Source organism: Streptomyces sp. NPDC025793 (assembly GCF_055558375.1).
Map to the genome: position 1 here is coordinate 57,672 of NZ_JBVHMR010000020.1, position 56,973 is coordinate 114,644.

Genomic DNA, 56,973 nt, shown 5'->3' on the forward strand with positions numbered 1-56,973 from the left:
GCGCCGGGAACGGCGGGGAGGGCAGGGACGGCGGACAGCGAGCGGAGATCACGCATGCGCGCGCCTATCTGGTGCGGATCGCCGTGCGGCACGCGCTCGCGCGGCGGGCCCGGATCGCCCGGCGGCGCGAGACCTACGTCGGCCCGTGGCTGCCCGAACCCCTGCTCACGGACGGCCCCGGCACCCCGGCGGCCGGCGCGGACGCCGCCGAACAGGCCGTGCGCACCGAGTCGGTCTCGCTGGCGATGCTGGTCGTGCTGGAAACCCTGACCCCGCTGGAACGGGCCGTGTTCGTCCTGCACGAGGTGTTCGGCTACCCGCACCCCGAGATCGCGGACATCCTCGGCCGCAGCCCCGCGGCCGTACGGCAGCTCGCGCACCGCGCCCGTACCCGGGTGCGCGCCCGGCGCCCCCGGTACGAGGTCCGTCCCCGGGTCCGGCGGCAGGCGACGCAGCGGTTCGTCGCCGCGGCGCTCGGCGGTGATCTGGGAGCGCTGCTGGAGATCCTGGCGCCCGAGGCCACCCTGTGGACGGACGGCGGCGGCAAGGCGCAGGCCGCACCCCGCCCGATCCGCGGCCGGGACAAGGTGGCCCGCGCCCTGACCGGCTATGCCGCGCGCTCGGCGGCGGGACTGGAGTTCCGTCACAGGGACGTCAACGGCGACGCGGCCGTGGTGGTGTTCGAGGACGGCTCCCCGCACGCGGTCATGGTCATGGACCTCGACCCGGACGGCGAACGGGTCCGCGCGGTCTACCTCGTCACCAACCCGGACAAGCTGCCTGCCGTGCCGCCGGACGGGACACCTCTGCGGCCGTAGCGCCGTTACGGGGTCACGACCTTGCCGCCGAAGGTCACCACGAGGTGGCCGTCCGAGGCGAAGGACCAGCCGAGGGACCCGGAGTACGAGGAGCAGCGGGAGCCGTTCGTCCCGCTGCAGAACTGGTTGGAGTTGTCGGAGTCGCCGGAGATCTCGTCGTTCGAGCCGCTGACGGCGAAGCGGCACGGGGTGTTGCTCCGGAACACCGAAGTCCCCTTGTCGAAGGAGAAGTTGCGCTCGGTGTGGTCGATGCTCGCATCGCTGGAGATCGCCATCCTGCCCGGGTCGCTGTTGTGGGTGAACCCGTGGTGGCCGTTCCGGTAGGCGATGTCGTGCCGCACGACATGGTCGACCGCGATGTCGTCGCCGCCGAGCTTGTAGCCGTTGCGGTCGCCGTTGGGGTTCGTGGTGCCGTCGGTGAGCGTCCCGTTGCCGTACGACAGGGAGTACTCGATGGTCACCGGGCCGATGGCAGCGGTGTCGTTCTCGGTGTAGAGGTCCCAGCCGTCGTCGATGTCGTTGTGGGAGACGTCGTAGCGGAAGACGTTCCCGGTGCCGGTGGTCGGCTTGGAGGCGAAGCCGTCGGCGTTCTCGCCGGTGGAGTCCACGGTGTCGTGCGACTCCGAGCTGACGACCAGGTTGTTCGACGGCCACTGGCTGCTCGGTGTGCTGGAGCCGATCCGGCCGAGCTGAAGGCCCGTGTCCCGGTTGTAGGCGGTCACCACCCGCTCGATGACGTCGTTGCTGCCGCCGACGTGGATCCCGTTGTCCCCGGCGTGCTCGGCCGTGAGGCCGTACAGGTGCCAGTGGTTCGCGTTGAGTTGGATGCCGCGGTTCGACGAACTCGCGCTCTGGCCCGAGAAGTTGAGCACCGGGGTCTCCCCCGGGTGGGCGGACAGCGTGGTGCGGGCACCACAGGTGCCGTCGCTCCCGGCCGGGATCGTGACCGTTGAGGAGTAGCTGTACGTGCCCCCGCGCAGGTAGATCGTGCCGCCGGTGGCGATCCGGCCGATGGCCGAGGTGAGCGTGGTCGGAGCCGACCGGGTGCCGGCCGCGCTGTCGGTGCCGCTCGGCGACACGTACAGCACGGTGGCGGCCGCGGCGGCCCGCGTACCGGTGGTCGCCGCCTGTGCCGTGGTGCCGGAGAACGCGGCGAGCGTGCCGGCGAGCAGACCCGCGCACGCGACGGCCGGCCTGAGTGAAAGCAGGGGGAAAGCGCTTTCTCCGCCCCGCCTTCGCGACGTCAGAGAGCAGCCATGTACGCGTCAATAGCCAGCCATGTACATGATTTAAATTCACATGAGAGAACGACATGCCCGAGGAGCGGCGGCCGCCGCGGCTACTCGCCCGGGGCGAGCGCGCCGGCCAGGATGCGTGCCGCCTCGGCGACGAGCGCGTCGTCCGCCGGAGCGTCCTGAGCGCTCTTGGCCGACAGGACAGTCAGCAGCAGGGGGGTCCCGCGGGGCGTCCAGGCCACGCCGATGTCGTTGGCGGTGCCGTAGTCACCGGTGCCGGTCTTGTCCGCGAGGACCCAGTCGCGCGGGAGCCCCGCGCCGAACCGCGCGCCGCTGGTGGTGTTGCCCTTCAGCCAGCCGACGAGCCGCGCCCGGTCGGCCCGCGCGAGCGCGCGGCCGAGGGTCAGCCGTGCGAAGCCGGCGCCGAGCGCCTCGGCGGTCGTGGTGTCACGTGGGTCGCCGGGGACCGCGCCGTTCAGGTCCGTCTCCCACCGGTCGAGCCGGCTCACCTCGTCGCCGAGCGAGCGGAAGAAGCGGGTGAGCCCGGCCGGACCGCCGATCTCGCGCAGCAGCAGGTTGCCCGCCGCGTTGTCGCTGTACTGGATCGCCGCCGCGCACAGGTCCGCGACCGTCATGCCCGTGTCCACGTGCTCGGCGGTGCGCGGCGAGTTGGGCAGGATGTCGTGCGGGGGATAGTGGACCACCTTGTCCGGCGGGGCGCAGTCAGCGTGGTCGCGCAGGACGGCCGCGGCGGCGAACGCCTTGAACGTGGAACACATCGCGAACCGCTCCCCCGCCCGGTACGACACCGTCCGCCCGGTGCGCAGGTTGCGGGCGAACACCCCGAGCCGGGCACCGTGCCGTTGTTCCAGTTCGCTCAACTCGGCCTCCTGGTCGAGCCGTTGGGAACGGGGCGCCGCCGACGCGGCGGGGGCGGAGAGGGCGCCGGCTGTCACGGCGGCGGTGGTGACGGCGAGGCCCGCCCTGAACAGGCCGCGCCGGGCCAGGATGTGGGGGTGGTCGGGGCTGATCATGGGCACAGTCCTCCCGGTCGAGCCGTCGCCGGCTTCCTGGATCTTCGACGGGGACAGCGAAACAGCCGGACACCACTCATGTCCAAGAGGGAACTTTGAACACGTCATGCTTTATTGATATGAGTGCGGGATGGATCTCCTGGCGCACCTGGACGCGTACGTCGCGACGGCGGACGAGGCGAGCTTCTCCCGGGCGGCCGACCGGCTCGGCATCGCCCAGCCCCTGCTCAGCCGCCGTATCAAGACGCTGGAGGACCACTTCGGCGGCCTGCTGTTCGACCGCTCCCGGCGCCAGACCACCACCACCGCGCTGGGGGTGCTGCTGCTGCCGTACGCGCGTGACGTACTGGACCGGGCCCAGCGGCTGCGGCAGGTCGCCGAGACGGCCGGGCGGGGCCGGGTGCGCGCCGTCGGGGTGCCCGCGCACTGCGCCCCGGCGGCACTGGCCCGCGCCATCCGGGCCGGCGCCGAGCACGGAGTGACCCTCGGCGTACGTGAACTGCCGCCTCAGGAACGGCTGTCGGGACTGTCCGACGGCTCGCTCGCCTACGCGCTGGTGCGGGTGCCGCCGGAACAGGGTGCGCTGCGGGTGCCGCTGGGGGTGGCCGCGGCGCCGGACGCCGCGGATCTGCCCCTCGGGGGCTCCCGGCGCGTGCTCCATCTGGAGGAGCTGCGGCCGCGCCGTGCCCGCGGCGGCCGGCCTGTCGCCGCGTCGCCGGTGCTGACCCTGCCGGAGGACCACGTGCCGTACCACGAGGACCGGTTGGAGCGTGCCGTGGCCCGGGCGGGCCTGCCTCCGGGCCGGTTCCGGCCGGCCGGGTCCGCGGCCGCCGCGCTCGCCGAGACCCTGGCGGACCGGGCGCTGCTGCTGTGCGCCGAGCCGTTCGCGCGGCAGAACGGGGCCGACTGGAGGCCGCTGGCCGACCGGTCGCTGCACCGGGGCTACGAGATGGCCGCGGCCGCGGAGCGGGGCGGTTCGGCGGCGGTGCCGGGCTGGCTGGCGGGGCTGCTGCCAGCGGCCGTGGGGGCCACCGGTGACGGGGCGGGCGGGCCGCGGTCCGGGCCCACCGCGGCGGATGACCTCCCCGTGCGGCTGGCGGCACGCGGATGAGCGCGGCGGTGGTGCACGTGGGCGACAGCGGCGCACTGACGGACGTGGCCGAGGCCATCGCCGCGGACTGGGCCGCGCTCGGCGTACGGGGTTCGTTCCTCGCCCGCAATCTCGACACCGGCGAGCAACTCGGTTTCGATGTACAGGAGTTGACGCCGCTTGCGTCCGTGGTGAAGGTCCCGCTCGCGCTCGTCGTGCTGGACCGGATCGCGGCCGGGGACCTGGACCCCGGACACCCGGTGACACTCGACCCGGCCCGCACCAGCGTCGGCCCCACCGGGCTGGCGGCGTTCCGGTACCCGGCGACAGTGGCCGTCGGCGACCTGCTGCTGTCGATGCTGTCGGTGAGCGACAACGCCGCCGCGGACGCCCTGCTCGATCTGGTGCCGGTGGCGGCGGTGGACGCGCGGCTGCGCGCCTGGGGGTGCGGGGAGCTGCGGATGCGGCACCGGATGAACCACATGTACGAGTGCGCGGCGGGCGCCGCCGGCAACGACTTCTCCCTCGCGCTGGAGCTGGCGGTCCGGGACGACGGCACGGACCGGCAGACCATCGAGACCCTGGACCCCGCCCGTGCCAACGCCGGTTCCGCGGCGGCGCTCGTGGAGCTGCTGCGGCGCGTCTGGTGCGACGAGATCTCCGCTCCCGCGGCGACGGCGGAGTTGCGGCGGCTGATGGGGTTGCAGGTCTTCACCCAGCGGCTGGCGAGCGAGTTGCGGGCGGACACGTTGCGGTGGAGCGGAAAGACCGGGACGTTTCTCCATCTGCGGCACGAGATCGGGGTGGTGGAGGCGGCATCGGGGGACCGGGTGGCGATCGCGGCCCTCTCGCGCGCCGGGCGTCGGGCGGGTGTCGCCGCGGACGTCGACTGGGCGATCGGGGTCGCGGGGAGGTCGGCGTTCGAGGCCCTGCGGGGGTGAGGGGGCAAGGCGGGTGAGGGGTGCGCGGTCCGCGACAGCGCCGTCGGTGCGCCGGGGACCGTTCACGACAGCAGTCGTTGTTCCTTCGCCACGGCCACCGCCCCCGCCCTCGTGTCCACGCCCAGCTTGTCGTAGATGCGGCGCAGGTGGGTCTTGACCGTGGCCTCGCTGATGTAGAGGGCCTTGGCGATGGCGTGGTTGGGCAGGCCCTGGGAGAGGTGGGCGAGGATGTCGCGTTCGCGCGGGGTGAGCGCGGGGCGGGGGTTGCGCAGGCGGGACATGACGCGGTCGGCCACGGGCGGGGAGAGGGCCGGGCGGCCCTGGGCCGCCGCGTGGATCGCCGTGAAGAGGTCCTCGGCGCGTTCCGCCTTGAGGAGGTAGCCGGTGGCGCCCGCCTCGACGGCGCGGGTGACGTCGGCGTCGGTGTCGTAGGTGGTGAGGACCAGCACGTGCGGGGCGGGGGTGAGGGTGCGCAGGCGGCGGGTGGTCTCCACGCCGTCCATGCCCGCGCCGAGTTGCAGGTCCATCAGGACGACGTCGGGAGTGGTCCTGCGGGCCAGGGCGAGGGCTTCCTCGCCGCTGCCCGCCTCGCCCACGACCTCGATGCCGGGGGCGCTGTGCAGCAGGGCCAGCAGCCCGGCGCGTACGACGGCGTGGTCGTCGCAGACGAGGATGCGGACCGGCGCCGGGGCGGACCGCTGCGGGAGGGTGGTCATCGGGGCTCCAAAGGGATCGCCGCCGACAGGGCGGTGCCCTCGCCCGGTGCCGACTCGATGGTGAGGGTGCCGCCCAGCTGGCGCAGGCGGGCGCGGATGGCGGGCAGGCCGTGGCCGCGCTGTTCGTCCGTCGCGGCTTCGCGGATCGCCCGCCCGTGCGGGTCGAAGCCCTGGCCGTCGTCCGTGACGTCCAGGACGATCTCGTCGTCCAGGCAGGTCAGCGTGAGGGTGGCGGTCGTGGCGTGGGCGTGTTCGCGGACGTTGGCGAGGGCGCCCTGGGCGATGCGCAGCAGGGCCGACTCGACGGGGGCGGGGAGCGGGTCGGGCGGGGTGCCCTCGCTCTGGACACGGACGGTGAGCGCGGGGGTCCTCTCGCGCTCGGCGACGGCGCGCAGGGCCTGGAGCAGGCCGCCGCCCTCCGAGAGGTCGGCCGGAGTGAGGTCGTGGACGAAGCGGCGGGCCTCGGCGAGGCTGCGTTCGACGATCGCCGCCGCCGTACGGACGTGGTCCCGGGCGGTGCCGGGCGCGGTGTCCCACAGCCGGTCGGCGGCCTGGAGCAGCATCCGCTGGCTGGACAGGCCCTGGGCGAGGGTGTCGTGGATCTCGCGGGCGAGCCGCTCGCGTTCGGCGAGGGTGCCCTCGCGCCGCTCGGTGGCGGCGAGGTCGCGCCGGGTGCGGACCAGGTCGTCGATCAGGGCGTCCCGGCGGGCGGCCTGGCGCTGCATGACGACGAACACGGTCGCGGCGATGGCGGCCACGGCCGGCGGCGCGAGGAGCACGTTCGGGTCCGGCCAGCCGGCCAGGCTGAGCTGGGCGGCCACCGCGAGGGCCGTCAGGAGCGCCACCAGCGAGAGCGCGGCGCGCGGCGGGAGGGTGCGCAGGCCGGTGTAGAACAGCGGGACCGCGCACCAGGCGAAGCTCGGCGCCAGGACGACGAGGAGGGCCCACGTCGCGACGACGAGCGCGAGCCAGGTCAGCCGACGCGGGGTGGGGCGGGTGCCGAGGGCGGGGCCGAGGACGTAGAGCACCGCCAGCAGCGCGGACAGGGCGATGATCCAGGGAGTGTGGGGCCGTTCGGCGTGCCGGGCCAGGTACCGGGCGAGGGAGGCGGCCAGCAGCACGAAGAACGCCGTGTGCATGACGACGCTGAGGGCACGGGTGTCGTCCCGCTCGGGTACGGGGGCTGCCGATACCTCTCCGGTCACCTGCCGGCACCTCCCTGGACACCGCTCTGAACTGCGCAAACACCTTTCATTGTTCCCCGAGCCGGGGCATGCGGGGTCATCCGATCGGATGACCCCGGGGACGACCGGTCCGGCGACGGGGTGCGGGCGGAAACGGGCCGAGGATCGATGGCGGAAGCGGTTGCGGACCTGGTCCGGACCCGGTTCCCCCCGACTCACCCGCACAGGAAGGTTGCTCGTCATGTCCAGCCGCAGGAAGCCCGCCCGCCGTACCCGTGTCCTCGTCGGTGGTGCCGCTCTCGCCGTGATCGGCGCTGGTGTCGTCGGTACGGTCGCCGCCAACGCCGCCGACTCCACCGGCACCGCCTCCGCCGTCTCCGCCGCCGCTCCGGTGGCGGCACGCGGCGGGGACCTCACCCAGAGCACGCATCTGACGCTGGCCGCGGCCGTGAAGGCGGCGCGGGCCGCGCTGGACGCCGCAGCGAAGGAGGGCCGGCAGGTCTCCGTGGCCGTCGTCGACCGCAGCGGCAACGCCCTGGTCACCCTGCGCGGGGACGGGGCGGGCCCGCAGTCGTACGAGTCCGCCGAGCGCAAGGCGTACACCGCCGTGTCCTGGAACGCGCCCACCTCGGAGCTGGCCAGGCGGCTGGAGCAGGCGCCGACGCTGAAGGACATCCCGGGCACGCTGTTCCTCGCGGGCGGCGCCCCGGTGACCGCCCAGGGCGTCCCGGTCGCGGGCATCGGGGTCGCGGGGGCGCCGTCCGGTGATCTGGACGAGCGGTACGCGCAGGCGGGTGCGGCGGTCCTCGGCCACTGACGGACCGGGAAACGGACGGGACGTCCGGGTCCGCCCTGCTGGGCGGGCCCGGACGTCCCTTCGCGCTGTTCAGGCGAGCCGGATCGGCCTCAGACGAGGTCGTACCGGTCCGCGTTCATGACCTTGACCCACGCGGCGACGAAGTCCTTGACGAACTTCTCCTTCGCGTCGTCGCTGGCGTACACCTCGGCGACGGCCCGCAGCTCGGAGTTCGAGCCGAAGACCAGGTCGGCGCGGGTGCCGGTCCACTTGACGGCGCCGGAGGCGTCGCGGCCCTCGAACTCGTCCTGCGCGGAGGAGGTCGACTTCCACTCGGTGTCCAGGTCGAGCAGGTTGACGAAGAAGTCGTTCGTCAGCGTGCCCGGCCGGTCGGTGAAGACACCGTGCTTGGAGCCGTTGTGGTTGGCGCCGAGGACGCGCAGACCGCCGACGAGGACGGTCAGCTCGGGCGCGCTCAGCCGGAGCAGGTTCGCCTTGTCCACCAGCAGGAACTCGGCCGGCAGGCGGTTGCCCTTGCCGACGTAGTTGCGGAAGCCGTCGGCGGCCGGCTCCAGCGCGGCGAACGACTCGACGTCCGTCTGCTCCTGCGAGGCGTCGACACGGCCCGCCGTGAACGGCACCTCGATCTCGACACCGCCGTCCTTGGCCGCCTTCTCGACGGCCGCGGAGCCCGCGAGCACGACCAGGTCGGCCAGCGAGACCTGCTTGCCGCCCTTGGCGTTGAAGGACTCCTGGACGCCCTCCAGGACGCGCAGCACGTGGGCCAGCTCGTCCGGGTTGTTGACCTCCCAGTTCCGCTGCGGCTCCAGGCGGATGCGGCCGCCGTTGGCGCCGCCGCGCTTGTCGCTGCCGCGGAAGGAGGAGGCCGCGGCCCAGGCCGCGGAGACCAGCTGGGCGACCGTGAGGTCCGTGCCGAGGATCTGCTCCTTGAGGGAGGCGACGTCCGCGGCGTCGATCGGCTCACCGGTGCGCTGCGGCAGCGGGTCCTGCCACAGCAGTTCCTCGCTCGGGACCTCCGGGCCGAGGTAGCGGACGATCGGGCCCATGTCGCGGTGCGTCAGCTTGTACCAGGCGCGCGCGAACGCGTCCGCGAACTCCTCGGGGTTCTCGTAGAAGCGGCGCGAGATCGGCTCGTAGATCGGGTCGAAGCGCAGCGACAGGTCGGTGGTGAGCATCGTCGGAAGCTGCTTCTTCGACGAGTCGAACGCGTTCGGGACGATCGCCTCGGCGTCCTTGGCCACCCACTGGTTGGCGCCGGCCGGGCTCTGCGTCAGCTCGTACTCGTACTCGAAGAGGTTCTTGAAGAAGTTGTTGCTCCACTGGGTCGGCGTCTCGGTCCAGGTGACCTCCAGGCCACTGGTGATCGCGTCCTTGCCGACGCCCGTGCCGTAGCTGGACTTCCAGCCGAGGCCCATCTGCTCCAGCGGGGCGGCCTCGGGGTCGGCGCCGACGTTGTCCGCCGGGCCGGCTCCGTGGGTCTTGCCGAAGGTGTGGCCACCGGCGATGAGGGCGACGGTCTCCTCGTCGTTCATCGCCATCCGGCGGAAGGTCTCACGGATGTCGCGGGCCGCGGCGATCGGGTCCGGGTTGCCGTTCGGGCCCTCGGGGTTGACGTAGATCAGGCCCATCTGGACGGCGGCGAGCGGGTTCTCCAGCTCGCGGTCGCCGCTGTAGCGCTTGTCGTCCAGCCAGACGGTCTCGGGACCCCAGTAGACGTCCTCGTCGGGCTCCCACTCGTCGACGCGGCCGCCGGCGAAGCCGAAGGTCTTGAAGCCCATCGTCTCCAGCGCCACATTGCCCGTGAGGATCATCAGGTCGGCCCAGGAAATGGACTTGCCGTACTTCTTCTTGACCGGCCACAGCAGACGGCGGGCCTTGTCCAGGCTCGCGTTGTCCGGCCAGCTGTTGATCGGGGCGAAGCGCTGCTGGCCGCCGCCGGCACCGCCGCGGCCGTCGCTGATGCGGTACGTACCGGCGCTGTGCCAGGCCATACGGATCATGAGCGGGCCGTAGTTGCCGAAGTCGGCGGGCCACCAGTCCTGCGAGGTGGTGAGCACCTCCGCGATGTCACGCTTCACCGCGGCGAGGTCCAGGGAGTTGAAGGCCTCGCGGTAGTCGAAGTCCTCACCGAGCGGGTTGGCCACGGCCGGGTTCTTGGCAAGGATCTTCAGGTTGAGCCGCTCCGGCCACCACTGGCGGTTGCCACCGCCCTGGGTCGGGTGCGCGGCGCGGCCATGGGCGACCGGGCAGCCGCCCTCCGCCTTCGCGTCTGCGACGTTGGCGTCGATGTTCTCAGTCATGGCATTCCTTCCGAACTGTGCGGAACTCGGTGCTCAGGAACTGCGGCCGGTGGAACAGTCGGGGCAGGTGCCCCAGTAGACGACCTCGGCCTCCTCGATGGCGAAGCCGCTGTCGTCGGCGGCGGTCAGACAGGGCGCGTCGCCGACGGCGCAGTCGACGTCGACGACGGCACCGCACGACCGGCACACGATGTGATGGTGGTTGTCACCCACACGCCCCTCGAACCGGGCCGGGTGTCCGGCCGGCTCGATACGGCGGACCAGACCCGCCGCGGTCAGGGCGTGAAGAGCCTCGTAGACGGCTTGCAGGGAGATGTGGCCAACGCGGGCACGGACCCCGGAGGCGATCGCCTCGACGCCGAGGTGGTCGCCGTCCCGGACGGTCTCCAGCAGCGCGACGCGGGCTGCCGTCACGCGCAGGCCGGCACCGCGGAGCTCCTCGGCGGTGGTCGGGGTCGGGGAGGCGGTCATGAGGCCGAACCTACCCTCAAAAACACGAAGGGTTCAAGAAAACGAGCAGTGCAATTTTGGTTGCGCTCCGCAGGCCGCCGGTCACCTGGGCGTCAGCCGCCGTCACGTCTGCCTTCGCGGTTCCTCTCGCGTTTGCTTTCACGTCGCCCTTCGGGCCGGCGTGTGTACCGACACGGGCGCGAAGGGGGGTGGCGCGAACATGCACATGACGCCGCCCGGCGCGGCGGGCTGGGGCGGTCCGGGGACCGGTCGGGGGCATGCCCGCATCATCCGGCCCCGGATCACCCGGGGCCGGACGGCAAGCCGGGACATCGCCCGAACGGGTGAGCCGGGGCCGCGCGGGTCGACGCCCGGACGGGCCGGTACGTGGCCCGCCGCTGCCGGTACGAGGTCCACCGCCACCCGTACGGGTCAGGTGCCGCCGGTGTGCGGTCGGGCGCCGACGGTACGGCGGTGACCTGCCCCGGCGTACCCGTAGCGGCGGGCCAGGGCGTGGAAGGCCTCCTTCGGTTCCCAGTGCCAGCCGGAGGCGGGGTCGTCCGGGCGTTCCTCGACGGTCCTGGTGATCGCGTAACTCGCCAGGTCCAGGTCATGACGCGGATCGCCCGGACGGTGCGGCAGGTCGGGAGTCACGAACTCGAAGGCCATCGCCGCGTACAGGCGCAACGACTCGAAGACATCGATGAGTTGGGTGAGATAGGCGGCCTGGGTGCGCTCGCTGCGGACCAGGTCGCCCTTGATCTCCGGCGGGACCTTGGCGCGGTCCACGATGTCCCACCCCATGCCACCGGCCTTCGGCGCCCCGACGTACGCGCAGGTCCCGAACTCCGTGACGGCCACCGGCTTGCCCCACCGCGCATAGCGGCTCAACTCCCGCACGTAGTCGGCCCGGTGGGGGAAGTACGAGTAGTAGTCGATGCCCACGACGTCGAAGAGGCGCCAGTCGACCTGGTCGTCCTGTGCGGCGGCGTAGGCGAGCCGGCCGCGGAACACGGACCGGCCGACCCCGGCCGCCCGCGCCGTGAAGCGGTCCAGACGGCGCTGCATCGCGACAGGGTCCACCGTGCCGTCGAGCAGGTTCCGGATGCGTTCGTAGACGTCGGCGCCCGGGACGATGCCGGGCACGAACAACCAGAACTCGCAGCCCACACTGAGGTCGACGGCGGCGCCCTGCCGGCGCAGCCGCTCCGCGAACCGGCCGGTCTCGGCGAGGTGTTCCAGGATGTCCCGCTCGGGCACGTCACCGAGGGTCGGCTGGAGCCAGACCCGCAGACCGCGTTCCGCCGCCTCGGCGGCCGTGGCCGTCAGGCGCTCCACTCCGTCCCCGGCGACGTCCACGGTGTCGGCGTGCAGCTCGTCCCTGATCGCCCGGATGTCCTTGTGCATACGGGCCGTACTGAACGCCGTACCCGGTGTCCCGCCCTCCCCCACGGTGTACACGACGCCCCGGTGGCGCAGTCCGCCCCGCGCGTCGCGGGCCGGGCGGTCCTCGGCGGCCCGGGCCGGAGCCGACGGCAGCACGGCCGCGGCCAGCCCCGCGGACGCCATACCGGCCAGGAACTGTGCGCGCTTGATCCCCTTGGTCCTCTGCATACGGCCACCCTGCCGGGCAACACCCCGCCGGCACCGTCCGCCGACGGTCTACGGCACGGGGTCCAAGGATGGTGATCCGACACCGAAAGTCGCAGGCGGCAGCCTGCCTCACTCCGCACTGCGCATGATCCGCACCGGCGAGACGGCGACACAGAAGACGATCACGCGGATGGCGGCCCGCTGGTCCCCCGCACGACGAGCTTGGGATCCAACTCGGCCTTCCCGCCGGGCACTTCCGGCCTCTCCAGCCGCTCCACGGTGAACCGGACCGCGTGTTCGGCCATCAGGCCGGCGTCCTGTCGTACGGTCGTCAGGCCGATCGGCATCAGAGGGGAGAAGGTGGCTGCCGTCGTAGCCGACGACGGAGAGGTCCCGGGGCACCTCGACACCGGACCGCGCCAGAGCCTTCAACAACCCCATGGCACTACGGTCGTTGCCCGCGAGCACGGCCGTCGGCAGCGGCAGGCCCGCGTCCCGTTCCGCCAGCAGGAACCGGCCCGTCTCGATGCCGGACCGCTCGGTGTGGTCACCGGGGATCACCCGCTCCTCGGCCTGGAGGCCTGCCTCGCGCATCGCGGCCCGGTAGGCCCGGCGCCGCTCGGCCGAGCCGGGCCCGCGCCCGCCGTCGACGTGCACGATGCGGCGGTGCCCGAGCTCCAGCAGGTGCTCCCTGGCCTGCCGGACACCCTTGCCCTCGGCCGTGTGCACGGAGTCGATCCCCGGCCGGGGCACCCGGCGGCCCACGGAGACGACGGCGGCACGCCGGGCCGGCCCGTCCAGGTAGGCGGGCTCGGACCCCGGGACCCAGCAGGATCAGCGCCTCGCTGCGGTGGCTCAGCAGGGCCTCGATCGCCTTGGCCTCGCTGCGCCCCTGGGCGACGGCCGACACCAGCACGTCGTAGCCGAGGCGTTCGGCCTCCGGATGGATGCCCTCGATCAGGTCCGACTGGGAGATCTGGTGCGCGGTGAACAGCACGCCTATGGTCCGGCTGCGCCCCCGCGCGAGGAGCCGGGCGGCGCTGTCCCGCCGGTAGCCGATCTCGTCGGCCACCCGCAGCACCCGCTCACGGGTCTCGTCGCCGGCCCCGGGCTGGTTGCGGAACACGATCGACACCAGCGCCCAGGGGACCCCGCCTTGTGGAAGCGGATGATCGAGATCACCGCGGACCTCGGCTGCCCGCTGATGAACTCGGAGTTCAACGGCCGTCCCGAGCGGGCCGCGCAGAGCGGGGCGGCATTCTGGCGCTCGCTGGAGGAGCTGCTGCCGCTGTTGGAGGGCGTGAGGGGATCGCGCTGAACCCGGAGGCTCACCCGGACGACCTCTGCGAGGAGAACGCCCCGGCGGTCGACCTGGTCCGTGCGATCAACAAGCCGTGGGTGAACTAGCTGTACTGCGCCCTGCACTCCTTCCCTCTGTCGGGGGCGGACCCGACGGCGGACATCGCGGCGATGATGCGCCAGGCGGGCGACCGGCTGAAGCACGTGCACCTCGCGGACTCCTTCAACCACAAGGGCTCCAGCGGGCTTCGCTGCATCCTCAACCCGCCCGGCACCGCGGCCCGTATCCACCAGCACCTGGACATCGGGCGGGGTGAGGTGGACTGCGACGCGTTCTTCGGCACGCTGCGCGAGCTGAAGTTCGACGGTGCGGCCACGGCCTGCGTGTTCGCCTGGGAGGAGCGGGCCCGTGAGTCCTCGGCGTTCATTCTTGAGCGAATCAGGAAGGAACTGCGCGTGTAGTTTCTCCTGCGCAATTCCTTCCTAGAAATTACCTTCCTGTTAAGCGGCCCGTGGGACGACAGGGGCCGCTTTCCCGTTCCCGATCATTGCATTGATTATGCGGAGATTTCGGGCACCCGGCATCAACTCGTATATACCAATTGTGACGATCAATACAGTACGGCGTGTCGTCACCCGTAAGGATGCACGGGTCCGGCCGTCCGTGGCATACAGAGGGGTGCGTCGTTCGGCAATGGTGTGATGTTTGCCATGTGACGCACATGAACGGAGGTGAACGGGCAACGTTCCCCTTCATGCCCCACGCCAATCCTCTGCGGCAGGTGATTCGATGACCACGGCGACGACCCGGACGATCCGGACGACGCCGCACTCCCCTGACGGCGAGAGCGCCGCCAGGGACTCCCCTCGCGCCGCCAACACCTCACTGCCGTCCCTGACGGGACTGCGGTGGATGGCGGCGCTGCTCGTGTTCGGACTGCACGTGAACAACTTCGGCTACTTCGGTGGCACCGGCGGCAGCCTGGTGTACTGGGCTTTCAGCTCCGGTGCCACCGGAGTGTCGTTCTTCTTCGTGTTGTCCGGTTTCGTGCTGACGTGGTCGGCGAGACCGCACGACCGAGCGCTCGGCTTCTGGCGGCGGCGCGTCGCCAGGATCTATCCGGTCCACCTGGTCACCGTCGGCCTCGCGTTCCTGCTGGCGCTCACGCTGGAGGGCAACGCACAGCCGACGCCGAAACAGGCCGTGGCCAATGTCCTCCTGCTGCACTCCTGGTGGCGCCCCTGGTGGCAGACGCTCAACCCGGTCAGCTGGTCGCTGGCCTGCGAGGCCTTCTTCTACGCCTCCTTCCCGCTGCTGATCCTGCTGCTGCGCCGGCTCGGCGTGCGCGGCTCGGTCGCGCTGGGCGGGCTGTCGCTCGTGGCGATCGTGGTGATCTCCCGGGCGGACTCCCAGCACTGGTGGACCTACGCGCTGTACTCCTTCCCGGCCGCCCGGCTGCCCGAGTTCGTCCTCGGCGCGGTCACCGCGCGGCTGGTCCTGCTCGGCCGCTGGCGCGGACCCGGCCTGGAGGCCTCGCTCGCGCTGGCGGTCGTGGGCTACTTCATGGTCCCGCAGGCCCCGCTCGGCTACTCGGCGACCATGTGCACGATCATCGGCTTCACCCTGCTGATCCCGGCGGCGGCGAACGCGGACCTGAAGGGCCTGCCGTCGATGTGGCGCGGTCCGCGGATGGTGCGGCTCGGTGAGCTGTCCTTCGCCTTCTACATGGTTCATCTGCTGGTGCTGCGCGCCGGGACGCACCTGCTGGGCATCAAGCCGCACTTCGGTGCCCTGGCGGGGACGGCGGTCACCGCGATCGTGTTCGCCCTCTCGCTCGGCCTGTCCTGGCTTCTCTACGAGATGGTGGAGCTCCCGGCGAGACGTCTGCTGCTGCGCCGTCGCCACTCGGCCAAGGCACCGGCCCCCCGCGAGACGCAGCCGGCGTCGAGAGGCTGAGCCACCGCTGCGAGCCGTGCGGTCCCGGCCGGGGCGCGCCTCACCGAGCGGTTCTGAACAGCCGTGCGCCGGCTCCCGCAGGGCGGGAGCCGGCGCACGGGCGGCGTCACTTGATGGAGCAGGTGTTCCCGGAGGCCGGGTTCAGCAGGCCGATCAGGTCGATGCTGTCGCCGCAGACGTTGGCGTCGACGTCGACCGGCACCTGGATGACATTGCCCGAGACGACACCCGGGCTGTTGTTGGCGGCGCCGACCGGGCCCGGGTCGGCCGCGAAGGCCGTCGCCGAGCCTCCCACGGCAAGGAAGCCTGCGAGCACGGCCGTTGTCGCAAAACTGCGAAGACACATGATCTGCCTCACTGGTTGACGAAGGGGTGCTTCCATCACACCCGCACCCCGTCCCGTGCGCCTCTCCGGCTACGCCGTTCGGGGGGCTGCGCGATCATGGAGTGCGGGTCAGGGAAAGGACGTCACCTTCGACGGGACGGTGCCGGTCCCCGAGGTCGGTGCGCCGGTTCCGTTCACGACGTGGGCGTACTGGCCGTTGCCGCCCAGCGAGATGACCAGCAGGTCGTGCATCCTGATGCCGCCGGTCGCCGGGGCCTCGAAGCCGTCGGCCTGGACGATCGAGGGATCGGCCGTGTAGTTGCAGTAGCTGCCCAGGCCCCAGGCATCGTGACGGGTGACGGAGTCGGCGACCTTGTAGGCCGCGTAGCCGACGGTGCCGCCGTGGGTGACGGCGGCCGCGTTCGGGGCGTCGTACGCCTTCTCGTTCTGGAAGAAGATCGTCCGGCCGCGTTCCCCGCTCCAGTACACGTCGTACTTGTTGAAGTGCTCGACGAACAGGCCCGTGGCGAGTACGTCGTCACCGTTGACGGTGAGGCCGTAGTCGGCGCGGTTGGTGTCCCAGCCGACGCCGCTGCCGTGGTCGGCGCGCCAGAGCCAGGTGTGGTCGATGATCACGTCGTTGCTGTTCACCACGACGGAGTTGGTGGCGAGGCCGGGGCCCGCGCCGCCGATGCGGACGAAGACGTCCTGCATGGTGGTCGGGTCGGCGGAGTGGTCGGCGGTGGAGCCGGGGGTACCGATCCGCAGCAGGGTGCCGGAGTTGACGGGGCCCGCGTCGATGAGGAAGCCCGCGAGCCGTACGCCGTCGACGTCGGCCACATGCATCGCGTCGATGCCGTTGTCGGGGACCAGCGTGGCGAGACCGAGTCCGAGGACGACGGTGTCGGGGCGGGTGACGTCGATCGTCTGGTCGAGGTGGTAAATGCCGGGCGTGAACAGGAGGTTGAGGCCCTGGGCCAGGGCGGCGTTGATCGTGGCCGCCGTGGCGCCCGGCTTCACGACGTAGAACCGGTCGAGCGGGAGGGACCTGCCGGGGGTGTTCGGCCAGGAGACGCCCCGGGCGCCGGTGCGCTCGCTCGGGACGAACACCTTGTAGTCGTTGCCGTCGAGGTAGAGGTACGGCTTCTCGCGCGAGACGGGGGTGGTGTCCAGCGTGGTGTAGGGGCCGTTGTCGAAGTTGGTCGCGGGTGCGCCCTGGACTCCGGAGAAGGTCATGTTCCAGACACCGTTGGTCCAGCCGCCGACCGAGCTGTCCCGGGTGTACCACTGCTGCTGGGAGTACGGGCCCACCGTGCCGTCGATCTTGGAGTCGGCGATGTAGCCGCCGGAGGCCCAGCCGTAGCCGGTCGGTGCCAGGTTCATGCCGCCCTTGACGTGGATGCGACGGAAGGGTGAGGCCTGGGCGACGGCCCAGCGGTCGGTGCCGTTGGAGGGGGTGATGGCGAGGTTCTCCGCCGAACGCCAGAAGTTCTGGGTGGCGTTGCCGCCCGACCAGCCGGCGTCGACCGTCACGTCACCGTTGATCCGGGTGTCGTCGGGGTTCAGGCCCAGTCCGGAGACCGAGGTGTAGAAGCCGAGTTGGGCGTTGAGACCGTTGTAGGTGCCCGGCTTGAGCAGGAACTGGTAGCGGCCGGTGCCGAACTGGGCCGACTCCTGCTGCTTGAAGACGTCGTCGAACTTCTGCTGGAGGTTCGGGGTGGTGGGGTCGGCCACGATGACGTTCGGGCCGAGGTCGCCGCCGCCCTGGACCGGGCCCGTCGTGCCGGTCGCCGTGGTGTGCACGGACATCTCCCACAGCGAGTAGCCGTAGCCGGTGCCGCGTGCGGTGCCGTAGACGCGGACGTACCGGCCGGAGCCGCTGACGTCGTACGACGTCGTGCCGCCGCTCGCGCCGGTGACGGTCCTGAGGGTGGTCCAGTTCTGCCCGTCGGTGGAGGCCTGGAGCTGGAAGTCCTTGCCGTAGGCGGCCTCCCAGTTCAGGTCGATCGCGCACAGGTCCCGGGCGGTGCCGAGGTCGACCTGGAGCCACTGCGGGTCGGAGAACCGGCTGGACCAGCGGGTCGAGGGGTCGCCGTCGAAGGCGGCGGAGGCGGGGGTGCCGGCGTTCTCGGTGGAGGAGGCCGTGGCCGGTCTGCCGCGGGCGGCGTCGGCCGGATCGCAGGTGGCCGCCCGGGGTGTGGCGGCGGCCGGGGTGTGGGCGAGGGGAAGGGTGAGCAGCGCGGCCAGGGCGGCGAGCGCGACTGCCGGGCGTGTCGGTCCTGTGCGGCTTCTCATCTGGCGGCTCCGAAGGGTGAGGGACGTCGATCGACCGGTCCCACTGCTTAGTTCATGTTTTGATTTAAGTGGTGAGGCAAGCGGACGACAAGCCTTCGGGAGCCAAAACCTTCGGGCGGCGAACTCTCGGAGCCGCAGGAGCTCTCAGAACCGCAGACCGTGTCCCCGGGCCAGGACGTGATGCGGGTCGTGGCGCTTCTTGGCCTCGGCGAGGGTCTGCCAGTCGCTCCCGTAGTGCTCGCGCCAGTCGGCGGCGGTCATCGCCAGGGCGTTGACGGGATAGGCGACGCCGCCCTCGGAGCGGGCGAGGTCGTAGGCCCTGCGGTTGGCGGCCACCATCGCCTCGGCCGTCCCGGGACGGCCGGGTGGGGCCGTGCGCAACAGGGCGAACAGGTACAGGACCGCACCGGACGGGCGGCGGAAGAGCGGCGCGCGCAGCGGGCCGGACAGCAGCGGGTAGAGCAGGACGAGGCCGGTGTCGCGCAGGTCGTGGAAGCCCGGGTCGGCGAGTACGGCACGCACGACGGATGCGGCGCGGTCGTGCGGGAGCAGCAGGTTGAGCCAGGGGTGCGGGTGCAGCCACTCCCCCGTCTCGGTCAGGACCGCCTCGTCCGTGTCCACCCTGTGAACGAACTCGGCGTAGTCGAGGTCGGTCGTCTCCACGGTGGCGGGGTCGTGGCCCAGGCCGTCGAGGAGCGCCCCGTCGTCGGGCGCGAGCCCGTCCGCGTGCGGGGCCACCGCCTCGATCATGTACTGCCAGCCGCCCTGCTCGGCCGGGCGGGCCTGGCCCTCCAGGTAGGCGAAGCGTGGCTCCTCGGCGAGCATCCGCTGGTCGGCGAGGTAGCGGGCGAGATCGGTGTGGAAGAGGCAGTAGCGGCGGACCCGGGCGGGCGCGGGGACGAGACGCAGAGTGGCGGTGACGATGACGGCGCACTGGCCGAGGCCCGCGAGCACGGCGTGGAAGAGCGCCGGGTCCCGGTCGGGCGAGCAGACGTGGTGCTCCCCGGTGCCGGTCACCACCTCCAGTTCCAGGACCTGGTCCGCGACCAGCCCGTGCCGATGGGTGGCGCCGCCGAGCCCGCCCGCCGACAGGACCCCGCCGACACTCGCGCCGAGGTAGTCCGTGAGGACCGGGGGCGTGAGCCCGTGCGGCAGGGTGGCGGCCAGTACCTCCCGCCACAACACCCCGGCGCCTACGGTGATCCGGCCGTCGGCGACGACTGCGGTCCGGCTCATCGGGCGCAGGTCCAGTACGACCCCGCCGCCCGCCTGCCCCTGGCCGTACATCGAGTGGCCGCCGCCGTACACGCTCACCGGGATGCCGCGGGGGCCGGTGAACCGCAGCAGGTCCGTGATCCCGGCGACGGACTCCGGGCGGAGCACACCGAGCGGTGTCTCCCGCACGAGGCGGCCGAAGTCCCGCGCGGACGCGCCGAGCGCCTCGGGGCGGGTGTCCAGCGCGCGGCCGAAGCGGGCGGCGAGGTCATGGGCCTGCGTCATGCCGGAATCACATCAGACGGAGGCGGCGGGCGTCGAGATCGCCGTCAACGTCCGCCCGTCGTCTGGTTCTTGACGAGTTCCAGCAGGGCGGCGTGGGTCTGCGCGTCGGCCGCCGCGACGAGTCCGTCGGCGCCGGTGAGCACGGGCTCGCCGCGCAGGCCGGTCACCGTGCAGCCCGCCGCGCGGCACAGCGCGATGCCGGCCGCGAAGTGCACGCTGTCGCGCAGGTCGCCGTCGGTGACATAGGCGGCGCGGCGCCCGGCGGCGACCCAGGCCACGGCGAGGGTACTGGAGATCACCCTGGGCCGGAACCGCTCGGCGAACCCGGGGTCGGCCAGGAGGCGCACCGCCCGGAAGCCGGGGGCGCCCGGGAACGGCGGGTCGAGGTTGACGTCCACGAGCGCGGAACCGGCCGTCGGCGTCAGCGGCTCGTCGGTGCCGTCGGCGGCGCGCACCCGGGCCGCGGTGCCGTCGGTCCAGAACACCTCGGCGCCGAACGGGTCGGCGGTCGCGGCGGCCGTGACCCGGTCGCCGTCGCGCAGGGCGACGTTCACGCCGACGAGCATGCTGCGCACGGCGTAGTTGAGGGTGCCGCACAGGGGGTCGACGAGCCAGCGGCGGCGGGCGTCGGCGGCGCCGCGGCGCCCGCTCTCCTCGCCGGTCACGGCGTCGTCGGGGCGGGCGGCGCGCAGCACGTCCAGGATGGCCCGCTCGGCGGCCACGTCGGCCTCGGTGGCGAAGTCGCCGGCGGACTTGTCGTAGCGTGCGAGCCGGCTGCCGTAGAGGTCGCGGACCACGGCGGCGCCCGCCTGGGCCGCTCGCACGGCCAGGTGGGCGTCGGTCTCGTTGGTGATCATGGGCGCAGGATAGCCAGAAGTCCCGTGGTGGCTGGAGGGGTTGGGTCTTCGGGCGCTCAGCTCGCGGTGAGGGACAGGGTCTGCTCGGCTGCGGTGCGGCTCCCGCCGACGGCTCTGTGGGTGCGGTCCGTCCAGGTGCGCACCGGCGTGGTCTCGGCGAGCCGCCCGGACGTGCCGGACAGACCGAGCACGAGGCCGCTGTAGCGGTTGACCAGCCGGTAGGTGCGGCCGCTCGCGTCCGGGATCACGAACCACTGCTGTCCGACGGCCGGACCGCCGGCCGGGGCCCGGGTGACGGTGGGCCGGGCGCCCCAGGCGCGGCCCGCGGTGGCGGCGGAGTCGACGCCGAGCAGCCGGCCGCTCGCGGCGTTGGTGAGGGTGAAGGCGCCGTCGCCGGTCGGGGTGAAGACCCAGGTGTCCCGGCCGGTTCCGGTGGGCCGGGCCAGCGAGGTGGTGCCGGAGCCGCCGGCCGCCTGGGCGAGGAACCGGCCCGTGCCGCCGCGGATGCGGTAGCGGCGGCTGGTGTCCACGGGCGCGGCGGCGGGCTTCGCGGAGTCGACGGTGAGGTCGACGTACTCGCCGGAGGCGTCGTGCGAGCAGCCGAAGGCGCAGTAGGAGCGGAAGGACCTGCCGACGATCATGGAGCTGGTGCGGTTGGCGCTGTCGAGGAACCAGCGGTACCAGGAGGCGTTCGTGTAGCTCCCGGTGTCCCCGATGAGGTGCCACTTCTGGGTCGTCAAGTCGTCGGTGGCGTACAGGTACTGGGGCGCGTTGCCGCTCTGGTCGACGGCCTGGGGTTCGCCGATGTAGAGGCCGAGGTAGGCGTCGTAGGCGATGTTCATGACGAACAGCGGCGAGGTCGAAGGCATCTTCCCGGCCGCGATCTGCTGGGCCGCCGTGCCGGTGTTGGCCGGGTCGTACTCGGCGGCTGCCGGGGTGTAGCCGGTGGGGTGGTCGGCGTCGACGGGGACGATGTCGCTCTCCTTGCCGCCGGTGCCGGGCTGGGACCAGGCGCCGTCGTACCACTTGCGCCACGAGCCGGGGGCCATCTTGGCCGAGATCGGGGCGCGGGCGACGTGTTCGTAGAACGCCTTCCAGCCACCGCTCTTGTCGATGATCCGGGAGCCGTAATAGACGTAGAAGTAGCCGGAGGCGGGGTCGACGAAGAGACGCTGGTCGCCGTCGCCGTAGGAGTACGTCTGGTTCGGGAAGGCCGTGGTGTCGCCGCGCTCGGTGCTGTACGGCGAGGTGATGACGTGGTCCTTGACGGTCCAGGTGCGGCCGTGGTCGGTGGAGACGGCGTAGTCGACGGCGTCGTAGTGCAGTCCGTCGCCGAAGGGCTGCGGGGTGAACTCGTTGTGCACCAGGCCGTACCAGTCGCCGGTGTCGGGGTCGACCCACATCCCGGACAGGTCGCAGTAGTTCTTCTGGGCGTAGCCGGAGCCGCTGGGTGCGTAGGTGGCCTGGCGGCCGGTGGGGCTGTTGTTGCAGCGCCAGGTGGTGTCGTCGTTGCGGTCGGCCGGGTTGGCCGGGTTCACCGCCTTGCTGAGCTTGTTGTCGAAACCGGCGGTGTCGAAGTCCTTGCCGGTGTAGAAGTCCCAGGTGCGCGGGTCCTTGGCGCCGTACAGGGCGGCGGACTGCTGGTAGTGGAAGGTGCCGTCCCGGTCCAGGTACGGGGTGGCGGGGGTGTCCGTGGGGTGGGTGAACGGCACCGGGCTGCCCACGGTCACGCGGTAGGCGGCGTCGGCGGGTGCCGCGGTGGCCGCCGGGGACGTGAGGGCGCCGCCGAGGACCAGGGCGACGGCCGCCGAGGTCACTGCCAGGGTGCCGCCCGCTCTGTTCAAGAGTCGCACCTGTGCTCCTTGTTGCCGAAGGGCCGGTTGCACGGAACGATCCGGCCCCGCCGCTCTGTCCGGCAATGGACTCCGGTGCTGCGCCTCTTGCACTTTCGCGCGCGCGGCCGCGCGGTGGTGCCGCTCAGGACTCCTCGGGCGGGGTCGCGGACAGCGGTGTGTCCCAGGCCAGTTGGCGGATGAGCGCCGCGTCCGGATCGGCGGGCCGGGCCACGACCGCGCCCGGGCGGGCCGACCGGTGCCCGGCGCGGGAGATGCCGCCGCTGACGGCGACGTTGCGCTCCGCGCGCGGGCGGCGGTGCGCCTCGTAGGCGGCGAGCGCGGCGGGCACGCCGGGCCGGTCGCGCAGCGCCTTGGCGAGGACGACGGCGTCCTCCAGGGCCATCGAGGCGCCCTGGCCGGTGGCCGGGGAGGCGGCGTGGGCCGCGTCACCGACGAGCAGCACGCGTCCGGTGTGCCACACGGAGCCGAGCGGCAGGTCGGTGGCGTTGGTGGCGAGGACCGGGCCGACGGAGGCGGCGACGATGTCCGCGGCCGGTGTGGCGTCCTCCGCCAGCAGCGGCAGCAGCTCCGCGCGCGGGTCGACCTCGTGGGCGGAGCCGTCGGCGGGCAGGGACTCGGTGTCGACGCGGGCGAACCAGTACGTCTGTCCCGCCGGTGACACCGCGTACCCGAAGGTGGTCTCGGCGCCGCGGACGAAGGTGATGAGGCCGGTCGGATCGGCGCTGGGGGCGGTTTCGGTGTAGCCGTAGTAGATCCGCTGGCCCGCGTAACCGGGCTGCGCCTCGGGGGCGATGAGCGCGCGCACGGTGGAGCCCAGTCCGTCGGCGCCGACGAGGAGGTCCGCGTCGGCGCTGGTGCCGTCGGCGAAGTACGCGGTGACGCCGCCCGGCCCTTCGCTCACGCCGGTCAGGCGGGCGCCGTGGCGCACCGGGACGCCGCGCCGGGCCGCCTCGCGCTGGAGGGCGGCGTTCAGCTCGCCGCGGCGCAGGCACCGGTAGTGCAGGTCGGGGTCGGTCACCTCGCCGAGCGGCGCGTGTGCCTGCTCGGTGCCGCGGCTGTCGAGCAGCCGGAGCGACGTCAGCGGGAACCCGATGGCCGTGACCGCGTCCGTGGCGTCGAGCTCGGCCAGGGCGCGCATGCCGTTGCTGCCCAGGGTCAGGAAGGCGCCGATGTCCTGCGCCGTGTCGGGGTGGGCCTCGTGCACGGTGACGTCGTACCCGGCCTTGTGCAGCCCGAGCGCGGCGGCGGTCCCCGCGATGCCGCCGCCGATCACCGCTGTTGTCGTCGTGTGCGTCCCGCTCACGCGCCGCTCCCCGTCTCGACCGTGCCCCGTCCGATGACGGTCACCCTACAAGGGCAGTGCCGGGGGCCGCGGGGCCGAAACGGTCGAGATCCGGACAGCGCGCGACCGGCGGCGCCGACGGCCCGCCGCCCCTCCGCGCACGCGTCGCGCCTCCGTCCCGCGCGCCGCACCCGGGGAGCACGCTGCGGGGAGCTGTGCACAGGCGTCACCCGGTGCGCCCGTGCCGTGACGGGTTTTTGACGGGGAAGTGGGTACCTCCCGGCCATGCGGTTGAGCGTGGTGGATGCGGGGTCGAACACCGTCCGGTTGGTGATCGCGGATGTGGAGGGAGGTGTTCCGCTGCCGGTGCACACGGTCAAGTGGAAGCTGCGCCTGTCCGAACACGTCGGTCCGGACGGCGCCATCGCCGACGAGGCGGTGGAGAGTCTGGTGCAGGCGGTGGCCGCGGCGGGGGCCACGGCCCGGCGCTGGCATGCGAGGGGGCCGCTGGCCTTCGCGACGGCGGTGGTCCGCGGTGCCCCGAACCGGCTGGAGGTGCTGCGGCGGGTGGCCGCCGGAACCGGAATCCGGATGTGCACCCTGCCGGGCGAGACCGAGGCCGAGCTGACCTTCCTCGCGGCGCGGCGCTGGCTCGGCCTGCGCGCGGGCCCCCTGGCGCTGCTCGACATCGGCGGCGGGTCGCTGGAGGTGGCCTTCGGCCGGGGCCGGCTGCCCGACTTCGCCGCCTCGCTCCCGCTCGGTGCCGGACGGCTCACCCGGGAGCACCTCGGTCTCCAGGATCCGCCGGGCCCGGCCGAGTTGAAGGAGCTGCGCCGCCGGATCCGGCACGATCTGCGGGACGTCGCCACGCGGATCCGCTGGGAGGCGCCGCGCACGGCGGCCGTCGGTTCCCGTACGTTCCAGCAGCTGGCCCGGCTGTGCGGGGCGGCACCCGGGCGCCACGGGCCGTTCGCGCGGCGGGAGATGCGCCGCCGGGACCTGAGCGAGGCGGTGCGGACGCTCGCCGCGCTGCCCGCCGCCGAGCGGGCCCAGTTGCCCGGCATCTCCGCGCCGCGGGCCGAGCAGAGCCTGGCCGGGGCGGTCGTGGGCCACACCGCGCTGAAGCTCATGGGGCTGCGCCGGGTCGTCGTGCTGCCGTGGGCGATCCGCGAGGGTGTGCTGCTGCGCTACGTCGAGGACGGCGCCGACTGGTGGACGGAGGTCACCGGCGCCGCCGACGCCGCCCTCCTGCCCCCGGCGGCGACCCTGCGCATCGCGGGCCCGTCGGCGTAGCCGGGGCCCGCCGCCCACGTCACCCGACGGCAACGAATCACACCATCCTGTAGCGATCATGACAAATGAGGGGTAGGCATGCCCGTATGGCATTACGTCGATCACGATCGGGAACGAAACGCCTCGCCGCCCTCGTCGCCGCGGCGGCACTGGTCCTGGTGGGCTGCGACAGCGGCGGCACGTCGTCCGCCGGGGACGGGCGCGAGCAGCTGACCGTGGCGGCGCTGCCGCTCACCGACTCGGCCGCGCTCTATCTCGCCCGGGACCGGGGGCTGTTCGCCAAGGAGGGCCTGGACGTGCGGGTCCAGCCCGTGCAGCAGAGCATCCAGGCGCTGCCCGCGCTGCTCAAGGGCCAGGTCGACGCGATCGCGAGCGCGAACTACGTCACCTACTTCCAGGCGTACGAGAAGGGCACCCTGGACCTGCGCATCCTCGCCGAGGGCGTGCGGATCGCCCCGCACATGATGGACGTCCTCGTGCCCAGGGACTCGCACCTGACGTCGCCAGGGGACCTGGCCGGCAAGAAGGTCGCCGTCGCCGTCCTCAACAACATCCAGTCCCTCACCCTGAACGCGATCCTCGCCGCCCGGGGCGCGGGGCGGCCCGTCTACCGGCAGATCCTGTTCCCGCAGATGGGCCCCGCGCTGGAGCGCAACCAGGTGGCCGCCGTCCACGCGGTCGAGCCCTTCGACACCGCGATCCAGGACCAGGTGGGCGCCCGGGTGCTGCTGGACGGCGGCTCGGGGCCGGCGGCGGGCCTGCCCGCCAGTGGGTACGTCACCACACGTGCCTTCGTCCGCGAGCACCCGAAGGCCGCCGCGGGCTTCCGGCGGGCGATCGAGGCGGCCTCGAAGCTCGCCGCCGCCGACCCGGACGCGGTGCGCGCGGAACTGCCGAAGTACGCCAAGGTGACGGCGGACGAGGCCAAGTCCCTCCATCTGCCCGCCTATCCGGCGACCGCCGACGCGGCCCAGCTGCGCCGGCTGATCCACCTCATGCGACAACAGGGGATGCTGACGAAGGACATCGATCCGGCGCCGCTGCTGGTGACATGACCCGGCGTCAGGACCTGGCGCTCGGCCTGCTCGGCGCGGCGCTCGCCTTCGGGGTGTGCGAGGCGGTCTCGCGGGCCGGGATCGTCCGGCGCGACTATCTGCCGCCCGCCTCCGAAGTCCTCGCCCGCGCCGCGCGGTTGGCGGGCGACGGAACGTTCCTCGACGGGGTCGGGGCGACCCTGCGGGCCTGGGCGCTGGGCCTGGCCCTCGCCTGCGCGATCGCCGTACCGCTCGGGCTGCTGCTGGGCGCGGTGCCGGGGGTGGAGGCGGCCGTGCGCGCGGTCGTCGAGTTCCTGCGGCCGCTGCCCTCGGTCGCGCTGATCCCGCTGGTGTCGCTGCTGCTCGGGTCGGGCACGCGGACCGAGGTGACGCTGATCGCGTACGCCTCGCTCTGGCCGGTGCTGTTCAACACCCTCTACGGCCTCGGCGAGACCGACCCGTTGGCCAGGGACACGCTGCGCGCCTTCGGCTTCGGGCGGCTCGCGGTGCTGTGGCGGGTGGAGCTGCCGAGCACCGCCCCGTTCATCGCCGCGGGGCTGCGGATCTCCGCCGCCGTCGCCCTGATCCTGGCCGTGGCCACCGAGATCCTCTCCGGCTTCGGGCAGGGCCTCGGCATCTTCATCGCCCAGGCCCAGACCGCGACGGACGGCACCCTGGACGTCCTGGCCGCGGTGGTGTGGGCGGGCGCACTCGGCCTGGTCGTCAACGGCGTACTGGTCGCCGCGGAACGGCGGTTGTTCGCCTGGGCACGTGAACGCCGGGGCGCGGAGGGACAGTTCGCCAAGGAGGGAGCCCGGCACGCCGCCGTCCCCCTGCTGTTGCGCTGGTCGGTGCTCCTCGGCGCCGTCGGCTGCTGGGAGCCGGCCGCACGCGCGCGCGGCAGCGTCTACTTCCCGCCGCCGCTGCGCATCGTCCGGCACGCCCGCGACCTGTGGTTCTCGGGACCGGCCCGGCATCTCTTCCTCACCCCGGCCGCCGAGGACACGATCCTGCCGAGCCTTTCCCGGATGGCGGCCGGGTTCACGCTCGCGGCGGTCGCCGGAATCGCCCTCGGGCTCGCGGTGGGCCGCTCGCGGCGGGCGTACGCGCTGTGCGATCCGGTGCTCCAGTTCGCGCGGGCCGTGCCGCCGCCCGCGCTGGTACCGGTGTTCGTCGTGGTCTTCGCCCTCGGCACGCCCATGCAGGTGGCGTCGATCGCGTTCAGTGCCGTCTGGCCGGTGCTGGTCAACTCGGCCGAGGGCGCCCGCGCGACCGACCCGCTGCGGCTCCAGGCGGCGGCCGTGCTGCGGCTGACGGCGCCCGAGCGGCTCTGGTTCCTGATCCTGCCCTCGGCGCTGCCCCGGATCTTCGCGGGGCTGCGGCTCAGCCTGTCGCTGTCCCTGATCCTCATGGTGTTCTCGGAGCTGCTGCCGGGCAGCGACAACGGCATCGGCTTCACCCTCACCGACGCGCAGACCCGCTCCGACCTGCTCACCGTGTGGGCGGCGCTGGTCCTGCTGGGCGCGCTCGGCTTTCTCCTCAACTCCGGTCTGCTGGCGGTCGAGAAGCGGCTCGTCGGCCCAGGGAGGACGGCATGACGACGACCACGGTCCGCGAGGCGGTCGTACGGTTTCTGCGCGACACCGGTATGACCACGGTCTTCGGCAATCCGGGCTCCACGGAACTGCGGATGTTCCGCGACTGGCCGGACGACTTCACGTATGTGCTCGGCCTCCAGGAATCCGTCGCCGTCGGTATGGCGGCCGGACATGCGCTGGGCACCCGGCGGGCCGCGTTCGTCAGTCTGCACTCGGCCGGCGGGATGGGCCACGCCCTCGGCGCGGTGTTCAACGCCTACCGGGACCGGGTACCCCTGGTGATCGTGGCGGGCCAGCAGGCGCGCTCGCTGCTCCAGCTGCGGCCGTTCCTCGGCGCCGACGAACCGGCCCTGTTCCCGCGCCCGTACGTGAAGTCCGCCCGCCAGCCGGAGCGGGCCGAGGACGTGCCCGCCGTGCTGGCCGAGGCGTACCGGACCGCGATGACCCACCCGCGCGGGCCGGTGTTCGTCTCCGTGCCCGAGGACGACTGGGACCACCGCGCCGAGCCCGTCCCGCCCCGCACGCTGCACACGGCGTTCACGGCCGCCCCGGACGCCCTCGCCGCGCTCGCCGGCCGGCTGGACTCCTGCGCCCGCCCGGCGCTCGTGGTCGGCCCGGGGGTGGACGACGAGGACGCCCTGGACGAGGTGCGGGTGCTGGCCGAGCGGCTCCGGGCCGGGGTGTGGATCAGCCCGCTCTCCGGCCGCTCCGGGTTCCCCGAGTCGCATCCGCTGTTCCAGGGCTTCCTGCCGCCGGTGGCCCGCCACTTGGCCGCCCGCCTCGCGCCGTACGACGTCGTCGTGGCCCTCGGCGCGCCGGTGTTCACCTACCACGTGGCCGACGACGGTCCGCCGCTCGCGACCGGCACCGAGCTGTTCCACCTGGACTGCGACGCCGGCCAGGCCGCGTGGCTGCCCGTCGGCACGAGCGTCGTCACCACCCTGCGGCCCGCGCTGGCCCGGCTCGCGGAGCTGCTGAAGGAGTCGGACCGGGAACCCCCGCCGCCCCGGCCGGCCCCCGCCCCGGCAGCGGCGGACGGGCACATCACCCCGGAGTTCCTGTTCGACCTCCTGCGGGACCGGCTGCCGCGCGACCGGGTGCTCGTCGAGGAGGCGCCGAGCCACCGGGACGCGCTGCACGCGCGCGTACCCGTCGATGCGAGCGGCGGCTTTCTCACCACGGGCAGCGGGGCGCTCGGCTGGGGACTGCCGCTCGCGGTCGGCCGGGCCCTCGCCGACCGGCGCCGGGTGGTGTGCGTGGTCGGCGACGGCTCGGCGCTGTACTCCGTGCAGGCGCTGTGGAGCGCGGCCCGGCACGCGGCCCCGGTCACCTATGTGCTGCTGGACAACGGCGGTTACGCGGCCGTCCGCGCGCTGGGCCGCCGGATCGGCATCGCGGGTGCCCCCGGCACGGACATCACCGGCATCGACTTCGCGGCCCTCGCCCAGTCCTTCGGCTGTCCGGCGGCCCGCGCCGAGGACCCCGGCGAGCTGCCTGCCGCCCTGGACCGCGCGCTGGGCCGGGGCGACGACGCGGGCCCCTTCCTGCTGCACCTGCGGGTCACCGGCAGCGCGGGCACCCTGTACGAGCCGTGGGCCGGGTGAGGGGATGCTGCGCCTCGACGCGGTCAGCCGGCACTTCGGCGACCAGCGTGTCCTCGACGGCATCACCCTCACCGTGCCGGACGGACAACTCCTGTGCGTCGTCGGTCCGTCCGGCTGCGGCAAGTCCACGCTGCTGCGCACCATCGCCGGACTGCTGCCCGTGCAGGACGGCACGGTCACGGTGGACGGCACACCCGTGGCAGGGGTGCCGGACCGGCTCGCGGTCGTCTTCCAGGAGTACGGCCGCTCGCTGCTGCCGTGGCTCACCGTGCGCGACAACGTGGCGCTGCCGCTGCGCCGGCTCGGCCTTCACCGGGCCGCGCGCCGCGCCGCGGCCGAGGCGATCCTCGACCGCGTCGGTCTGGCCGGGGCCGGGCGGCGCCGTCCGCCCGAGCTGTCGGGCGGGATGCAGCAGCGCGTCGCCATCGCCCGGGCCCTGGTCTGCCGCCCCTCGCTGCTGCTCATGGACGAGCCGTTCGGCTCGCTCGACGCCCGCACCCGGGAGGATCTGGAAGACCTGCTGCTGGAGGTGCACCGGGCCGACGGCACGACGATCGTGTTCGTCACCCACGACATCGACGAGAGCGTGTACCTCGGCGACCGCGTCGTCGTCCTCTCCCCCGGCCCCGGCTCCCGTGTCGTCCTCGACCTGCCCGTCGGCCTGCCCGCCGACCGCGATCAGATCGGGACGCGCGGCCTGCCTGCTTTCGTCGCACTGCGCACGGAGGTGGGCCGGGCGGTGCGCGGCCACGGCCAGGACGGCCGAAAGGGGTGACCCCGGGCCCGCCGGGATCACCCCTTTCTCCTTCACCCGCTGCTCAGCGCAGGTCGCGCAGCTGCACGGTGTAGATCCCGCGGCCGTGCGTCGCGGCGTACAGCGTGCCGCCGTCCGGGCTCCCCTTGAGCTGGAGGACGGCGACGGCCGGCAGGCTGCCGACGCGCTGCCAGGTGGCGCGTCCCGGTGCGCGGTAGACGACGCCCAGGTCGGTGGCGACGGCGAGGCCGCCGTCGGCCGTCAGCAGCGCGCAGTCGCTGGGCACGTCGGGCAGGTTCGCCGAGACGTCCTTCCAGGTGGTGCCGCCGTCGGTGGACTCGAAGACATGGCCGACGCCCGCGCCGGGGCCCTCGGTCCAGGCCCGGGAGAAGCCGCTGACCGTGAGGAAGACGTGGTCGGCGTTGTGCGGGTCGACGGCGAAGCCGCTGAGGTAGCGGTTCGGTACGGTCCCGTCGACGGGCAGGTCGATGTCGTGCCAGCCGGTGCCGTCCGCGTTGCCGACGGCGATGCCGCGGGCGAAGCCCTGGTTGTTGCAGGGGCCGCACCAGGCGGCGTAGATCTTCCCGCCGGAGGCGGCGACGGCGGTCGCGGTGCGGCCCTTGCCGAGGTCGTGGACGCTGGTCCACTCGGAGCCGCTGCGGATGGCGTAGCCGTGGGTCTGGACCCAGATGTGGCGGCCGCCCGCGACCCAGGTGCTGCCGTTCTTCAGGTCCGCGGTGAGCGGGGCGATGAAGCGGGCCTCGCTGGTGGCGTTGTCGGGCGGGGCGACGGAGTACGAGGTGGCCTTGGTCGGGTCGGTGGACCAACTGCCGTCGTTCACCGCGCAGTTCTGGGTCACCTGCACGGCGAGGTAGACGTACTCCTGGGCGATGTCGCACCCGTTGGCGGGATCGGTGAGCGTGTCACCGCCGTCGCCGCCGAAGTCGGAGCCCATGACCGTGTCGTTGCCACGGAGGATGGACTGGCCGTTGTCCTGGAGGCCGCCGGTGACGGTCACCCCGCCGTGGTCGAGGTCCTTGCCGATGCCGACCGAGTAGTACTGGAGGGTGTCGATGGTGCCGTCGTTGAGGGAGGTCCAGTCGGTGGCGTGGCCGGAGGCGTCCTGGGCGCCGTCGACCGGGCGTTGGTAGATGCCGCCGTCGTTGCCGACGTAGACGTAGGACTTTCCGTGGTAGCTGCCGATGGCGACGCCGTGCTGGTCGGAGTGGGTGGTCTGGCTGCAGGACCCGGTCTGCCGGGAGGGGTCGATGCTCCAGCAGGAGAACGGGAAGTTCCAGTACGGGCCGACGGTCGACCAGGTGGTGCCGCCGTTCTTGGTCTCGTAGACCTCCTCCAGGCCCGCGTACAGGTGCTGCGGGTCGACCGGGTCGACGGCGAGGAACTGGTTGTACCAGGCCTGTACACCGGGCATGTAACCGGCCGTCGTCAGCGCGGAGTTGTCGGCGGCGAGACCCTTGTAGTCGGCGATCTTCGTCCAGGGGCCGGTCGGGGAACCGGACGTGGCGACGTAGATGCCCTCCAGACCGCTGTCGGGGTTGGTGCTGAGCTGCTGCGGCGACTGGTCGATGGCGTAGTAGCGGGAGCCGTCGGCGGAGCGGGCGAAGGTGACGTTGCCGACGTTCGCGGCGTCGGCCGGGAGGTCACCGAGGCCGCTGGTGATGCGGGTCCAGGCGCCGTTCACCCTGGTGTAGAAGCCGTTGTAGTCGTCGCCGCTGCGCCAGCCGACGGCCAGGACCACCTTGGACGGGTCCTTGGGGTCGATGGCGATGTCGTTGGCGATGTTCTTGTACGGGGCGGCGGCGTCGTGGGCCTTGGACCCCTTCGGCAGGTAGTCCGGGTTGGGCGCGAACTCCAGCTTCCAGGGGCCGCGCAGGTCACCGGTGGAGTGGCTCCACACGCCCTCGCTGGTGGCCGCCCACACCCGGTCGCCGCCGAAGCGCAGCTCGTGGATGGTGGTGCTCTCCAGCTCGCTGCCGCCGACCCGGTTGCGGACGGAGAAGGCGCCGTGGTGGGGGTGGGTCAGGACGTAGACGCCGCTGCCGAGGTGGGCGTCGGAGTTGGTGGTGGCCTCGCCGGTGCCCAGCCACAGCCGGCCCGCGCCGTCGAGGGCCAGTGCGCCGGTGGACTGGGCGGGCAGTCGGTCGCTGATGGGCTGCCAGTGCCCGCCCGCGCTGCGCGAGCGCCACACGCCGCCGCCGGCGCTGCCCGCGTAGACGTAGCCGTCGTCGTCGGCGGCCACCGCGGCCATCCGGCCGGTCACGTTCCCGGATCCGCCGCTGGAGTTGGAGTCGACGTCGCGGTAGCGCGGGTCGTCGGAGTTGTAGGGCAGGTTCGTGATGTTGTGCCAACGGCCGCCCGCGCTGCGGAGGTTGGCGAGGCTGTTCCAGGCCGCGCCGTACGCGCCCGGGGCGACGACACCGGGCGAGGTGCGCGCCTCGGCGTACTGGTCCGCGCCCTCGGCTACCCCGTCCGCCTCGTTGCCGCCGTCCCCCGCCTCGTGCGGGGACATGGCGCCCACCGACTGCACGCGTTCCTTGGCCAGTTGGGCGAGGACGCGGGCGCCGAAGGGGCTCGGTGAGCGCCCGGACGCGGCGGACGGGGGGATGGCGACGAGCGCGGCGGACGCCGTGAGCGCGCAGACGGTGAACCACCGTCTTCTGCGGGTCGGCACGGACACCAGGGACCTCCAGGAGCGATCGACACTGACCGACGCTGGAGACCCGATCACGCGGACACGGAAACATCCGCCGCTTGGCAAAGTTTTGGCGAGAACCTGTCAGTAGCTGTCAGTGGCTGCCGTTCCGGCGGGCACGCAGCCTGCCGACCGTCTTGAGGAACTGGTCCGCCGGATCGCGCAGCCCGGGGTGGGCCAGCACCGTGTTGCGCAGGCCCCTGACCGGCCTGCGCCACAGCCGCTGGGCCATCGCCACCGGATGGGCACGGGCCGCGAAGCCCTCCCCGACGCGCAGGTCCCGGGTCTTGAGCCACTCCTTGTACTCCTTGTCGCCCCGGCCCAGGTCGACCAGGGTCACCCCCGCCCGCGCGGCCGCCTCCGCGGTGCGCAGGTGCATCATCAACCCCGGGGAGTAGTAGTGCAGTTCGGGGTCGTAGGCGGTGAACCAGGCGGCCAGTACGGTGCTCGACCGGGGTCCGAAGTGCGCGGCCACCGGGCGGTCGCCCGCGTACAGGACGGACAGCACCCCGGTGAAGTGCTCCTCGCGGACGCGGAAGAGATGGTCGACCAGGCCGACGATCCAGGGCCGCGAGAACCGGTCCATGCGGCCGGTCCTGCGGTACTGCGCGGACTTCCAGCGCATCAGGGTGCGCAGGATCTCGGGGTCGCGCTCGTCGAACTCGAACCGCACCTCGCCGATGTCGCGGCCGAGCCGCCGCTCCTTCTTCAGCGTCGTCTTGGCCAGCCCCGGATAGGTGGCCCGCAGCCACTCCGGATAGCCGCCGTCGCCGGGTTTCACGTCGATCACCGGCGAGGCGAAGCTGCCCGTGACGTGCGGCGCGAACGGCCGCTGTTCCTGCACGAGATGGTCGAACTCGAAGATGCTGAGCCCGCAGGCCCGCAGCAGCTCGTCCGTGTCCCAGGTGACCCCGGGCCGGTGCACGAGGGCCTGGCAGTCGGACAGGCCGAGCCCGATGGCACGGCCGGTGCCCAGCGGCCCGCGCTCGTAGGGGAGGAATCCGGCCGGCTCCCCGCCCTCGCGCAGCACCGCGATCCGCGCGCCGCCCCGGAAGAGGCCGACTCCGACCGCGAACTCCGGTGCCAGAAAGGGATTGGCGTACTCGGGCGACTCGTCCATCGCGCGGTGCCAGGCGGCCCGCAGCTCGGGCGTCAGCTCGCCGGGTCTGTGGTTGGTGATCTCCACGACGGATCGTGAAGCACGGCTGATGGATCGCATGCGCGACCGCTCCCCCCATGACGCGCCGGGCGCGTCCTGCCATTCGTACCGTTGTCTGCGTCCCCACCGCGTGCGACTGCCCAAACCGCGCGAAACAGTACGCACGCCCTCAAGGGTGCCCCAGGCGACGGACGGTCCGCCATGGGTCTGCGGACATCGGTCAGGACTCCACCCCGGAACTCAGGTCCTGCGTGCCGATCACCGAGAGCAGTTCCAGCTGGGCGTGTCCCTCGGTGCCGGGCGGAGCGCTGAACCACAGCAGCCGCTGCCGGCCGTCCTCGCTGAAGAGGTTGTGGCAGTCCAGCTCGATGACGCCGAGCGAGGGGTGGACGATGCGCTTGTGGTCGGTGCGGCGCAGGGCCACCTCCCGACGCTCCCACAGCTCGGCGAACTCCGCGCTGCGCCGGCGCAGCGCCGCCACCATCCGGGTCACGTCGGCGTCCTTCGCGCGCCGGGCGGCGACGGCCTGGAGGTCGGCGGTGAAGACGCGGGAGTGGTGCGGGTGGTCCTCGGCCGGATACAGGCCGCGGGCGGCGGGGTCGGTGAACCAGCGGTACACGAAACTCCGCTCGGGCCCGCGTCCGGCGGGCATCGCGCCGAGCAGCGCCACGGCGAGCGGGTTCTGCGCGAGGGGCTCGTGCAGATCGGTGATGACCTGGGCGGGGGTCGTGGTGAGCCGGTCCAGCAGGCCGAGCAGGGCGGGCTGGACGAGTGCGGTGGGGCCGCCGGCGGCGGGCGCCGGCGGGCGGTCGGCGAGATGGAACAGGTGGTCGCGTTCGTCGCCGCTGAGCCGCAGGGCGCGGGCGAGGGCGGCCAGGACCTGCGCGGAGGGCTGGGCGCCCCGGCCGCGCTCCAGCTCCGTGTAGTAGTCGGCGGACAGTCCGGCCAGCTGGGCGACCTCCTCGCGGCGCAGGCCCGGCACCCGGCGGCGGGGTCCCGCGGGCAGGCCGACATCGGCGGGGCGGACCCGGTCGCGCCGGGACTTGAGGAAGGCGGCCAGCTCTGCGTGGTTCACGCCCTCCATGGTCGCGCCCGCCGCCCCGCGTATCCAGGGGTTGCCGACCCCAGGGTGAGCGCAGCCGTGGCTGCCCCGGGCACGACGGCGCACGGTGGAGTCACCGAGCAGGTCACCGACCGGGGGCGACGCCCTCAGCGGCTGACGCCCTGAACGACTGGAGATCTCATGTCCACCGAAGCCGCCGCCCCCTCGACCGCCTCCGCCGCGACGCCCCGCGTCGCCGTCGTCACCGGAGGCTCACGCGGCATCGGCCGGGCGACCGCGCTCCGGCTCGCCGCCGACGGACACGCCGTGGTGGTCGGGTACGCCGGCGACCGCGAGTCGGCCGAGGCCGCTGTCGCGGAGATCACCGCGGCCGGCGGGCGCGCGATCGCCGTCCGCGCCGATGTCGCCGACGAGCGGCAGGTCGCCGCGGTGTTCGAGGCCGCCGCCGAGGAGTTCGGCGGGGTGGACGTCGTGGTCCACGCGGCGGGCCGGATGTATCTCGCGCCGATCGCCGAGCTGGACCTCGCGGAGCTGGACGCGCTGCACCGCACCAACGTGCGCGGCACGTTCGTGGTCGCCCGGGAGGCGGCCCGCACGCTGCGCCGGGGCGGCGCGTTCGTCGGCTTCTCCAGCTCCGTGGTGGGCCTGGCCTTCCCGTCCTACGGCGCCTACAGCGGGAGCAAGGGCGCGGTCGAGGCGCTGACCCTGGTGCTGGCGCGCGAGCTGCGCGGCCGGGACGTCACCGCCAACACCGTCGCGCCGGGCCCGACGGCCACCGATCTGTTCCTGGACGGCAAGGACGAGGCGACCGTCGCCGCACTGGCCGCCCAGTCCCCGCTGGAGCGCCTCGGCACGCCCGAGGACATCGCCGGGGTGGTGTCCTTCCTCGCCTCCCCGGCCGGCCACTGGGTCAACGGCCAGGTGGTCCGCGCCAACGGAGGCATCGTCTGATCCCCCCAACCCCCGGCTCACCCCTCTGTCTCCCCCACCCCCAGCGAGGAATCATGACGAGCGACACTCCCCGGACGATCCTGGTCACCGGCGCCTCCAGCGGCTTCGGCGCGCTCACCGTGCGCGCGCTCGCCGACGCCGGTCACACCGTCTACGCGGGCATGCGCCACACGGCCGGCCGCAACGCGCCCGCCGTGGCCGCCGTGGAGCGGTACGCGGCCGGACACGGCGTGTCCCTGCGCGCGGTCGACCTGGACGTCACCTCCCAGGACGGCGCCGACACGGCCGTGGCCCGGGTGCTGGCCGAACAGAGCCGCCTGGACGTGGTGGTGCACAACGCGGGCCACATGGTCACCGGGCCCGCCGAGGCCTTCACCCCCGAGCAGCTCGCGGACCTGTACGACGTCAACGTGCTGGGCACGCAGCGCGTGAACCGGGCCGCCCTGCCCGCGCTGCGGGAGCAGGGGGCGGGACTGCTGGTGTGGATCGGCAGTTCCAGCACGCGCGGCGGCTGCCCGCCGTTCCTGGGGCCGTACTTCGCGGCGAAGGCGGCGATGGACGCGCTGGCGGTCTCCTACGCCGGCGAGCTGGTCCGGTTCGGCATCGACACCGCGATCGTCGTACCGGGCGCCTTCACCTCCGGCACCAACCACTTCCTGCACGCCGGCACCCCCGCCGACACCGACCGCGCGAACGCCTACGACGAGCGCTACGGCGCCCTCCTGGCGGGGCTGGACGAGCGCCTCGCGGCGCTGGTGCCGCCGGACGCGGACGTGGCGGAGGTCGCCCGGTCCGTCGTACGGCTGGTGGCCCTGCCCGCCGGCCGGCGTCCGCTGCGTACGCATGTCGACCCAGCCCGGGACGGCAGCGAGGTCGTCTCCGCGGTCGCCGACCGCGGAGGCGCCGACTTCCTCCGCCGCGTGGGCCTCGACGACCTGCTCACCACCGGAAGTTCCCTCTGACACACCGTCATCGAAGGAGAAACACCATGCCGTTCGCGAATTTCAAGGTGCCCGCCGGAAGCCTGGACGAGCAGCAGAAGGAGCTGATCGTCACTCGCGCCACCGAGCTGTACGTCGAGATCTACGGAGAGCGGGCCCGCGCCGCCACGATGGTCCTGGTGGAGGAGGTCGCCGACGGCGGCTGGGGCATCGGGGGCGGCGTGCTGACCCTGGCCAAGCTCCAGGAGACGGCGCAGGATTGACGACCGGCCGATGTGATCCGTTGCGCGAAAGGCGGCATGCCATGTCACCCGTCCCCCAGCCCGCCGACCTGCTGGCCGCGATGCCCTTCGCGGCCGGCCTGGGCATCGAACTGCGCGAGGCCACGGCCGAGCGGGTCGTCGGCGCTCTGGCCTGGTCCCCGCACCTGTGCACGGCGGGTGGCGCGCTGCACGGCGGGGCGCTGATGGCGCTGGCCGACAGCGTCGGGGCGGTGTGCGCGTATCTGAATCTGCCCGAGGGCGCGTCCGGTACGTCGACGGTGGAGTCCAAGACCAACTTCCTGCGGGCGGTGGCCTCCGGGCACGTGCACGCCACGGCCCGGCCCCTGCACCTCGGCGGCACGCTGCTGGTGGTGCAGACCGATCTGCGCGACGACCGGGACCGGCTGGTCGGCCAGACGACGCAGACCCAGATCGTGCTCCGGAAGAACACCGCCTGAGGCGGCCCACGAACGACCCCGCCGCGAAGGCCGGCCCCCGCCCACGAGGGGGCCGGCCTTCGTCACGCCCGCCCCGCGTTCCGTACCTGCGCTCTTGACATGAACCTGTGCCACCCCTGAGGCTTCGTGCTTGAAGTTGCTCGATTGGAGCCTTTTTCAAGCGTTTCCAAGCATCAATCGGCGCATCATCCGCACGAACAGTCAGTCCGCAGTGCTGCGAGGGGAGCTGTTCCGCCGTGCACAGACCGCAAAGACCGCGAGGACTGGAAAGACCACGCCACCGTGTGCCCTGGCCGGCCTGGGTCCCGCTGGGGCTGGCGACCGCCCTGGCGGCGACCGTGCTCACCGGCCCGGCGCCCGCCCAGGCCGCCGCCACCGCCTCCGGCGCCGTGCTGGACACCGCCCACAGCAGCGTCAGCTGGCAGAGCCCGGTCTACGACAAGGGCACCGGCGGCGGCACCGAGAGCTGCCCGGCCGCGGGCAGTGACCCGGACGACAAGGTCTGCGACCGCTTCGACCTGACCGTCTCGGTGCCGGCCGGCTACTGGGACGACAACCCCGAGGGCGGCGTCCCGTTGTCGATCACGTGGGCCAAGCCCTCCGACGACTTCGACCTGTACGTCTACGACGACCAGGGCAAGCAGGTGGCGTCCAGCGCGGGCACCGCCGACCCGGAGGCCACGGTGATCCCGCGGGCGTCGGGGACGTACCACGTGCTGGTCGTGCCGTACGACGTGCACGACAACTCCTTCACGGGCACGGCCTATCTGCCCGCGACCACGGACGCCGGCGACCTGACCTCCTTCTCGGGCGGCGACGGCAGCTACTCGGTGCGGGCCGGGCGGCTGACGGCGCGGGCGGATTTCCTGATGGATGGTCAACTCCGGCTCCAGGCCGATCCGTCCGGTTCGCTGAGCGACCCGGCGGGCACCGCGATCGTGCGCAAGGAGCCCGCGCTCCAGCGGCACACCTCGTCCTTCGACGCGGGCGACTACTACGGCGTCCGCTCGCCGCAGGCCGTACTGCGCGTGTACAAGAAGCCGTTGCGGTTCGGTCTGTACAGGCCGAACAACCGCACCCGGATCTGGCAGGAGGACAAGCCGCTGCGCTGGTCCACCGGCGGGATGCGGCAGAGTCTCACGCGCGGGGCGGACGAACAGTTCTTCGGCGGCGGCGAGCAGAACGGCAGCTTCTCGCACCGGGGCCGGACGATGTACGTGGCCAACAGCTTCGACTGGGACGAGGGCGGCTACAACAACTCCCAGCCGTTCTACCTCTCCAGCGCGGGCTACGGCGTCTTCCGCAACACCTTCGCGCCCGGCGTGTACACCTTCGGCCAGCCAGTCACCGCCGGCCAGCAGGAACGGCGCCTGGACGCCTACTACTTCCTCGGTGACGCCAAGCAAGTGATCGGAAAGTACACGGCGCTGGTCGGCAGGCCGTTCATGCCGCCGGTGTACGGCCTCGAACCCGGCGACTCCGACTGCTACCTGCACAACGCCAACCGGGGCGAGCGGCACACCCTGGACGCGTTGAAGGTCGCCGACGGGTACACGCAGCACCGGATGCCGCTCGGCTGGATGCTGGTCAACGACGGCTACGGCTGCGGGTACGAGAACCTGGAGCAGACCGCGAAGGGCCTCCAGGACCACCACGCCCAGCTCGGCCTGTGGACCCAGGACGGCATCGACAAGCTCGCCGACCAGGTCAAGGCCGGTCAGCGGGTGGCCAAGCTGGACGTGGCCTGGGTCGGCAACGGCTACAAGTTCGCCCTCGACGCGTGCGACGCGGCGAAGAAGGGCATCGAGGACAACAGCGACGCGCGCGGATTCGTGTGGCTGCCGGTGTCCTGGGCGGGCGCGCAGCGCTGCGGGGTGCTGTGGAGCGGCGACCAGAAGCTGTCGTGGGACTACATCCGCTGGCAGATCCCGGCCTACGCCGGAGCGACGATGTCCGGCATCGCGTACGACACCGGTGACGTGGGCAGCATCTACCGCCACGACGCCACGATGTACGCCCGCGACCTGCAGTGGAAGGCGTTCCTGCCGGCCATCATGACCATGGACGGCTGGGCCACCGACCTCACCACCAAGAAGCCCGCCGACCAGCAGCCCTGGCTGGACGGGGAGCCGTACACCTCGATCAACCGGAAGTACCTCCAGCTCAAGGAGCGGCTGCTGCCGTACATGTACACCCTGTCCGCCGAGGCGGCGAAGACCGGAGTGGGGGCGATCCGCCCGCTGTGGCTGGAGTACCCGGACGACCCCAATACCCTTTCGGATCAGGCGAAGTACGAGTTCCTGTCCGGCCCCGACTTCCTCGTCGCGCCGGTCTACCAGGACTCCGACACCCGCGACGGCATCTATCTGCCGAAGGGCACCTGGACCGACTACTGGACGGGCCGCACCTACCAGGGTCCGACCACGGTCAACGGCTACCACGCCCCGCTCGACACCCTGCCGCTGTTCGTGCGCGAGGGCGCGGTCGTGCCCATGTGGCCGAAGGGGACCACGAGTTGGCAGACCCGGGACCGGCACGAACTGGACTGGGACCTGTACCCGGCGGCCCGCGGCACGAGCCACTACACGCTGTACGAGGACGACGGCGTGACCCGTGACTTCGCCAAGGGCGCCGCGGCCACCCAGCGGGTGTCCCTGCACGCCGACGGCAGGGGCACGACCGTCTCCGTGGGCGCGAGCAAGGGCGACTACGCGGGCAAGGCGGACGCCCGTGCGTACCGGTTCACCGTGCACGGCGCCGCGGCGCCCGCACGCGTCCTGCTCGACGGCCGCCAACTGCCCGCGTCCGCCTGGTCGTTCGACCCGGACACGCACGTCACGACGATCAGCACGGCGAGCCTGCCGCTCGACCGCGGGTTCACGGTGCGACTGGTCGACGACAGGTAAAGAAATCATATGGTCTAGTCCAAAGTGCGCGCTGGTCTAGTCCAACCTATTGACGTGGCCGCAACAGCTCCCGGAGGGTGGGGCTCCCCACATCGGGGACTCCCCACCCCCACCCTCTGGAGGCACGCAGTGAAACGGCTTCGCGCATGTCTGGGCGCGGCGGCGGCCGTCACCCTCGCCGCCGCCGGCACGACCGCACTCGTCGCGGGCAACGCCTCGGGCGCGACCACCGCGCTGAGCAACCGCTGGTACGCCGCGGCCCCGTATCTGATGCCGCTGGACAACGACCCGCCGGACCCGTCCGCCATCATGGACGCGACCGGCCTGAAGGCCTTTCAGCTGGCGTTCGTGCTCGCCCCCAACGGCGGCGGCTGCTCGCCGACATGGGGCGGCACCGCACCGGTCTCCTCGGACACGGCCGTACAGTCGGTGATCAACACCATCCGCGGCAAGGGCGGGGACGTGTCGGTCTCCATCGGCGGCTACGGCGGCACGAAGCTCGGCCAGACCTGCGCCGACCCCGCCGCCACGGCGGCCGCCTACCAGCAGGTCATCACCAAGTACGGCCTGCACGCCATCGACTTCGACCTGGAGGAGCCGGAGTACGAGAACACGACGGCGATCCACAACGAGATCGGCGCGGCCAAGATCCTCCAGCAGGACAACCCGGGACTGTACGTCTCCGTGACGACGGCCGGCACCGCGGACGGCACCGGCTGGTTCGGCAAGCAGATGCTGCTGGAGGCCAAGTCCCAGGGGTTCACGCCGAACAACTTCTCCATCATGCCGTTCGACGGCGGCTTCAACGGCGCGGCGAGCCAGACCAGCGCACTGACCAACTTCAACGCGATCCTCCAGTCGACCTTCGGCTGGGACCAGGCGACCGCGTACGCCCACGAGGGCTTCTCCGGCATGAACGGCCGCAGCGACACCGGCGAGACCTTCAGCCAGGCGGACTTCCAGACCGTGCTGGACTACGCCACGAGCCACAACATGGACCGCTTCACGTTCTGGTCCCTGAACCGCGACCGGCAGTGCAGCCCGCCGGACAACGGGGGCCGCACGTCCGGCACCTGCTCCAGCGTGGCGCAGGGCGACTGGGACTTCGCGAAGTACTCGGTGAAGTTCGCGGGCGTCACCCCGCCGACCACCACACCGACCCCCACGCCGACCCCGACACCCGGCTCCTGCAAGCCGGCGTGGAACGCGTCGACGGCGTACACGGGCGGGGACGAGGTGTCCTACGGCCAGCACGACTGGAAGGCCAAGTGGTGGACCCAGAACGAGGTGCCCGGCGCCTCGCAGTGGGGGCCGTGGCAGGACGAGGGCGCCTGCTGAACCTCTTGACGGGTCTGGTCCGGACCTCTAGCTTCTCGGGTCACCAGCGACCAAGTATGCGGCCACTGTTCATCTACATGAACAGTGGCCGCATTCCGGCCCGAAGGGACCCCCATGACCCGAGCACGACTCCTCGCGGTACCGGCCGCCGCGGGTCTCGCCCTCGCGCTCGCCCTCCTCGGCAGCCCCAGCGCGCTCGCCGCCGATCCGCGCGTCGCCCCCGGCGGCAACTTCGACCTGTCCGTGTGGCAGCTCCAAGAGCCCGTCGGCTCCCCGGGCAGCCCGACCACCATCCCCTCGTCCCGGCTCCAGGGCGCGAACGGCTACCAGGACGCGTACTTCTACACCGACACCCACGACGGCGCTATGACCTTCTGGGCGCCCGAGAAGGGCGTCACCACCCCCAACTCGAACTACGCCCGCTCCGAGTTGCGCGAGATGAACCGCGACGGCAGCGCCGCCGACTGGGCGTTGTCCGGCGCGCACAGGATGAGCGCGACGCTGCGCGTGGTGTCGGTGACGAAGAACGTGTGTGTGGGCCAGATCCACCTCGGCAGCGGCGGCTCGTCCACCAAGCCGCTGCTGGAGCTGTACTACCGCGCGAACGGCGACATCGTGCTCGGCACCGAGAACTCGCCCTCCGGCGGCCAGACCTCGCACGCCGTCGGACATGTTGCGATCGGGAAGACCTGGAGCTATACGATCGCGGTCTCCGGCGGGGACACGATCGACCTGACCGTCAACGGGACGACCACCCACTACCCCGTCGCATCGTCGTTCCAGCAGTACAAGCAGTACTTCAAGGCCGGTTCCTACAACCAGTCCTCCTCCGACAGCACCACCGACGGCGCCCGTGTGGCGTTCTACGCGCTGACCGTGAAGCACGGCTGAACACCGCCGCCACGCTGTCCGACCTGCGCGACTGGTGCAAATGGCCGTACGGTCGTAGCGTCGAGTGGACGCGGTCGGACACAGCACAACGGTGGGAGCGGCCATGCGCGGATCAGTGGTGGGAACGGCGGTGACCCTGGCGGCAGGGACCCTGCTGACAGCGGCGATGACGACGGCGTCGGCCAGCGTGCCGACCACGGCCACGACACCGGTCAGAGCGAGGCCCGGGCAGCCCGTACTCGTGGACTGCTTCTTCCACCGGAACGTCCGCCCGAACGACTTCATCCTGGCCTGCGGCGACGGCAACAGCCGGCTGACCGGACTCCACTGGACCCAGTGGAGTCCGGACGGGGCGAAGGCCGTCGGCGTCAACATGGTCAACGACTGCAAGCCGTACTGCGCGGCTGGCACCTTCCGCGCGTACCCGGTCGTCATCCGGCTCAGCGGCGAGCAGGCCTGGAAGAAGCACCCGCACTTCCTGCGCTTCGCGAACCTCAGCCTGACCTACCCCGGCGCCCGGCCGGACACGTTCAAGCCGGTGATGAACTACCCGCTCTGGGACTGACACTCCGGGACCGATGCCCGGGTGACGGCCGCACAGCCCGGCGACCGCAGCGGCCGTCACCCGGGCGCGCCGCTCGGCGCGGCGGGTGCTGAGCCGCGCGGGCGATCCCGCGGCCCGGCGCCCGCCCCCGGCGACCGGCGCAGCCGCATGGTGGTGTGACCCCGCACGCCGGCGCCCGCGCGCCGTCCCGAGAGAGGTCACATGCCCCGACTCCCCCGCCTGGCCGGTGCCGCCACGGCCGCGCTCGCGTCCGGCGTGATCGCGGCGGCGCCCGCGACCGGCACCGAGCCGGTCGTCACCGACGCCCGCATCACCGCCCACTTCGGCCTGGCCGCCGGACAGACGCCCGACAACATCGCGCTCGAACCCGACGGCTCCGCCGACCTGACCCTCGCCTACGCCCGGCAGATCGCCCATGTCACGCCCGAGGGCAAGACCCGGATCAGCGCGACCCTGCCGGCCGTCACCCACCCGAACACCCCGTTCGTGCACCAGGCCGTCGTGACCGGCATCGCCCGCGCCCACGACGGCACGCTGTACGTCAACTACGCGACCGGCACGAGCAGAACGGGCATCTGGCGTCTCGCCCCCGGCGAGGAACCCGAGCAGATCGCCCAGTTCCCGGCGAACGGCTATCCCAACGGCCTGGCCCTCGACGAACGCCAGGGCGTGCTGTACGCCGCCGACTCGGTGCTCGGCACCGTCTGGCGCGTCCCGCAGCAGGGCGGCGCGGCCACCGCGTGGGCCCGGGACACGGCGCTCAAGCCGCTGACCGGCCCCTCGGCGAGCGGCTGCGGCGCCAACGGCCTCAAGGTGCACCGCGGTGCCGTGTGGGTGTCGAACACCGACCGCGGCACGCTGCTGCGCATCCCCGTCGGCCAGGGCGGTTCCGCGGGCCGGGCCGAGACCCTGGCCCATGGGCTCGACGGCATCGACGACTTCGCCTTCACGGGCTCCGGACGCACGGTGGTGGCCGCGCTGAACAAGGCCAACCAGGTGGTCCTGGTGCGCCGCGACGGATCGCGCACGGACGCCCTCGGGCAGCGGGACGGGCTGTCCAACCCGACCTCGGTCGCCGTACTCGGCCGGATCGTCTACGTGCCGAACGCCGCGTACTTCACACGCAAGGACCCGAACCTGCTCCTCGCACGGCTCCGGGAGCGCGGCGACCGCCTGTAGCCGCGCCGGAGACACACCCGCGCCGCGACCGGCAGGGCATCCGGTCGCGGCGCATCCATGTACGGGTCAGCCGAGTTCGACGAGCAGGTCCCCGCCCTCCACCTGCTGGATGCGGTTGATGGCCAGCCGGGAGACGCGGCCCGCCTTCGGCGCGGTGATCGTGGCCTCCATCTTCATCGCCTCGATCGTGGCGACCGTGGCACCGGCGGCGACCTCGTCGCCCTCGGTCACCGCGAGGGTCACCACACCGGCGAACGGCGCCGCCACGTGGCCGGCATTGGCGCGGTCGGCCTTCTCCGTCACCGGCACGTCCGAGGCGGCCGCGCGGTCGCGGACCTGGATCGGGCGCAACTGGCCGTTGAGCGAGGACATCACGGTGCGCATCCCGCGCTCGTCGGCCTCGCCGACCGCCTGCAGTTCGATGAGCAGCCGGACGCCGGGCTCCAGGTCGACGGCGTACTCCTTGGCGGGACGCAGGCCGTAGAAGAAGGCCTTGCTGTCCAGCACGCTGGTGTCGCCGAAGGACTGCCGGTGGCTGTCGAACTCGCGCGTCGGGCCGGGGAACAGCAGCCGGTTGAGCGTCGCCCGGGTGTCCTTCGCGAGCCCCTCGCGGTCGTCGGCGGACAGCTCGGGCGCGGGCTTGGGCTCACCGCGGCCCTTGAGGGCCTTGGTGCGGAACGGCTCGGGCCAGCCGCCGGGCGGGGTGCCCAGCTCGCCGCGGAGGAAGCCGATGACCGAGTCGGGGATGTCGAACCGGTCGGGCGTCTCCTCGAAGGCGTCCGGCGAGACCCCGGCGCCGACCAGGTGCAGGGCGAGATCGCCGACCACCTTGGACGACGGGGTGACCTTCACCAGGCGGCCGAGGATGCGGTCGGCGGCGGCGTACATCGCCTCGATGTCCTCGAAGCGGTCTCCGAGGCCGAGCGCGACGGCCTGGGTGCGCAGGTTGGACAGCTGGCCACCGGGGATCTCGTGGTGGTAGACCCGGCCGGTCGGGGAGGCGAGGCCCGCCTCGAACGGGGCGTAGATCTTGCGCACGCCCTCCCAGTACGGCTCCAGGTCGCCGACGGCCTGGAGGTCGAGGCCGGTGGGGCGCTCGGAGTGGTCGGTGGCGGCGACGAGCGCGGACAGCGACGGCTGCGAGGTGGTCCCGGCCATCGAGGCCACCGCTCCGTCGACCGCGTCGGCGCCCGCCTGGATCGCGGCGAGGTACGTGGCGAGCTGGCCGCCCGCCGTGTCGTGGGTGTGCAGATGCACCGGCAGGTCGAATTCGCGGCGCAGCGCCGAGACGAGCTTCGCGGCGGCCGGGGCGCGCAGCAGTCCGGCCATGTCCTTGACCGCGAGGACGTGCGCGCCGGCCTCGACGATCTGCTCCGCGAGGCGCAGGTAGTAGTCGAGCGTGTAGAGGCGCTCGGACGGGTCGCCCAGGTCGGCGGTGTAGCAGAGGGCGACCTCGGCGATCGCGGTGCCGGTCTCGCGGACGGCCTCGATGGCGGGGCGCATCTGGCCGACGTCGTTGAGGGCGTCGAAGATGCGGAAGATGTCGATGCCGGTGGCGGCGGCCTCCTGCACGAAGGCGTCGGTCACCTCCGTCGGGTACGGGGTGTAGCCGACGGTGTTGCGGCCGCGCAGCAGCATCTGCAGACAGATGTTGGGTACGGCCTCGCGCAGCGCGGCCAGCCGCTCCCAGGGGTCCTCGGCGAGGAAGCGCAGCGCCACGTCGTACGTCGCGCCGCCCCAGCACTCCAGGGACAGCAACTGCGGCAGGGTACGGGCGACGACCGGGGCGACCGCGAGGAGGTCCTTGGTGCGCACGCGGGTGGCGAGCAGCGACTGGTGGGCGTCGCGGAACGTGGTGTCGGTGACGCCGAGGGTCGGCGACTCCCGCAGTTGCCGGGCGAAGCCCTCGGGGCCGAGGTCGACCAGGAGCTGGCGGGAGCCGGCCGGGGGCTCGCCGGCCGGGAGCGCGGGCAGCTTGGTGACGGGGTCGAACAGGTCGGGGCGTTCGCCGTGCGGCCTGTTGACCGTCACGTCGGCGAGGTAGGTCAGCAGCTTGGTGCCGCGGTCGGCCGAGGAACGCGCGGTGAGCAGGTGCGGGCGCTGCTCGATGAAGGACGTGGTGACCCGGCCCGCCTGGAAGTCCGGGTCGTCCAGGACGGCCTGGAGGAAGGGGATGTTCGTGGACACGCCGCGGATGCGGAACTCGGCCACGGCACGCCGGGCGCGGCCCACGGCCGCCTTGAAGTCCCGGCCTCGGCAGGTCAGTTTGACCAGCATCGAGTCGAAGTGCGCGCTGATCTCCGTGCCGGCGTGGGTGGTTCCGCCGTCGAGGCGGATGCCGGAGCCGCCCGGGGAGCGGTAGGCGCTGATCCGGCCGGTGTCCGGGCGGAAGCCGTTGGCGGGGTCCTCGGTGGTGATACGGCACTGCAGGGCGGCGCCGCGCAGGGTGATGGTGTCCTGGGCGAGGCCGAGGTCGGCGAGGGTCTCGCCGGCGGCGATGCGCATCTGGGTCTGGACCAGGTCGACGTCGGTGACCTCCTCGGTCACGGTGTGCTCGACCTGGATGCGCGGGTTCATCTCGATGAAGACGTGGTTGCCGTCGGGGTCGAGGAGGAACTCCACGGTGCCCGCGTTGCGGTAGCCGATCTCGCGGGCGAAGCGGACGGCGTCGGCGCAGATGCGGTCGCGCAGGGCCGGGTCGAGGTTCGGCGCGGGTGCCAGTTCGATGACCTTCTGGTGGCGGCGCTGGAGCGAACAGTCGCGCTCGTACAGGTGGATGACGTCGCCCGCGCCGTCGGCGAGGATCTGCACCTCGATGTGGCGCGGGTCCACGACGGCCTTCTCCAGGAAGACGGTCGGGTCGCCGAAGGCGGAGGCGGCCTCGCGGGAGGCGGCCTCGATGGACTCGCGCAGCTGGGCGCGGTCCTCCACCCGGCGCATGCCGCGACCGCCACCGCCCGCCACCGCCTTGACGAAGACGGGGAAGCCGATCTCCTCGGCGGCCCGCACCAGTTCGTCCACGTCGGTGGTGGGCTGGGAGGAACCGAGCACGGGCACGCCCGCCGCCCGGGCGGCGGCGACCGCGCGGGCCTTGTTGCCGGTCAGCTCCAGGGTGGCGGCGTTCGGGCCGACGAAGGTGATGCCCGCCTCCTCACAGGCGCGGGCCAGTTCGGGGTTCTCGGACAGGAAGCCGTACCCCGGATAGACGGCGTCGGCGCCCGCCCGGCGGGCTGCGCCCACGATCTCCTCGACGGAGAGATAGGCCCGCACCGGGTGCCCGGGCTCCCCGATCTCGTACGCCTCGTCGGCCTTCAGCCGGTGCAGCGAGTTGCGGTCCTCGTGCGGGAACACGGCGACGGTGCGCGCCCCGAGTTCGTAGCCCGCCCGGAACGCGCGGATCGCGATCTCTCCACGGTTGGCGACCAGCACCTTGCGGAACATCCTGGAATCCCTTCGGCTGCCTGTCGGGCGACGAACACCACGGTGTCTGCCACGCCTGCCGTTTCTCGCGGCAACCCTAGGGGTTCCCACCGGCACGGGCGTGCGAAAACCATCACACCACCGGGGTGGCCGACGCCACAGTCGGGCGCCGGCCGGTCAGCGTTCCGCGGAGGTCATCGCCGCATCCCCGCGCCGGTCGGCCCGCGCCGGCGCGGGCACCGTCCGGGACTGCGCGGGAGCGGGGGGTGCGGGGGTGGAGGGTGCGGAAGGTGCAGAGGGTGCGGAGGCGGGCGGCGTGGGGGCCGGCGCCGTCGGGGCGGCCACCGGGGCTCGACGGCCCGTCGGGAGCAGGGAGCGCACCCGTGCCCGCAGCCACGCGCGGCGGCCGTGCAGCAGTCCGAGGGCGAGCGCCGAGCCCACCGCGATCACGTGCTCGCGGCCCGCCAGGTTGGGGATGGCGATGGACTCGACGACCATCGAGCCGCCCGTCAGTGTGAACACCACCGGCGCCCGCTTGATCACCGCGAGATAGGTGAACAGGCCGACGACGGCGGCGGAGGGGCCGGTGTCGAGCACGTGGGCCGCCGCGGGCGGCAGCCCGAGGCCGCCCCAGCCGGGGCCCATCGCGATCATCACGCGGGCGGTGAGCGTGCCGGCCAGCGTCGTGATGTAGGAGATCGCCAGGGTCCGAGCCCGGCCCAGGGTCAGCTCGGCCCAGGCGAAGGCGAGGAACAGCTGGGTGATGCCGGCCCACACCGGCAGGTCGAGCGCCGGTACGTACAGCGACACGGGGGTGCGCAGTAACGACAGCCACAGCGGCAGGTCGGCCTTGACGCCGCCGAGCCGGGTCACCCAGAGCCGGCCGAGGGGGTGCTGGGCGATGCCCTGGAAGAAGATGACGCCGAAGGCGGCGACGAAGGCCAGCAGCAGTCCGGACAGCCCGCGGCGCGCGAGGCGCTGCACCGGCTCGACGACGATCGCGTGCCACTCGCCGCGCAGCGTGCGCCCGGCGAACCGCGCGAGCCGGGCGATCAGGGAGCGGCAGGTCTCGACGCGCCCCTGCGTCGTCTCAGTCGTCATGAGACACGGCAGCCCGTCGCCTTCTGCTCCCCGGTCATGCGCATCGCCCCCTTCGCCACGCTTCCGGCATACGAACCATGGCTGGCGTTTTTCCAACATCTTCGCTTTTCAGGCGCCATCGTATAGATGTGCGGTTCTCGCCCGATCGGCCTACCCCCTCCGTGCGGGTCACGCCGTGCATGCCCGGTCCCTCCCCCCGTGTGGGCCTCTGTGGCGGTGAGGCCCGGTCGGTGACAGTTCAGCGATCCGGGAGGCGGTCGTCAAGATCCGTTGCGGATGCCCGGGGGTATGAAAAGACCCACAGGTCACGGGCGCGGAAATCCGGCCCGCCGAGGCAACCCGAGGGGCCCCGTTTCCGTCCTCCTGTACAGGCTCCCCTGCACCCGCGCCGACGCGCCGCCCCGGCAATCCGCGCCGCCGGCACGGGTCCGGATCGCCCGGTTCGTCCACTTGCATCCAACGCGCGGTTCTGACTGGCCACTTCATGGATCGAATGCGGAACCTTCCATTTTCGATTACGAACTCTCGTATAGTGACCGCCAGTTCACCACCCTGCGTCACGTCTCACCACCCGATTGTTTCCGCTCTCCCCCACCTGCCCGCCCCTGCCGCGAGGATCGGACCGGAACGATGACCCCGCCCAGGCACGCCGGCGGCCGACCCTCTCTCCGCACCTTCTTCTCCGTCCTCGCCGCGACCGGCACCCTGTCGGCGCTCGTGGTCTGTGCGGCGGTGGCGGCGGCGCCGGACTCGGTGCGCACCCCGCCGGCCTGGGGTACGGGCACGGCGGCGGCCGTGCTGAGCTCGGCGGTCGCCACGGCCGCGCACGGCCTGCGCACCGCGCGCGGTCTGCGGCACCGGCTGGACTCCGTGCCCCAGGATCTCGGCCGGCTCCTGCACCAGCAGGCCCGCACGAGCGACGAGACCCGCCAGGAGCAGCAGCGGCTCATCGACGAACTCGCCCGGCAGCGCGCCGAGTCCACCGGGGCGTTCGAGGCCGAGCGGGCGCGGCTGGAACGGACGAGCGGGCGAGAACACGGCACTGCGGGCGGCAGGTCCGCTCGCCGCCGTCGAACTGCCAGGCGGCGTCCCGGTGTGGGCGGTCACCCGGGACGCCGAGGCCAGGGCGCTGCTCACCGACCCGCGCCTGGTGGAGGACATCGGCGTGCGGGGCGCCTGGCAGCGCGGTGAGATTCCCGCCGACCGGCCGCTGATCGGGCTCGCCAACCCGGGCCGCTCCATGCTCACGGTGGCCGGCGCCGACCACCGCCGGCTGCGCGCGCTGGTGGCGCAGGCGCTCACCCCGCGCCGGGTGGAGCGGATGCGCGAGCGCATCGAGAAGCTCACCCAGGACCTGCTGGACGCACTGCCCGGGGGCGGGGAGCTCGTCGACCTCAAGGCGGCCTTCGCCCGCCCGCTGCCGATGTACGTCGTCGCCGACCTCATGGGTCTCGACGAGGCGCGGCTGCCCCGGCTGAAGGTACTGTTCGAGAGGTTCTGCTCCACGCAGACCCCGCCCGAGGAGGTCGTCGCCACGCTGACCGAGCTGGAGCAGATCATGGCGGAGGCGGTGGCGGCCGGGCGGGCCGAGCCCGGCGACGATCTGACCAGCGCGCTGATCCTCGCCTCCGAGGACGGCGACCGCCTCACCGACGAGGAGATCGTCTCCACCCTCCAGTTGATGGTCGCGGCGGGCCACGAGACGACGATCTCGCCGATCGTCAACGCCGTCGTCAACCCTCCGTCCATCCGGAGCAGCGTGCCCTGGTGCTGTCCGGCGGGGCCGACTGGCCGGCGGTGATCGAGGAGACCGTGCGGTACTCGACCCCGGCCTCGCACGTGCTGATCCGCTTCGCGACCGAGGACGTGCCGGTCGGCGACCGGGTGATCCCGGCCGGGGACGCGCTGCTCGTGTCGTACGGCGCGATCGGCCGCGACGAGCGGGCGCACGGCCCGAGTGCCGGGGAGTTCGACGTCACCCGGGAGACGAGGAACCGGCACATCTCCTTCGGCCACGGCCCGCACATGTGTCCGGGCGCCGCCCTGTCCCGGCTGGAAGCGGGCGTGGGGCTGCCCGCGCTGTACGCCCGTTTCCCCCGCCTGGAGCCGGCGGTCGCGGCGGCGGACCTGCGGGGCAAGCCGGTGGTCACCCAGAACGACCTGTTCGAGCTGCCGGTGCGGCTGGATTCCTGACCCGGAGCGGAGCGTTGCTTGACTTGGAGAGCGCTCCAACTCGTAGCGTCGCAGACGTACGGCGCACCGGGGCACACGCCCGCGTGCCGTACGGGACGACGACCGCGTGTACGGGAAAGGCTGGGACATCACATGCAGAAGCGCAGTCTGCGGGACCTCCAGGTATCGGCCATCGGCCTCGGATGCATGGGCATGTCCGCCTTCTACGGCTCCGCCGACCAGGACGAGGGCGTGCTGACCATCCGGCGCGCCCTCGAACTGGGCATCGACTTCCTCGACACCGCGCAGCTCTACGGCCCGCTCACCAACGAGTCGCTCGTCGGAGAGGCGATCCGGGGACACCGGGACGAGTACGTGCTCGCGACGAAGTTCAACTACCGGATGGACAACGCCGTACCGGGCGACATGAGCACGATCGGCCCGCAGGACGGTTCCGCCGCGCACGTGCGCGCGTCGGTCCACGGCTCGCTGCAGCGGCTGGGCACCGACCGCATCGACCTGTACTACCAGCACCGCGTCGACCCGAACGTGCCGATCGAGGAGACGGTGGGGGCGCTGAAGGAGCTGGTCGAGGAGGGCAAGGTGCGCTGCATCGGGCTGAGCGAGGCGAGCGCGGAGACCATCCGGCGCGCGAACGCCGTGCACCCGATCACCGCCGTGCAGAGCGAGTACTCGCTGTGGACGCGGGACGTGGAGGCCGAGGTGCTGCCGGCCTGCCGGGAGCTGGGCATCGGCTTCGTGCCGTACTCCCCGCTCGGCCGCGGCTTCCTCGCCGGCCGCTTCAGCTCGCCGGACGAGCTGGACGCCAACGACTTCCGGCGCAACAACCCGCGTTTCACGGACACCAACCTCGACGCGAACCAGCGCCTCGCGGCGAAGGTCAAGGAGATCGCGGCCGAGAAGGACGTCACCCCGGCGCAGCTGGCCATCGCCTGGGTGCTGGCCCAGGGCGAGGACGTGGTGCCGATTCCGGGCACGAAGCGGCGCACCTACCTGGAGCAGAACGCGGGTGCGGTCGGCATCGAGCTGACCAAGGAGGACCTGGCCCGCATCGACGCCGAACTGCCGCCGGTGTCGGGCGAGCGGTACGACGAGGCGGGGATGCGATCGGTCAACCGGTAGGCGCCGTCGGGGTAACTGCCTCCCGGCGCCCACGAGTTCGCCGTGACCAGGGGGTGTCGTCTGGATCATGCCGGCGTCGCGGGGTCTGGCACGCACTCCCCCAGAGGGGGCACCCCCAGCCACGTTGTCGTCACTCGCCGACTCCCCCACGCTCGGCTTCGCTCGCGCGGGAGGGGCCCCCACGACCCCGGCTCATGATCAACCTGCTGTGGTTCAGCCACCTGGTCGCCACCAGCGAGGTGCTTGCGACGGGCGTCCGGGCGGGCGTCGACCTCGGTGCGCTGCGCAACTCGCTGCTCGCCTCCCCGGCGGCCTCGCACTTCCTGGAGCACGACATCATGTGCGTGCTCGCCGACGGCGACTACGACGACTCCTTCGCGATGGCGCTGGCCTGCAAGGACCTCGGGCTCGCCGTCGGCCTCGGCCGCGATGTGGGGGTCTCGACGGAACTGTCTGCGCTGGTCGAGCAGATCTACCGCCGTTCCAAGGCCCACCACGGCGCGTCGGCGGGCGAGATGAGTCCGATCCGGCTCTACGACGCGCCGGCGGGGCGGGAGTTCAGGCTGCCGTCGCCGGCGCCGCCCTCGACGCCACCACTCTCACGGTCTGACGCCACCGAATCCCTGCGAAGAGCCGCACCATGACCGACCCTCTCGCCGCCTTGAGCCTCGACGCCGTCTGCCGGGTCGAGTTCGGCCCCGGCCGGATCGAGCTGCTGCCCGAACTGATCGCGGCCACCGGCCACCACCGGGCGTTCGTCGTCACCGACCCGGGGCTGCGCGCGGCGGGCGTCGCGGCGCACGTCCTGAATATCCTCGGCGCGGCGGGCGTGGAGCACGCCGTGTACGACGAGGTGGCGCCCAACCCCTCGACCGGGAACGTCGACGCGGGCGCCGCCCGGGCCCGGGTCTTCGGTCCCGCGGCGGTCGTCGCGCTCGGCGGCGGCTCGGTGCTGGACGCGGCGAAGGGGATCTCCCTGCTTGTGGGCAATCCGGACGCGGCCGCCGCCGATGCCGACCGGCTGTGGGAGGCGGCCGACGGGCTGCCGCTGATCGCCGTACCGACGACGTCCGGGACGGGCGCCGGGACCAACGGGTTCGGCGTCATCGAGGACACGGCGGCCTGCCGCAAGGTGTACCTGGGCCACCCCTCCGTCTAGCCGCGTGTCGCCCTCCTGGACCCGGAGCTGACGCTCGGCCTGCCCCCGGCGGCGACGGCCGCGACCGGCATCGACGCGCTCCTGCACGGCATCGAGTCGCTGGCCTCGCGCGGCGCGAACGCGTTCTCCACGGCATACGCCGCCCAGGCCGTGGCCATGATCGGCCACGCCCTGCCCCTCGCCCACCGGGACGGCTCGGACCTTCAGTCGCGGGCCGAGTTGACGATGGGCGCGCATCTCGCGGGCCAGGCCCTGACCCTGTCGGGACTCGGCCTGGTCCACGGCATCGGGCACGCGCTGACCGCGCGCACCGGCACCCCGCACGGAGTCGCGCTCGCCGCCGTAGTGGAGGCGGTCATGGAGTTCAGCACGCCCCGGGCGCGGGAGCCGTACGAGCGGGCGGCCCGGGCGCTGGGCGTGGCCCCGCCGGCCGACGGCGACTGGGCGCGGGCGGCCGTGGCCGCGGTGCGTGAGCTGTCCGGCGCCCTCGGCGGCAGGCGCCCGCTGCGCGCGCTCGGCGCGGACCGCTCGCTGCTGCCGTCGATCGCGGCGGGCGCGGTCGCGGACGCGGTGACGAAGAACGCGCCCCGGCTGCCCGAGGAGCGGGAGGTCCTGGAGCTACTCACCCGCGTGTACTGCCCCGTCGGGGAGAGCCTGACGTGCGGCGGATCCGGCCCGGGAGCACGCTGGAGGCATGAGACCCCCGTTCGGGACGGGGGGTTCGCGGCATCCCTGGCTGTCCTCGCACGCGCTGCTGCTACTCCCGGTCCTGCTCATCGTGGTGATCACGGTGGTGGACCTGCAGACCCCCACCAACGTGCACCTCGGCCCGGCACTGGTGATCGCCCCCGCGCTCACGCCCTCCTTCGCCGGCCCCCGCACCACGGCGGCGATCGGGGCGCTGGCCCTGGCGGCCCAGATCCTCATCGGCGCCGCCCACGGCGGCATCACCACCACGAACCACGTCGTGCAGATCATCACGCTCGCGGTGCTGTCGGTGATGGTGGTGGTCTACAGCGTCGTGCGGGAGCGCCGGCAGGCCCAGCTGGCGCAGGTCCGCTCGGTCGCCGAGGCCGCGCAGCACGTGCTGATGTGGCCGCTGCCGGAACAGATCGGCCCGCTGCGGATCGCCTCGCTGTACCTGGCCGCGGAGGACGAGGCGCAGATCGGCGGCGACCTGTACGCGGTGACCCAGTACGAGGGCGGGGTGCGGGTGATGATCGGCGACGTGCGGGGCAAGGGGCTGGCCGCGATCGGCGAGGCCGCCCTGCTGCTCGGCTCGTTCCGGGAGAGCGCGCACCGGCACATCCCGCTGCCCGAACTGGCCGGGCTGCTGGACCAGAGCATCACCCGCTATGCGGCGGATCTGGAGCCGTTGGAGGAGGCGGGCGAGCGGTTCGCGACCGCGCTGCTGGTGGAGATACCGGACCGGGATCCCCTCACCCGGATGACCAGCTGCGGTCACCCCCCGCCGCTGCTGCTGAGCCCCGGCAGCGCGGTCACCGTGCCGAGCCTGCACCCCTCGCCGCCGCTCGGGGTGCACGACGGCGCCGAGCACACGCTGGACGTGTTCTCCTTCGAACCGGGCGACACCCTGCTGCTCTACACCGACGGCGTGGTGGAGGCCAGGGACGCCCGTGGCCTGTTCTATCCGCTGACCGAGCGGGCGGCGCACTGGACCGAGGACAGCCCCGAGGCGCTGATGCACCATGTGCGGCGCGATCTGCTCACGCACGTGGGCGGCCGGCTGGACGACGACGCCGCGCTCATCGCCCTGCACCGCACGGTGGTCGAACGGCGCCGGCACCACGGCCGGGCAGGCGACGACGCCTACCGGCACGGGTGACCGGATGAAGGGCGCGCGCCCCGCCCCGAGTGGGGCGGAGCGGGATCGCACGCCCTGGCTTCAGCGGACCGGCTTGAGGTCCGTGATCTTCAGGGTCCTCAGGTCGGACTGGACGTCGATCCGGGTGACCTGCGGGTGCCTGCCGTCGCTCCAGGTGAGCGTGACACGGCTGGTGGCGTGGCCCGCGCCGGAACCGGTGTAGGCCACGTTCCACTTCACGGGCACGCTCTGCGCGAACAGGATCCCGTCGGCATGTTCCTTCTTCTCGAAGGCGGCCACCTTCTTCTGGGCGGCGGCGGACAGGTAGAAGCGGCGCAGGGCGTCGGCGGCCGGGCCGGCGGACTTGTCGTCGGTGGCCCAGACGGCGTCGATGTAGGCGCCGTAGAAGTCGGCGACGTGCTGGGTGACGTTGCGCGGGTCGCCCTGGGCCGAGGACACGGCGGCGGCCCGGGTCGTGTGGCCCGCGCCGGTACCGGCGAGGGCGGGCGTCACGGCGGCCAGGGTGAGTCCGCCGGTCAGGGCCACGGCGGTGAGCAGGATCTTACGGCTGTGCGTGCGGCTGCGAACGGACATGTGCCCCATTCCCCCGGTTAAGGAACGACCAGGCTTATCCCGGCCTTCGACGGACCTTAAGACCGCAATTCCCTCGCGCTGGTTCCGTGGTTCGAGACCTTTTTCCCGGAGTGCGGACGGTTCTCGACGAACCGGTTCTCGACGAGTTCGTCGTCTTCGCGGGGGATGCCGTCGGGGACGCCCTCGCACAGGATCTCCGCGTCCGTGCCGCCGTCGGCCGCGGTGAGCTTCGTCGTCATGTCATGGTGGCGCGCACGGCGTCGTCGCAGGTGAGGGAGACCCGGAAGGTGACGCCCTCCCGGGCGTCCGCACCCGCCGGGAGATCCGTGTGGCGTACATGCGCCCACGCTACCGTTCCGCCCCCCTTCGCCGGTCACGGTTTACGCATGACGGCGCCGGCGAGCTGAACCGGGCAGTGGGGCAACCGACGTGTCCCGGCGCGCCGTTGGCGGAGCCCGTCCCCGAATGTCCCTCTGGAGTAGGGCAGTTCACACGCCACAGGCATCACGAGGCACCCACCCCCGATCTTCACGGAGAGCCGACGTGACAGACACCGGATTCAGCCCGGAGCGGATCGACACCGGCAGGCCGCACCCCGCCCGGATGTACGACTGGTTCCTGGACGGCAAGGACCACTACCCCGTCGACGCCGAGGCCGCGGGCGCGGTGCTGGAGGTCTTCCCCGGCGTGAAGGACACGGCCTGGGCCAACCGTGAGTTCATGCACCGCGCCGCCCGTCACGTCGCCCGCCAGGGTGTCGACCAGTTCCTGGACGTGGGCACGGGGATCCCCACCGAGCCGAATCTGCACCAGGTCGCGCAGGCGGTCGAGCCGCGTGCGCGGGTGGTGTACGCGGACAACGACCCGATCGTGCTGCGGCACGCCGAGGCCCTGCTCCAGGGCACCCCGGAGGGCCGTACGGCCTATCTGCACGCCGACGTCCGCGAGCCGGAGCGGATCGTGGAGTACGCCCGCGAGCACCTGGACCTGAGCCGGCCCGTGGGCCTGTCGCCGATCGCGCTGCTGCCGTTCGTCCCCGACGAGCAGGATCCGTACGGTGTCGTCCGGACCCTGCTGGATCCGCTGCCGACCGGCGGTCATCTGACGCTGTCCCACGTCAGCGCCGCGTTCGATCCGGAGGTCTGGGCGCGGATCGAGGCCGTCTACCGCTCCGGCGGCGCGACGGTCCGGGCGCGCTCGCACGCCGAGGTGACACGGTCCTTCGACGGTCCGGAGCTGTGCGAGCCCGGTGTCGTCGCGGCCACCGACCGGCATCCCGGGCCGGAGACTCGGGTGCGCG

Annotated in this window: 45 protein-coding genes and 4 pseudogenes (2 of these 49 running past the window's edge); 28 read left to right on the plus strand and 21 right to left on the minus strand. The window is 72.7% G+C overall.

Going from position 1 to position 56,973, the window contains the following annotated elements; translation table 11 throughout:
* A protein-coding gene (gene sigJ / locus ACZ4MF_RS31275; RefSeq protein ID WP_467495406.1) for an RNA polymerase sigma factor SigJ crosses the window boundary here: on the plus strand, positions 1-818 show its 3' portion. Its footprint begins 160 nt before the window's first position; only the last 818 of its 978 coding nucleotides appear in the window; its start codon lies beyond the left edge, outside the window; its stop codon occupies positions 816-818.
* A gap of 5 nt (positions 819-823) precedes the next feature.
* On the opposite strand, the gene ACZ4MF_RS31280 is transcribed toward sigJ, so the two are convergent.
* Positions 824-1,897, minus strand: a complete 1,074-nt coding sequence (locus ACZ4MF_RS31280) for a right-handed parallel beta-helix repeat-containing protein (RefSeq protein WP_467495408.1) — start codon at positions 1,895-1,897, stop codon at positions 824-826.
* 260 nt (positions 1,898-2,157) lie between these two features.
* Positions 2,158-3,087: a class A beta-lactamase gene (gene bla / locus ACZ4MF_RS31285; protein ID WP_467495410.1), complete on the minus strand. Its 930-nt coding sequence runs from the start codon at positions 3,085-3,087 to the stop codon at positions 2,158-2,160.
* Between the two features lie 130 nt (positions 3,088-3,217).
* Here bla and ACZ4MF_RS31290 point away from each other — a divergent pair, with 130 nt between their 5' ends.
* A complete protein-coding gene (locus ACZ4MF_RS31290) occupies positions 3,218-4,198 on the plus strand; it encodes a LysR family transcriptional regulator (RefSeq protein WP_467495412.1) in 981 nt (326 codons plus the stop codon).
* Positions 4,195-5,118: a serine hydrolase gene (locus ACZ4MF_RS31295; RefSeq protein WP_467495414.1), complete on the plus strand. Its 924-nt coding sequence runs from the start codon at positions 4,195-4,197 to the stop codon at positions 5,116-5,118. Before ACZ4MF_RS31290 ends, ACZ4MF_RS31295 begins: the two co-directional genes overlap by 4 nt.
* A gap of 62 nt (positions 5,119-5,180) precedes the next feature.
* Here the strand turns inward: ACZ4MF_RS31295 and ACZ4MF_RS31300 are convergent, their stop codons facing one another.
* Both ACZ4MF_RS31300 and ACZ4MF_RS31305 read right to left on the minus strand, forming a co-directional pair.
* Positions 5,181-5,834 carry a response regulator gene (locus ACZ4MF_RS31300; protein ID WP_467495416.1) on the minus strand — a complete coding sequence of 218 codons (654 nt, stop codon included), beginning with the start codon at positions 5,832-5,834 and terminating at the stop codon, positions 5,181-5,183.
* Positions 5,831-6,973 (minus strand): sensor histidine kinase, encoded by a 1,143-nt coding sequence (locus tag ACZ4MF_RS31305; RefSeq protein WP_467495530.1) that lies wholly within the window; start codon positions 6,971-6,973, stop codon positions 5,831-5,833. The genes ACZ4MF_RS31300 and ACZ4MF_RS31305 overlap by 4 nt, the downstream gene beginning before the upstream one ends.
* A 286-nt stretch (positions 6,974-7,259) precedes the next feature.
* Between ACZ4MF_RS31305 and ACZ4MF_RS31310 the strand changes: the two genes are divergently transcribed.
* Positions 7,260-7,835, plus strand: coding sequence for a GlcG/HbpS family heme-binding protein (locus ACZ4MF_RS31310; RefSeq protein WP_467495418.1), 576 nt, complete (start codon positions 7,260-7,262; stop codon positions 7,833-7,835).
* 89 nt (positions 7,836-7,924) lie between these two features.
* Here the strand turns inward: ACZ4MF_RS31310 and katG are convergent, their stop codons facing one another.
* From katG to ACZ4MF_RS31330, 4 genes and pseudogenes are all read right to left on the minus strand, one after another.
* Positions 7,925-10,135, minus strand: coding sequence for a catalase/peroxidase HPI (katG, locus tag ACZ4MF_RS31315; protein ID WP_467495420.1), 2,211 nt, complete (start codon positions 10,133-10,135; stop codon positions 7,925-7,927).
* A gap of 33 nt (positions 10,136-10,168) precedes the next feature.
* Positions 10,169-10,606 (minus strand): Fur family transcriptional regulator, encoded by a 438-nt coding sequence (locus ACZ4MF_RS31320; protein ID WP_071371518.1) that lies wholly within the window; start codon positions 10,604-10,606, stop codon positions 10,169-10,171.
* Between the two features lie 411 nt (positions 10,607-11,017).
* Positions 11,018-12,199 (minus strand): abortive phage infection protein, encoded by a 1,182-nt coding sequence (locus ACZ4MF_RS31325; protein WP_467495422.1) that lies wholly within the window; start codon positions 12,197-12,199, stop codon positions 11,018-11,020.
* 161 nt (positions 12,200-12,360) lie between these two features.
* A pseudogene (locus ACZ4MF_RS31330) lies at positions 12,361-13,316 on the minus strand (LacI family DNA-binding transcriptional regulator).
* A gap of 18 nt (positions 13,317-13,334) precedes the next feature.
* Here ACZ4MF_RS31330 and ACZ4MF_RS31335 point away from each other — a divergent pair.
* Together ACZ4MF_RS31335 and ACZ4MF_RS31340 are read left to right on the plus strand one after the other, a co-directional pair.
* Positions 13,335-13,939, plus strand: a pseudogene (locus tag ACZ4MF_RS31335) (sugar phosphate isomerase/epimerase family protein); the annotation flags it as partial.
* A 328-nt stretch (positions 13,940-14,267) separates the two neighbouring features.
* Positions 14,268-15,434 carry an acyltransferase family protein gene (locus ACZ4MF_RS31340; protein WP_467495424.1) on the plus strand — a complete coding sequence of 389 codons (1,167 nt, stop codon included), beginning with the start codon at positions 14,268-14,270 and terminating at the stop codon, positions 15,432-15,434.
* Positions 15,435-15,540: 106 nt separating this feature from the next.
* Here the strand turns inward: ACZ4MF_RS31340 and ACZ4MF_RS31345 are convergent, their stop codons facing one another.
* From ACZ4MF_RS31345 to ACZ4MF_RS31370, 6 genes are all read right to left on the minus strand, one after another.
* Positions 15,541-15,780: a chaplin gene (locus ACZ4MF_RS31345; protein ID WP_467495426.1), complete on the minus strand. Its 240-nt coding sequence runs from the start codon at positions 15,778-15,780 to the stop codon at positions 15,541-15,543.
* Positions 15,781-15,888: 108 nt separating this feature from the next.
* Positions 15,889-18,054 (minus strand): discoidin domain-containing protein, encoded by a 2,166-nt coding sequence (locus tag ACZ4MF_RS31350; protein WP_467495428.1) that lies wholly within the window; start codon positions 18,052-18,054, stop codon positions 15,889-15,891.
* Between the two features lie 144 nt (positions 18,055-18,198).
* Positions 18,199-19,554, minus strand: coding sequence for an FAD-binding protein (locus ACZ4MF_RS31355; RefSeq protein WP_467495430.1), 1,356 nt, complete (start codon positions 19,552-19,554; stop codon positions 18,199-18,201).
* A gap of 44 nt (positions 19,555-19,598) precedes the next feature.
* Complete coding sequence (locus ACZ4MF_RS31360; protein WP_467495432.1) at positions 19,599-20,411, minus strand: inositol monophosphatase family protein; 813 nt, start codon at positions 20,409-20,411, stop codon at positions 19,599-19,601.
* Between the two features lie 56 nt (positions 20,412-20,467).
* Positions 20,468-22,264 carry an RICIN domain-containing protein gene (locus tag ACZ4MF_RS31365; protein WP_467495434.1) on the minus strand — a complete coding sequence of 599 codons (1,797 nt, stop codon included), beginning with the start codon at positions 22,262-22,264 and terminating at the stop codon, positions 20,468-20,470.
* A gap of 124 nt (positions 22,265-22,388) precedes the next feature.
* Entirely contained in the window at positions 22,389-23,570 is a 1,182-nt protein-coding gene (locus tag ACZ4MF_RS31370) for an FAD-dependent monooxygenase (RefSeq protein ID WP_467495436.1), read from the minus strand.
* A gap of 264 nt (positions 23,571-23,834) precedes the next feature.
* Here ACZ4MF_RS31370 and ACZ4MF_RS31375 point away from each other — a divergent pair, with 264 nt between their 5' ends.
* The 5 genes from ACZ4MF_RS31375 (at position 23,835) to ACZ4MF_RS31395 (ending at position 29,853) form a co-directional block, all read left to right on the plus strand.
* Positions 23,835-24,842, plus strand: coding sequence for a Ppx/GppA family phosphatase (locus ACZ4MF_RS31375; RefSeq protein WP_467495438.1), 1,008 nt, complete (start codon positions 23,835-23,837; stop codon positions 24,840-24,842).
* An 86-nt stretch (positions 24,843-24,928) separates the two neighbouring features.
* Positions 24,929-25,897 carry an ABC transporter substrate-binding protein gene (locus tag ACZ4MF_RS31380; protein ID WP_467495440.1) on the plus strand — a complete coding sequence of 323 codons (969 nt, stop codon included), beginning with the start codon at positions 24,929-24,931 and terminating at the stop codon, positions 25,895-25,897.
* On the plus strand, positions 25,894-27,474 hold the full coding sequence (locus tag ACZ4MF_RS31385; RefSeq protein ID WP_467495442.1) for an ABC transporter permease: 1,581 nt from the start codon (positions 25,894-25,896) through the stop codon (positions 27,472-27,474). The genes ACZ4MF_RS31380 and ACZ4MF_RS31385 overlap by 4 nt, the downstream gene beginning before the upstream one ends.
* On the plus strand, positions 27,471-29,078 hold the full coding sequence (mdlC, locus tag ACZ4MF_RS31390) for a benzoylformate decarboxylase (RefSeq protein WP_467495443.1): 1,608 nt from the start codon (positions 27,471-27,473) through the stop codon (positions 29,076-29,078). The genes ACZ4MF_RS31385 and mdlC overlap by 4 nt, the downstream gene beginning before the upstream one ends.
* A 4-nt stretch (positions 29,079-29,082) precedes the next feature.
* A complete protein-coding gene (locus tag ACZ4MF_RS31395; RefSeq protein ID WP_467495445.1) occupies positions 29,083-29,853 on the plus strand; it encodes an ABC transporter ATP-binding protein in 771 nt (256 codons plus the stop codon).
* A 43-nt stretch (positions 29,854-29,896) separates the two neighbouring features.
* Here ACZ4MF_RS31395 and ACZ4MF_RS31400 read toward each other — a convergent pair whose 3' ends face one another.
* The 3 genes from ACZ4MF_RS31400 to ACZ4MF_RS31410 all read right to left on the minus strand — a co-directional run bounded on the left by ACZ4MF_RS31400 (position 29,897) and on the right by ACZ4MF_RS31410 (position 34,779).
* The gene (locus ACZ4MF_RS31400) at positions 29,897-32,530 is read right to left on the minus strand and encodes a beta propeller repeat protein (RefSeq protein WP_467495447.1); all 2,634 of its coding nucleotides are present in this window, start codon (positions 32,528-32,530) and stop codon (positions 29,897-29,899) included.
* Positions 32,531-32,639: 109 nt separating this feature from the next.
* Entirely contained in the window at positions 32,640-33,764 is a 1,125-nt protein-coding gene (locus tag ACZ4MF_RS31405; protein WP_467495449.1) for a GNAT family N-acetyltransferase, read from the minus strand.
* A gap of 160 nt (positions 33,765-33,924) precedes the next feature.
* Positions 33,925-34,779, minus strand: a complete 855-nt coding sequence (locus ACZ4MF_RS31410) for a helix-turn-helix transcriptional regulator (RefSeq protein ID WP_467495451.1) — start codon at positions 34,777-34,779, stop codon at positions 33,925-33,927.
* A gap of 168 nt (positions 34,780-34,947) precedes the next feature.
* Between ACZ4MF_RS31410 and ACZ4MF_RS31415 the strand changes: the two genes are divergently transcribed.
* The 9 genes from ACZ4MF_RS31415 (at position 34,948) to ACZ4MF_RS31455 (ending at position 44,259) form a co-directional block, all read left to right on the plus strand.
* Positions 34,948-35,718: an SDR family oxidoreductase gene (locus tag ACZ4MF_RS31415; protein WP_467495453.1), complete on the plus strand. Its 771-nt coding sequence runs from the start codon at positions 34,948-34,950 to the stop codon at positions 35,716-35,718.
* Positions 35,719-35,771: 53 nt separating this feature from the next.
* Complete coding sequence (locus ACZ4MF_RS31420; protein ID WP_467495455.1) at positions 35,772-36,680, plus strand: SDR family oxidoreductase; 909 nt, start codon at positions 35,772-35,774, stop codon at positions 36,678-36,680.
* Between the two features lie 26 nt (positions 36,681-36,706).
* Positions 36,707-36,922: a tautomerase family protein gene (locus ACZ4MF_RS31425; RefSeq protein ID WP_356034064.1), complete on the plus strand. Its 216-nt coding sequence runs from the start codon at positions 36,707-36,709 to the stop codon at positions 36,920-36,922.
* 41 nt (positions 36,923-36,963) lie between these two features.
* On the plus strand, positions 36,964-37,380 hold the full coding sequence (locus ACZ4MF_RS31430) for a PaaI family thioesterase (RefSeq protein WP_467495457.1): 417 nt from the start codon (positions 36,964-36,966) through the stop codon (positions 37,378-37,380).
* A 284-nt stretch (positions 37,381-37,664) separates the two neighbouring features.
* Positions 37,665-40,286 carry a glycoside hydrolase family 31 protein gene (locus tag ACZ4MF_RS31435; protein ID WP_467495459.1) on the plus strand — a complete coding sequence of 874 codons (2,622 nt, stop codon included), beginning with the start codon at positions 37,665-37,667 and terminating at the stop codon, positions 40,284-40,286.
* A gap of 129 nt (positions 40,287-40,415) precedes the next feature.
* Complete coding sequence (locus tag ACZ4MF_RS31440; protein ID WP_467495461.1) at positions 40,416-41,624, plus strand: carbohydrate-binding protein; 1,209 nt, start codon at positions 40,416-40,418, stop codon at positions 41,622-41,624.
* Between the two features lie 114 nt (positions 41,625-41,738).
* Entirely contained in the window at positions 41,739-42,515 is a 777-nt protein-coding gene (locus tag ACZ4MF_RS31445) for a polysaccharide lyase family 7 protein (protein WP_467495463.1), read from the plus strand.
* 103 nt (positions 42,516-42,618) lie between these two features.
* Complete coding sequence (locus ACZ4MF_RS31450) at positions 42,619-43,080, plus strand: hypothetical protein (RefSeq protein WP_467495465.1); 462 nt, start codon at positions 42,619-42,621, stop codon at positions 43,078-43,080.
* A 201-nt stretch (positions 43,081-43,281) separates the two neighbouring features.
* Positions 43,282-44,259 carry an SMP-30/gluconolactonase/LRE family protein gene (locus tag ACZ4MF_RS31455; protein WP_467495467.1) on the plus strand — a complete coding sequence of 326 codons (978 nt, stop codon included), beginning with the start codon at positions 43,282-43,284 and terminating at the stop codon, positions 44,257-44,259.
* 66 nt (positions 44,260-44,325) lie between these two features.
* On the opposite strand, the gene ACZ4MF_RS31460 is transcribed toward ACZ4MF_RS31455, so the two are convergent.
* Positions 44,326-47,700, minus strand: coding sequence for a pyruvate carboxylase (locus ACZ4MF_RS31460; RefSeq protein ID WP_467495469.1), 3,375 nt, complete (start codon positions 47,698-47,700; stop codon positions 44,326-44,328).
* A gap of 156 nt (positions 47,701-47,856) precedes the next feature.
* Positions 47,857-48,780: a hypothetical protein gene (locus ACZ4MF_RS31465; RefSeq protein ID WP_467495471.1), complete on the minus strand. Its 924-nt coding sequence runs from the start codon at positions 48,778-48,780 to the stop codon at positions 47,857-47,859.
* A gap of 630 nt (positions 48,781-49,410) precedes the next feature.
* Between ACZ4MF_RS31465 and ACZ4MF_RS31470 the strand changes: the two genes are divergently transcribed.
* The 7 genes and pseudogenes from ACZ4MF_RS31470 (at position 49,411) to ACZ4MF_RS31500 (ending at position 55,100) form a co-directional block, all read left to right on the plus strand.
* Positions 49,411-49,971 carry a hypothetical protein gene (locus tag ACZ4MF_RS31470; protein WP_467495473.1) on the plus strand — a complete coding sequence of 187 codons (561 nt, stop codon included), beginning with the start codon at positions 49,411-49,413 and terminating at the stop codon, positions 49,969-49,971.
* Positions 49,856-50,973: pseudogene (locus tag ACZ4MF_RS31475) on the plus strand (cytochrome P450 family protein). Before ACZ4MF_RS31470 ends, ACZ4MF_RS31475 begins: the two are co-directional and overlap by 116 nt.
* Positions 50,974-51,105: 132 nt before the next feature.
* Positions 51,106-52,095, plus strand: coding sequence for an aldo/keto reductase (locus ACZ4MF_RS31480; RefSeq protein ID WP_376292172.1), 990 nt, complete (start codon positions 51,106-51,108; stop codon positions 52,093-52,095).
* A gap of 194 nt (positions 52,096-52,289) precedes the next feature.
* Positions 52,290-52,739, plus strand: coding sequence for an NAD-binding protein (locus tag ACZ4MF_RS31485; RefSeq protein WP_467495475.1), 450 nt, complete (start codon positions 52,290-52,292; stop codon positions 52,737-52,739).
* The gene (locus tag ACZ4MF_RS31490; RefSeq protein WP_467495477.1) at positions 52,736-53,254 is read left to right on the plus strand and encodes an iron-containing alcohol dehydrogenase; all 519 of its coding nucleotides are present in this window, start codon (positions 52,736-52,738) and stop codon (positions 53,252-53,254) included. Before ACZ4MF_RS31485 ends, ACZ4MF_RS31490 begins: the two co-directional genes overlap by 4 nt.
* A 99-nt stretch (positions 53,255-53,353) precedes the next feature.
* Positions 53,354-53,827: pseudogene (locus tag ACZ4MF_RS31495) on the plus strand (NAD-dependent alcohol dehydrogenase); the annotation flags it as partial.
* 121 nt (positions 53,828-53,948) lie between these two features.
* Positions 53,949-55,100, plus strand: a complete 1,152-nt coding sequence (locus tag ACZ4MF_RS31500; protein ID WP_467495479.1) for a PP2C family protein-serine/threonine phosphatase — start codon at positions 53,949-53,951, stop codon at positions 55,098-55,100.
* A gap of 60 nt (positions 55,101-55,160) precedes the next feature.
* Here ACZ4MF_RS31500 and ACZ4MF_RS31505 read toward each other — a convergent pair whose 3' ends face one another.
* On the minus strand, positions 55,161-55,673 hold the full coding sequence (locus tag ACZ4MF_RS31505) for a hypothetical protein (protein ID WP_467495481.1): 513 nt from the start codon (positions 55,671-55,673) through the stop codon (positions 55,161-55,163).
* 56 nt (positions 55,674-55,729) lie between these two features.
* Entirely contained in the window at positions 55,730-55,912 is a 183-nt protein-coding gene (locus ACZ4MF_RS31510) for a hypothetical protein (protein WP_467495483.1), read from the minus strand.
* Positions 55,913-56,216: 304 nt separating this feature from the next.
* Here ACZ4MF_RS31510 and ACZ4MF_RS31515 point away from each other — a divergent pair, with 304 nt between their 5' ends.
* Positions 56,217-56,973, plus strand: partial view of an SAM-dependent methyltransferase gene (locus ACZ4MF_RS31515; RefSeq protein ID WP_467495485.1) — the 5' portion only. 41 nt of this gene lie beyond the right edge of the window; only the first 757 of its 798 coding nucleotides appear in the window; its start codon is at positions 56,217-56,219; its stop codon lies beyond the right edge, outside the window.

Excerpts from the sequence above, each read along its gene's own strand:
- bla (WP_467495410.1), bottom strand. The coding sequence starts at position 3,087 with ATGATCAGCCCCGACCACCCCCACATCCTGGCCCGGCGCGGCCTGTTC.
- ACZ4MF_RS31290 (WP_467495412.1), top strand. The coding sequence starts at position 3,218 with ATGGATCTCCTGGCGCACCTGGACGCGTACGTCGCGACGGCGGACGAG.
- ACZ4MF_RS31295 (WP_467495414.1), top strand. The coding sequence starts at position 4,195 with ATGAGCGCGGCGGTGGTGCACGTGGGCGACAGCGGCGCACTGACGGAC.
- ACZ4MF_RS31300 (WP_467495416.1), bottom strand. The coding sequence starts at position 5,834 with ATGACCACCCTCCCGCAGCGGTCCGCCCCGGCGCCGGTCCGCATCCTC.
- ACZ4MF_RS31305 (WP_467495530.1), bottom strand. The coding sequence starts at position 6,973 with ATGCACACGGCGTTCTTCGTGCTGCTGGCCGCCTCCCTCGCCCGGTAC.
- ACZ4MF_RS31310 (WP_467495418.1), top strand. The coding sequence starts at position 7,260 with ATGTCCAGCCGCAGGAAGCCCGCCCGCCGTACCCGTGTCCTCGTCGGT.
- katG (WP_467495420.1), bottom strand. The coding sequence starts at position 10,135 with ATGACTGAGAACATCGACGCCAACGTCGCAGACGCGAAGGCGGAGGGC.
- ACZ4MF_RS31320 (WP_071371518.1), bottom strand. The coding sequence starts at position 10,606 with ATGACCGCCTCCCCGACCCCGACCACCGCCGAGGAGCTCCGCGGTGCC.
- ACZ4MF_RS31325 (WP_467495422.1), bottom strand. The coding sequence starts at position 12,199 with ATGCAGAGGACCAAGGGGATCAAGCGCGCACAGTTCCTGGCCGGTATG.
- ACZ4MF_RS31340 (WP_467495424.1), top strand. The coding sequence starts at position 14,268 with ATGACCACGGCGACGACCCGGACGATCCGGACGACGCCGCACTCCCCT.
- ACZ4MF_RS31345 (WP_467495426.1), bottom strand. The coding sequence starts at position 15,780 with ATGTGTCTTCGCAGTTTTGCGACAACGGCCGTGCTCGCAGGCTTCCTT.
- ACZ4MF_RS31350 (WP_467495428.1), bottom strand. The coding sequence starts at position 18,054 with ATGAGAAGCCGCACAGGACCGACACGCCCGGCAGTCGCGCTCGCCGCC.
- ACZ4MF_RS31355 (WP_467495430.1), bottom strand. The coding sequence starts at position 19,554 with ATGACGCAGGCCCATGACCTCGCCGCCCGCTTCGGCCGCGCGCTGGAC.
- ACZ4MF_RS31360 (WP_467495432.1), bottom strand. The coding sequence starts at position 20,411 with ATGATCACCAACGAGACCGACGCCCACCTGGCCGTGCGAGCGGCCCAG.
- ACZ4MF_RS31375 (WP_467495438.1), top strand. The coding sequence starts at position 23,835 with ATGCGGTTGAGCGTGGTGGATGCGGGGTCGAACACCGTCCGGTTGGTG.
- ACZ4MF_RS31380 (WP_467495440.1), top strand. The coding sequence starts at position 24,929 with ATGGCATTACGTCGATCACGATCGGGAACGAAACGCCTCGCCGCCCTC.
- ACZ4MF_RS31385 (WP_467495442.1), top strand. The coding sequence starts at position 25,894 with ATGACCCGGCGTCAGGACCTGGCGCTCGGCCTGCTCGGCGCGGCGCTC.
- mdlC (WP_467495443.1), top strand. The coding sequence starts at position 27,471 with ATGACGACGACCACGGTCCGCGAGGCGGTCGTACGGTTTCTGCGCGAC.
- ACZ4MF_RS31395 (WP_467495445.1), top strand. The coding sequence starts at position 29,083 with ATGCTGCGCCTCGACGCGGTCAGCCGGCACTTCGGCGACCAGCGTGTC.
- ACZ4MF_RS31405 (WP_467495449.1), bottom strand. The coding sequence starts at position 33,764 with ATGCGATCCATCAGCCGTGCTTCACGATCCGTCGTGGAGATCACCAAC.
- ACZ4MF_RS31415 (WP_467495453.1), top strand. The coding sequence starts at position 34,948 with ATGTCCACCGAAGCCGCCGCCCCCTCGACCGCCTCCGCCGCGACGCCC.
- ACZ4MF_RS31420 (WP_467495455.1), top strand. The coding sequence starts at position 35,772 with ATGACGAGCGACACTCCCCGGACGATCCTGGTCACCGGCGCCTCCAGC.
- ACZ4MF_RS31425 (WP_356034064.1), top strand. The coding sequence starts at position 36,707 with ATGCCGTTCGCGAATTTCAAGGTGCCCGCCGGAAGCCTGGACGAGCAG.
- ACZ4MF_RS31430 (WP_467495457.1), top strand. The coding sequence starts at position 36,964 with ATGTCACCCGTCCCCCAGCCCGCCGACCTGCTGGCCGCGATGCCCTTC.
- ACZ4MF_RS31445 (WP_467495463.1), top strand. The coding sequence starts at position 41,739 with ATGACCCGAGCACGACTCCTCGCGGTACCGGCCGCCGCGGGTCTCGCC.
- ACZ4MF_RS31450 (WP_467495465.1), top strand. The coding sequence starts at position 42,619 with ATGCGCGGATCAGTGGTGGGAACGGCGGTGACCCTGGCGGCAGGGACC.
- ACZ4MF_RS31455 (WP_467495467.1), top strand. The coding sequence starts at position 43,282 with ATGCCCCGACTCCCCCGCCTGGCCGGTGCCGCCACGGCCGCGCTCGCG.
- ACZ4MF_RS31460 (WP_467495469.1), bottom strand. The coding sequence starts at position 47,700 with ATGTTCCGCAAGGTGCTGGTCGCCAACCGTGGAGAGATCGCGATCCGC.
- ACZ4MF_RS31465 (WP_467495471.1), bottom strand. The coding sequence starts at position 48,780 with ATGACGACTGAGACGACGCAGGGGCGCGTCGAGACCTGCCGCTCCCTG.
- ACZ4MF_RS31470 (WP_467495473.1), top strand. The coding sequence starts at position 49,411 with ATGACCCCGCCCAGGCACGCCGGCGGCCGACCCTCTCTCCGCACCTTC.
- ACZ4MF_RS31480 (WP_376292172.1), top strand. The coding sequence starts at position 51,106 with ATGCAGAAGCGCAGTCTGCGGGACCTCCAGGTATCGGCCATCGGCCTC.
- ACZ4MF_RS31485 (WP_467495475.1), top strand. The coding sequence starts at position 52,290 with ATGATCAACCTGCTGTGGTTCAGCCACCTGGTCGCCACCAGCGAGGTG.
- ACZ4MF_RS31490 (WP_467495477.1), top strand. The coding sequence starts at position 52,736 with ATGACCGACCCTCTCGCCGCCTTGAGCCTCGACGCCGTCTGCCGGGTC.
- ACZ4MF_RS31500 (WP_467495479.1), top strand. The coding sequence starts at position 53,949 with ATGAGACCCCCGTTCGGGACGGGGGGTTCGCGGCATCCCTGGCTGTCC.
- ACZ4MF_RS31505 (WP_467495481.1), bottom strand. The coding sequence starts at position 55,673 with ATGTCCGTTCGCAGCCGCACGCACAGCCGTAAGATCCTGCTCACCGCC.
- ACZ4MF_RS31510 (WP_467495483.1), bottom strand. The coding sequence starts at position 55,912 with ATGACGACGAAGCTCACCGCGGCCGACGGCGGCACGGACGCGGAGATC.